Annotated in this window: 43 protein-coding genes; 27 read left to right on the top strand and 16 right to left on the bottom strand. The window is 62.0% G+C overall.

From position 1 onward, the window contains the following. Positions 1 to 680 (bottom strand): VanW family protein (locus tag AC07Y2_RS26420; protein ID WP_103387252.1); only part of this gene is annotated, 680 nt, incomplete at its 3' end. 244 nt (positions 681 to 924) lie between these two features. Here AC07Y2_RS26420 and AC07Y2_RS26415 point away from each other — a divergent pair. Then, positions 925 to 1,746: a glycosyltransferase family 2 protein gene (locus AC07Y2_RS26415; protein ID WP_064595252.1), complete on the top strand. Its 822-nt coding sequence runs from the start codon at positions 925 to 927 to the stop codon at positions 1,744 to 1,746. A gap of 325 nt (positions 1,747 to 2,071) precedes the next feature. Here the strand turns inward: AC07Y2_RS26415 and AC07Y2_RS26410 are convergent, their stop codons facing one another. The 7 genes from AC07Y2_RS26410 to AC07Y2_RS26380 all read right to left on the bottom strand — a co-directional run bounded on the left by AC07Y2_RS26410 (position 2,072) and on the right by AC07Y2_RS26380 (position 9,187). Beyond that, the gene (locus AC07Y2_RS26410) at positions 2,072 to 2,656 is read right to left on the bottom strand and encodes a hypothetical protein (protein WP_103387251.1); all 585 of its coding nucleotides are present in this window, start codon (positions 2,654 to 2,656) and stop codon (positions 2,072 to 2,074) included. Positions 2,657 to 2,739: 83 nt separating this feature from the next. Continuing rightward, positions 2,740 to 2,919: a hypothetical protein gene (locus tag AC07Y2_RS26405; RefSeq protein ID WP_039767781.1), complete on the bottom strand. Its 180-nt coding sequence runs from the start codon at positions 2,917 to 2,919 to the stop codon at positions 2,740 to 2,742. A gap of 11 nt (positions 2,920 to 2,930) precedes the next feature. Continuing rightward, a complete protein-coding gene (locus AC07Y2_RS26400; protein WP_103387250.1) occupies positions 2,931 to 3,173 on the bottom strand; it encodes a hypothetical protein in 243 nt (80 codons plus the stop codon). Positions 3,174 to 3,260: 87 nt separating this feature from the next. After that, complete coding sequence (locus AC07Y2_RS26395; protein WP_085613467.1) at positions 3,261 to 4,328, bottom strand: lipocalin-like domain-containing protein; 1,068 nt, start codon at positions 4,326 to 4,328, stop codon at positions 3,261 to 3,263. Beyond that, positions 4,318 to 6,789 carry an FtsX-like permease family protein gene (locus tag AC07Y2_RS26390; RefSeq protein ID WP_103387249.1) on the bottom strand — a complete coding sequence of 824 codons (2,472 nt, stop codon included), beginning with the start codon at positions 6,787 to 6,789 and terminating at the stop codon, positions 4,318 to 4,320. The genes AC07Y2_RS26395 and AC07Y2_RS26390 overlap by 11 nt, the downstream gene beginning before the upstream one ends. Then, positions 6,786 to 7,439 (bottom strand): ABC transporter ATP-binding protein, encoded by a 654-nt coding sequence (locus AC07Y2_RS26385; protein WP_074687758.1) that lies wholly within the window; start codon positions 7,437 to 7,439, stop codon positions 6,786 to 6,788. The genes AC07Y2_RS26390 and AC07Y2_RS26385 overlap by 4 nt, the downstream gene beginning before the upstream one ends. Positions 7,440 to 7,489: 50 nt before the next feature. Beyond that, positions 7,490 to 9,187, bottom strand: coding sequence for a sulfatase-like hydrolase/transferase (locus AC07Y2_RS26380; protein ID WP_103387248.1), 1,698 nt, complete (start codon positions 9,185 to 9,187; stop codon positions 7,490 to 7,492). 382 nt (positions 9,188 to 9,569) lie between these two features. On the opposite strand from AC07Y2_RS26380, the gene AC07Y2_RS26375 reads away from it, so the two are divergent. From AC07Y2_RS26375 to AC07Y2_RS26285, 19 genes are all read left to right on the top strand, one after another. Next, positions 9,570 to 10,922, top strand: a complete 1,353-nt coding sequence (locus tag AC07Y2_RS26375) for a UDP-glucose dehydrogenase family protein (RefSeq protein ID WP_103387247.1) — start codon at positions 9,570 to 9,572, stop codon at positions 10,920 to 10,922. Continuing rightward, on the top strand, positions 10,919 to 11,956 hold the full coding sequence (locus tag AC07Y2_RS26370; RefSeq protein WP_074687755.1) for an NAD-dependent epimerase: 1,038 nt from the start codon (positions 10,919 to 10,921) through the stop codon (positions 11,954 to 11,956). Before AC07Y2_RS26375 ends, AC07Y2_RS26370 begins: the two co-directional genes overlap by 4 nt. Before the next feature lie 18 nt (positions 11,957 to 11,974). Beyond that, positions 11,975 to 12,721 (top strand): sugar transferase, encoded by a 747-nt coding sequence (locus tag AC07Y2_RS26365; RefSeq protein WP_039767766.1) that lies wholly within the window; start codon positions 11,975 to 11,977, stop codon positions 12,719 to 12,721. After that, entirely contained in the window at positions 12,721 to 13,368 is a 648-nt protein-coding gene (locus AC07Y2_RS26360; protein ID WP_039767764.1) for a CpsD/CapB family tyrosine-protein kinase, read from the top strand. Before AC07Y2_RS26365 ends, AC07Y2_RS26360 begins: the two co-directional genes overlap by 1 nt. Before the next feature lie 21 nt (positions 13,369 to 13,389). Continuing rightward, positions 13,390 to 14,415 (top strand): polysaccharide biosynthesis/export family protein, encoded by a 1,026-nt coding sequence (locus AC07Y2_RS26355; RefSeq protein WP_064378938.1) that lies wholly within the window; start codon positions 13,390 to 13,392, stop codon positions 14,413 to 14,415. A 17-nt stretch (positions 14,416 to 14,432) separates the two neighbouring features. Next, a complete protein-coding gene (locus AC07Y2_RS26350) occupies positions 14,433 to 16,025 on the top strand; it encodes a GumC family protein (RefSeq protein ID WP_103387246.1) in 1,593 nt (530 codons plus the stop codon). A gap of 2 nt (positions 16,026 to 16,027) precedes the next feature. Next, a complete protein-coding gene (locus AC07Y2_RS26345; protein WP_178082887.1) occupies positions 16,028 to 17,113 on the top strand; it encodes a glycosyltransferase family 4 protein in 1,086 nt (361 codons plus the stop codon). Then, complete coding sequence (locus AC07Y2_RS26340; RefSeq protein ID WP_103387244.1) at positions 17,110 to 18,480, top strand: O-antigen ligase family protein; 1,371 nt, start codon at positions 17,110 to 17,112, stop codon at positions 18,478 to 18,480. The genes AC07Y2_RS26345 and AC07Y2_RS26340 overlap by 4 nt, the downstream gene beginning before the upstream one ends. Further along, the gene (locus AC07Y2_RS26335; RefSeq protein ID WP_103387243.1) at positions 18,477 to 19,445 is read left to right on the top strand and encodes a glycosyltransferase; all 969 of its coding nucleotides are present in this window, start codon (positions 18,477 to 18,479) and stop codon (positions 19,443 to 19,445) included. Before AC07Y2_RS26340 ends, AC07Y2_RS26335 begins: the two co-directional genes overlap by 4 nt. Next, a complete protein-coding gene (locus AC07Y2_RS26330) occupies positions 19,438 to 20,574 on the top strand; it encodes a glycosyltransferase (protein WP_103387242.1) in 1,137 nt (378 codons plus the stop codon). Before AC07Y2_RS26335 ends, AC07Y2_RS26330 begins: the two co-directional genes overlap by 8 nt. 13 nt (positions 20,575 to 20,587) lie before the next feature. Further along, a complete protein-coding gene (locus AC07Y2_RS26325; protein ID WP_103387241.1) occupies positions 20,588 to 21,589 on the top strand; it encodes a polysaccharide deacetylase family protein in 1,002 nt (333 codons plus the stop codon). Beyond that, positions 21,586 to 22,905 (top strand): lipopolysaccharide biosynthesis protein, encoded by a 1,320-nt coding sequence (locus AC07Y2_RS26320; RefSeq protein WP_103387253.1) that lies wholly within the window; start codon positions 21,586 to 21,588, stop codon positions 22,903 to 22,905. The genes AC07Y2_RS26325 and AC07Y2_RS26320 overlap by 4 nt, the downstream gene beginning before the upstream one ends. Next, positions 22,902 to 24,821 (top strand): hypothetical protein, encoded by a 1,920-nt coding sequence (locus AC07Y2_RS26315; protein WP_103387240.1) that lies wholly within the window; start codon positions 22,902 to 22,904, stop codon positions 24,819 to 24,821. The genes AC07Y2_RS26320 and AC07Y2_RS26315 overlap by 4 nt, the downstream gene beginning before the upstream one ends. Positions 24,822 to 24,889: 68 nt before the next feature. Further along, positions 24,890 to 25,579, top strand: coding sequence for a GNAT family N-acetyltransferase (locus AC07Y2_RS26310; RefSeq protein ID WP_074687746.1), 690 nt, complete (start codon positions 24,890 to 24,892; stop codon positions 25,577 to 25,579). Positions 25,580 to 25,583: 4 nt separating this feature from the next. After that, complete coding sequence (locus AC07Y2_RS26305) at positions 25,584 to 26,771, top strand: GNAT family N-acetyltransferase (RefSeq protein WP_039767745.1); 1,188 nt, start codon at positions 25,584 to 25,586, stop codon at positions 26,769 to 26,771. After that, positions 26,743 to 27,531 (top strand): ChbG/HpnK family deacetylase, encoded by a 789-nt coding sequence (locus tag AC07Y2_RS26300; RefSeq protein ID WP_103387239.1) that lies wholly within the window; start codon positions 26,743 to 26,745, stop codon positions 27,529 to 27,531. The genes AC07Y2_RS26305 and AC07Y2_RS26300 overlap by 29 nt, the downstream gene beginning before the upstream one ends. 117 nt (positions 27,532 to 27,648) lie before the next feature. After that, complete coding sequence (locus AC07Y2_RS26295) at positions 27,649 to 28,341, top strand: GNAT family N-acetyltransferase (RefSeq protein ID WP_085648957.1); 693 nt, start codon at positions 27,649 to 27,651, stop codon at positions 28,339 to 28,341. Between the two features lie 148 nt (positions 28,342 to 28,489). After that, the gene (locus AC07Y2_RS26290; protein ID WP_103387238.1) at positions 28,490 to 28,783 is read left to right on the top strand and encodes a type II toxin-antitoxin system RelE/ParE family toxin; all 294 of its coding nucleotides are present in this window, start codon (positions 28,490 to 28,492) and stop codon (positions 28,781 to 28,783) included. A 2-nt stretch (positions 28,784 to 28,785) separates the two neighbouring features. Next, positions 28,786 to 29,094 carry an addiction module antidote protein gene (locus AC07Y2_RS26285; protein ID WP_085748448.1) on the top strand — a complete coding sequence of 103 codons (309 nt, stop codon included), beginning with the start codon at positions 28,786 to 28,788 and terminating at the stop codon, positions 29,092 to 29,094. Positions 29,095 to 29,106: 12 nt separating this feature from the next. On the opposite strand, the gene AC07Y2_RS26280 is transcribed toward AC07Y2_RS26285, so the two are convergent. Continuing rightward, positions 29,107 to 29,913, bottom strand: coding sequence for a class I SAM-dependent methyltransferase (locus tag AC07Y2_RS26280; RefSeq protein WP_103387237.1), 807 nt, complete (start codon positions 29,911 to 29,913; stop codon positions 29,107 to 29,109). A 163-nt stretch (positions 29,914 to 30,076) separates the two neighbouring features. On the opposite strand from AC07Y2_RS26280, the gene AC07Y2_RS26275 reads away from it, so the two are divergent. Further along, positions 30,077 to 30,445, top strand: coding sequence for a hypothetical protein (locus AC07Y2_RS26275; protein WP_103387236.1), 369 nt, complete (start codon positions 30,077 to 30,079; stop codon positions 30,443 to 30,445). On the opposite strand, the gene AC07Y2_RS26270 is transcribed toward AC07Y2_RS26275, so the two are convergent. The 5 genes from AC07Y2_RS26270 to AC07Y2_RS26250 form a co-directional block, all read right to left on the bottom strand. After that, a complete protein-coding gene (locus tag AC07Y2_RS26270; protein ID WP_064378923.1) occupies positions 30,436 to 31,872 on the bottom strand; it encodes a sigma-54-dependent transcriptional regulator in 1,437 nt (478 codons plus the stop codon). The genes AC07Y2_RS26275 and AC07Y2_RS26270 overlap by 10 nt on opposite strands. Further along, positions 31,841 to 33,334 (bottom strand): sensor histidine kinase, encoded by a 1,494-nt coding sequence (locus AC07Y2_RS26265; protein ID WP_103387235.1) that lies wholly within the window; start codon positions 33,332 to 33,334, stop codon positions 31,841 to 31,843. The genes AC07Y2_RS26270 and AC07Y2_RS26265 overlap by 32 nt, the downstream gene beginning before the upstream one ends. A 104-nt stretch (positions 33,335 to 33,438) precedes the next feature. Beyond that, positions 33,439 to 34,509, bottom strand: coding sequence for an SCO family protein (locus tag AC07Y2_RS26260; protein ID WP_239065542.1), 1,071 nt, complete (start codon positions 34,507 to 34,509; stop codon positions 33,439 to 33,441). A 17-nt stretch (positions 34,510 to 34,526) separates the two neighbouring features. Next, entirely contained in the window at positions 34,527 to 37,334 is a 2,808-nt protein-coding gene (locus AC07Y2_RS26255) for a multicopper oxidase domain-containing protein (RefSeq protein WP_103387233.1), read from the bottom strand. A gap of 159 nt (positions 37,335 to 37,493) precedes the next feature. Next, a complete protein-coding gene (locus AC07Y2_RS26250; RefSeq protein WP_103387232.1) occupies positions 37,494 to 38,942 on the bottom strand; it encodes a sensor histidine kinase in 1,449 nt (482 codons plus the stop codon). Between the two features lie 318 nt (positions 38,943 to 39,260). Between AC07Y2_RS26250 and AC07Y2_RS26245 the strand changes: the two genes are divergently transcribed. The 6 genes from AC07Y2_RS26245 (at position 39,261) to AC07Y2_RS26220 (ending at position 45,640) form a co-directional block, all read left to right on the top strand. Beyond that, entirely contained in the window at positions 39,261 to 40,607 is a 1,347-nt protein-coding gene (locus tag AC07Y2_RS26245) for a hypothetical protein (RefSeq protein WP_103387231.1), read from the top strand. 35 nt (positions 40,608 to 40,642) lie between these two features. Further along, entirely contained in the window at positions 40,643 to 42,877 is a 2,235-nt protein-coding gene (locus AC07Y2_RS26240; RefSeq protein ID WP_103387230.1) for an Ig-like domain-containing protein, read from the top strand. Positions 42,878 to 42,947: 70 nt separating this feature from the next. Further along, entirely contained in the window at positions 42,948 to 43,412 is a 465-nt protein-coding gene (locus AC07Y2_RS26235; protein WP_007956150.1) for a curlin, read from the top strand. Between the two features lie 26 nt (positions 43,413 to 43,438). Beyond that, complete coding sequence (locus tag AC07Y2_RS26230; RefSeq protein ID WP_103387229.1) at positions 43,439 to 44,890, top strand: curlin; 1,452 nt, start codon at positions 43,439 to 43,441, stop codon at positions 44,888 to 44,890. Between the two features lie 269 nt (positions 44,891 to 45,159). Beyond that, complete coding sequence (relB, locus tag AC07Y2_RS26225; protein ID WP_103387228.1) at positions 45,160 to 45,366, top strand: type II toxin-antitoxin system RelB family antitoxin; 207 nt, start codon at positions 45,160 to 45,162, stop codon at positions 45,364 to 45,366. Beyond that, the gene (locus tag AC07Y2_RS26220) at positions 45,356 to 45,640 is read left to right on the top strand and encodes a type II toxin-antitoxin system RelE/ParE family toxin (RefSeq protein ID WP_080770598.1); all 285 of its coding nucleotides are present in this window, start codon (positions 45,356 to 45,358) and stop codon (positions 45,638 to 45,640) included. The genes relB (AC07Y2_RS26225) and AC07Y2_RS26220 overlap by 11 nt, the downstream gene beginning before the upstream one ends. A 140-nt stretch (positions 45,641 to 45,780) precedes the next feature. Here AC07Y2_RS26220 and relB (AC07Y2_RS26215) read toward each other — a convergent pair whose 3' ends face one another. Both relB (AC07Y2_RS26215) and AC07Y2_RS26210 read right to left on the bottom strand, forming a co-directional pair. Next, positions 45,781 to 45,972, bottom strand: coding sequence for a type II toxin-antitoxin system RelB family antitoxin (relB, locus tag AC07Y2_RS26215; RefSeq protein WP_085667849.1), 192 nt, complete (start codon positions 45,970 to 45,972; stop codon positions 45,781 to 45,783). Between the two features lie 72 nt (positions 45,973 to 46,044). Then, on the bottom strand, positions 46,045 to 46,365 hold a 321-nt coding region (locus AC07Y2_RS26210; protein WP_103387227.1), incomplete at its 5' end, for a DUF6124 family protein.

Here is a 46,365-nt window from a genome sequence, read left to right as displayed (position 1 = left end):
CGCTCCCCCTCCCGCACAAACCGATGCCCCACTTCAAACACGTGATACCGATAAGCCCGCTCCCGATCACACAACAATTCCCCCTCCAACTGCGTCTCCCCCACTTTCAACTTCAACTGAAAGCTGCGATCCGTCGGATTGTGCAGTACCAGGTCGATGTAGTTGTAGAAAATCGCCGCGCCGGAGCCGAATGGCAGGACGCGGCCGTCGTCCGGGAAGGGGTCGAAGCTGTGGTTGGCGCGTTCGATGACGACCAGCGGTGAGTGAATGGCCATCCAGTGGATGAGGTTGCTGAGTTGGCAGATGCCGCCGCCGATGCCGGTGCGGGCCTGGCCGAAGGACAGTTCCATGCCTTCGACGTAGCCGCGTTGGCGGGTCGGGCGGCCGACGAGGCGGCAGAAGGAGAAATATTCGCCGGGGGCGATGGTGACGCCGTCGATGGCGGCGACGGCGAGTTTGAGGTTGATGACTTTGTTGTGTTGCAGCGCGAGGTCGGAGTCGCCGAGTTTGCGGATCAGTTTTGAGGTGTGTTTGAGATAGCGGTAAGGCAAGCGCTCGGACGTCGTGGCAGGCCGTGCGTAGCGTTTGCTCGAGCAGTGCCAGGCGATGTGGCGGAACAGTCTTTTTTGCCACACGCGCAGCCAGTAAAGGGCCGGGTGGTAGAGGGAAAGTGGTTTCATCCTTGGCGAACGGCGCGGGCCGTTGTCTTCCTTGAGCTTGAAAGGGCGGCGCATCTTACCGTGGAACCGCGCTTGATCGCCAAGCGCCTCGCCGGTGTTGCAGGCCGTAACAAGTCGCCCGGCCCGGGGGCTCGGAAATTAAGCTTCAACTAAGGTTGCGTCCCTACCATCCGGGCCACAAAGCAGCGGTTCTGTGTGCTGATTGCCGTCAGCAGAACCCTTCAACTTGAAGTGAGCCCGGACCATGAGTGCGATCGATTCCACCTCTAAACAACTGCCCGCCTTCAGTCTTGTATTGGTCAATTACAAGACGCCGGAAATAACCCGGATGTGCCTGGAGTTTCTCCAGCAGTATGTCAAGGAGCATCAAATTCCGGTGTGGGTGGTGGACAACGATTCCGCCGATGAAAGCCTGATTTACTTGCGGTCCCTGGACTGGATCAACTTGATCGAGCGCCCTTCTCCCGGCAAGGAAGCGGGGCATATTGCTCATGGCAAGGCACTTGATCTGGCACTTGCGAAAGTTGAAACCGATTACCTGTTTTTGCTGCACACCGACACTTTCGTTTTTGACAGTACTGTCTTTTCGATGATGATGAATGAGTGCATGCAATCTTTGGATACCGCGGCGGTAGGTTGCGTCGAACAATTGGATCGCGGCGTCCTTAGAGACACCTGGCGTTTGTCTTCGCGTTATTTCAAACACTATTTCCGCCGGGCAAAACAGCATTTCGGGTTGCCGTCCCGAGATCCAAAACCCTACCGGGAAACTCACCTGAAAAGCTTCTGCACCTTGTGGAATGCACGGCTGATCAAGGCTCACGGGCTGCATTTTTCGATGGACGACCGGGTCCCGGGATACACGCTGCAGGATCGTTTAAGCAGCCTTGGCTACGGCATCAAATGCCTCTCGCCGCGGACGATCTTCCGCTACCTGGATCACATCCAGGCCGGCACCGTGGCCGCGATCGGTGGATACGGCAAACAGCACCGCCGCACCACCATGTATCAGGAAACGCTCAAGCGCCTTCAGTTACAACAGGGTATGCGACCCGCCAAATCGTAAGACAATAAAAAAGGGCGACTTCAAAGTCGCCCTTTTTGCATCTGAATTCTTTGGCCTCCACTCCGAGGAGGTGTTCGCCCAGTGTAATGGCCTGGCAATCCATGCACCGGTAAAGAGCCCTGACACTGGGCGAACGCGAAGGATTTTAATGGAAATTGGCGGATATGTCGTCCTGCTTCAACATGAAATTTATGTACTGAAAAGTTAAAGAAAATATTCGTCGATATTTCCCGACAAACTTTCTGACATCACCACCTCGAATACTTCATATGACTGTTCTCATACAATTACTTGTACAAGAACAGCCATTCTGTAGAGTCAATACTCAACTTTCATGCTGACTGGTCACTTTTAATACATCGGTGTAAGTGACCACGACGCTTTGCCCGACTTTCAAATCTTTCAGTTTGGCCTGAATCTCAGGCTTTTCGACGTTGAGGGTTTTCGACTGGCCCGACGGGTTTTCCAGGGTCACCTGGTTTGTCGCCAAATCAATTTTGGTGATTTTCAACTGGACCTGAACCTGGCGGAAAGCCTCGCCACCGGGGTTGCTGCTGCCCACGGCGTTGCGCAGTTCACCGGTGCGCTCGGTGGAGCCTGGCAGACCTTTATCCACGTCGGTGTCCAGATAAGCGGCGACCGAACGTGTCACCTCGATCTGGACCAGATCCCCCACCTTGAGATTTCCGAGGTTTTTCGCCTTGTCGCTGAGCTGAATGTGCACCTGGCGACCTTCCGCGCCTTCCAGGACCACTTGATGATTGGCCGGGTCAACAGCCAGTACTTTGGTGGTGACCCTGTCGGCCTCGACAACGGCCGACAGCGGGATATCGGCAGCCATCGCCGAAAGGCTGGCCGTAGAAAGGACGGTGGCAAGTGCTATGGCGTGCGTCAGTGCTTGGAGCTTCATAAGCGATACATTCCCTGTGATGGATGGCAGCACCCATCGCCGACGTGGTCAGCGACGGATGTGCCACTGAGCATAGACGCCCTTCAGGGTTTGTTCCGCGATCGTTGCGCAGTGTCCTGCGCGGTGGACTCGCCACTGGCGGTGCCTTTCCCGGAGCTCTGTCGCTGTTTGGGATCGGTGGGACGCAGTGCGTCGTTGTCGCGCTCGGTTTCACCCGGCGGACGAGGTTCGTCGGGGTGCTCGTTATCAGGGACAGTGTTCATGTCGGGCCTCCTCAGGCTTCGGGGTCGTCGAGTTCCCGCGCGACGTTCATGGCGGGCGAGTCCTTGTGCAGGTCATCGGCCTTGGCTCTGAGAATCTGCCACTGCTCAAGATCGATGGCACCTTGGCCGAGCAAATCGTCAGCAATGCGCTGCAGAGCGAAGTAATGGGCATCCGGGGATTGTTGCCAGTACGTCTGATCGTCAAACATTTGCTGCCAGGTCGTCAGGTCTGGAGATTTCAGTTCCTCGCTCATGGATCGGATCCTCGGCCATGTTCCTCGGTAGAGGGGGCATCCTGGACAGAGTTCCAATCGATTCCTTCGCAGGCACGGTGCGTGGAATCAGTACCCGGTCATTTCCAGATAGCCCTGCCCGCCCCGATTGCCGCTCAGGCGCACCGGCCCTTCCCAATACGGAATGCGCAGGTTCATCCAGGCGTCGGGGTTGATTGCATCGAGGGTGATCTGCAGATTCCTCGTCGGGATCTCGATCGACCAACGCACCGGCATCGAACGGCCGGCGACCTTCGCAGTGCCTTGCGGGGTCAGCTTGATCTGCTCGGCGTGCAGGGTTTCGGTCTGGCCATCGGCGGCAATCCACGTGCCGGTCAGGTACGGCGCCCCTTCCTTCTGGCGCATGCGGTACAGCATGACGTGTTCGCCACCGTCCAGATGCAGGGAGAACCAGTCCCACCCTGTCTGGTTGGCGGTCAGCGGCTGGCTGCTCCATTCGCGGTCGAGCCAGGCCGGGCCGTTGACGGTGTAGGTCTGACCGTCGATCTGCAGGGTGCCGCTGGCCTGGAAAAACGGCTGGCTGTAGTAATACGACGCCTGGCCCTGTTCGGATTTCTGGCTGAAACCCTTGTCGCCCTGCAGCACCAGCGGGCGGCTGGAGGTCAGGCGCAGCTGGTAGCTGAAGTTCTTGTCACGGGCGCTGAGTTGCAGGTCGGCCAGCGGATCGCTCGCCTGACTGACGAAACGCCAGTCATCGATCCACGCCTCGAACGGCGCCGCACGAACCCCGGCCTGCCCGACGCCGCCACGGGCATAACGCTCGGCGGCGTGGTGGACGCTGGCCGAGGTCACCGCTGCATGCCCGAGCCAGATCGTCTGGTTGGCCCAGCCCGGTTGCTGCGGCGAGGCGTTCAGGGCGCTGCGGAATAACGTCCACTGCACGCCGAAATCGTTGCCCTGCGCATCCTTGAGATTGGCCGTCACGTACCACCATTCGATGCGAAAGCCGTCATGGGCACCGTGATCCGCCGGGAAGCTGAACACCCGCCCCGGCACCACCGGCGTAAACGCCTGCGCCTGAGCGCCCATGCCGGCGAAACCCTTCTGCTCCGCTGTGGGGTTGTCGCAACCACCGAGCAACAACGCCAAAAACACCAGCGCAAACCTAGTCCTCATGGGCAAACGTCCTCAGCAAGTCCGCCGGTTGCGTGCGGTACAGCGAATACAGCGGCCACGCCGAGGCCAGCAAGGTCGCCAGCAGCGCCAGCCCCATCAGTTGCAGCAACTGCCATGGAAACACCCGCAGCGGCAGACGCCAGCCAAAGGCCTGCACGTTGATCACCGCGTCCAGACACCACGCCAGACCGATGCCCAACGGCAAGGCCAGCACCAGCGTCAGCAGCGCCAACAGCCACGTTTGCCCGAGGTTGAGCAGCATCAATTGCCGCCGCGTCACACCCAGCGCCCACAACGGTGCGAGCTGGCCGAGGCGGCTCTGACTCTGGGTCAGCAGGCTGATGAACAGCGCCACGCCGGCGACGGCCAACGTCAGGCTATTCAGCGCGGCGGTCGCGGCGAAAGTGCGTTCGAAGACTTGCACCGACCAGCCCTTGAGTCGCGCCTGATCGACAATCCGGCTGTCATCGAGTTGGAAGCGTGCCTGCAAGGCCCTGAGCAGCGCCGGGATGTTCGACGGGTCGATGCGCAGGTTGAAGCGGTTTGGCGTCAGCTGCGGCCAGCCGCGCAACAGGTGGTTGCTGTTGACCAGCACATGGCCCTTGGGATTGCCGTAGTCGGCGTAAATGCCGACGATGCGCGGCGACCACGACCCGCCCGGCGTGGGAATCGACAAGTGATCGCCCGGCGTCACCTTCAAGCGCCGCGCCAGTTGTTCGCTGAGCATCACCGCATCGTCCTTGGCCAGCGCCGCCCACGGGTCGTCTCCTCGAGATTCGAGCAACGGCCAGTGCTGGCGATAGTGCGGATGATCGATGATCCCGAACACGTCCGCCGGCCAGCCTTGCAGCGACACCGAAACCTGCCAGTTGGGCATGATCGCGGTGACGCTCGGTTGCTGTTTGAGCCAGGTGTACAGCTCTCGCGCCTGAGCCGGGTTGCTCGGATTCAGATAAAGCTCGGCGGTGAGCCGTTGTTCGAGCCAGTCGTTGAAGGTCTGGCGGAAACCGGCGGTCATGCTGCCGGCGCCGATGTTCGCCGCCATCGCCAGCAGCAGCGCCATCAAGGCCAGGCTCAGCGCCGGCAATTGCTGGCGGCAGTCGGCGAGAAACCACTGCCCGAGCACCGAGCGGCTGCGCCCGAGCAAACCGTTGAGCAACGCACTGAGCAACACCGGCAGCGCCAGCGCGGCGCCGAGCAACAGCCCCGCCATCAACACAAACCCACTGGCCAGGCTGTTGCCCCCTACCAGCGCGGCCAAGGCAATCACTGCACATACGCCGGCCACCCAACCCTGACGCCGCAACCAGCGCGCATGTTGCTGATGCCAGGCCTGCGGATCCGCCACCGCCAACAACGGCAGACGCGCCGCCCGCAGCAGGCTATTGGCCCCGGCCAGCAGCGCGCCGAGCAGACTCAAGCCGATGCCGCTGAACCACCACCACGGACTCAGACGCAACTGCCCCGCCACTTCCGCGCCGTACAGACCGCGCAGGCTGGCGGCGACATCCGGCAACAGCACGCTCGCCAGCCAGTAACCGCTGACCACGCCGAACAGCCCGCCGATCAACGCCAACGCGCCGAGCTCAACGATCAGGCAAGCGATCAGCATTCGCGCGCTGACTCCGCAGGCTCTCAAGGTGCGCAGCAATCCCCGACGTTGTTCCAGCGCCAGACCGATGGCCGCGTGGACGATGAACAAACCGACAATGAACGAGAGAAACCCGAGGGCATCGAGGTTGAGGTGGAAGCTTTCGGTCAATCGCGCAAGGTTGTTTTCCTCGCCACTGCTCTTGAGCTGCAACTGGCCTTTGAACGCGGTCGGGACGTCGGCGTGAAAATCCTTCGGCAGCAGCAGACGCGACAGTTGATCAGGCTGTTCGAGCACGCGCTGAGCGACGCCAATGTCCACCAGCAGCACGCCGGGGGCCATGTCGGTTTGCGCCCGCAGCGGCGGCAGCGTCTGGCCGGTTTCGGTGGCCGGGGTCGCGCCCTCGGCGAGGTTCAGCGCCCGCAAGGTTTCGGGAGAAATCCAGGTGCTACCCGGCGGGGTGAAGAATTCGACGACGCGTTCAATCGGCATCGCCTGCCCGGCCACCGCGCTGTCACCGGGTAAAGACACCGGCTCGATGCCCATCAATTGCAGGCGCTGGTTTTCGTGATTTTTAAGAATCAGGCGCCCTTGCAGAACCGGCGACACCGGCCAGCCCAGACGCCGCAGATCGACGAACCATTGCTGCGGAAACGTCGCGCCGTTTGGCGTACTGAGGCTGGCCTGGGGTTCGCCGCCAATCAACTGGCTGGCCCGGGCATAACTGTCCCGCGCCTGACTGTTGAGCGCTTCGACCCCGGTCAACAGACTGGTGGCCAGCCACAACCCGGTCAGCACGCTGAAAAACTGCACCGGATGGCGCCGCCAGTGACTGAGCAGCGCCATCATCGCGTGACGAAAAACCTTCACGTCAAACGACCGCTGGACAGCACCACGCGCTCCGCCAGCCGCGCTGCCACGCGCTGACTGTGGGTGACCATCAGCAAGGTGGTGGGTGTGTCGTCGAGCAATTCCAGCAACAGTCGCAGGACTTCGTCGCTGGTGGCTTCGTCGAGGCTGCCGGTGGGCTCGTCGGCCAGCAGCAATTTCGGTTGCGCCGCCAGCGCTCGGCCAAGCGCGACCCGCTGTTGCTGGCCGCCGGAGAGTTGTTCGGGATAGCGTTTGAGCAATTCGCCCAGCCCCAGGCGCTGCACCAGATGCTGCTGCCAGCGCGGATCATGCCGCCCGGCCAGCCGCGCCTGAAACGCCAGGTTGTCCTCGATCCGCAGGCTGCCGATCAGGTTGTACTGCTGGAACACCAGACCGATTTCGGTGCGCCGCCAGTTGGCCAGTTGCGCCTCGTTCATCCGGTCCAGCCGATGTTCGCCGCTACTGATGCTGCCGCTGTCGACCTTGTCGAGCCCGGCGATCAGGTGCAGCAGCGTGCTCTTGCCGCTGCCCGACTCGCCCATCAGTGCCAGACTGCTGCCGGGCCTGAGCGTCAGGTCGATGCCTTGCAGCACCGGCAACGGGCCTTGCGGGGTGAGGTAGCTTTTGAAGACGTTTTGAACCTGGAGCATGCCGCCATCCGATCGATCCGTGTCGGCCAAGGATAGCGGATACCGACGCGTTACTGACCCACCGCCACACTCGTCGGCGCTTCACCCGGCGTGACGATGCTGTTCAGGTCGATGTGCTTCCACTCGGGTTTGGCCCCCAGCCGCGCGTTGAAGCGGTAGTTGAAGGTGAATTCATCCGCCGTCGCCACGCTCAGCGGTTTGCCGTATACCGCTTCGATTCCCGGCAGGTCGTAGCCCATCAACTGCAACAGGGTCGGGAAGATGTTGTAGTGACTGGAGCGATCCTTGTTCGCCGCCAGTTGCGCCGACCAGTCGAGTGTCTGCAACTGATCGCCCTGAATCACTACCAGCGGCACCAGCCCTTCTTCCTCCACCGGGTCGCCGCCGCAGTGGGTGTTGAGCCCGGGATTGCCGCGTTCGTGCAAATCCTGGCCGTGATCCGAGGTGTAGATCAGCAGCGCGTTGTTCAGATTGGCCTGGGCAAACACCCGCGAAAAAAACTCGCCGACATTCCACAGCACCGTGTTTTTGTAGGCATTGCGATACAGCACCCAGTCATCCGGCTGGCCGTTGAAGCCGGTGCGTTCACCGGTGTCGGCGACTTCCGTGAACTGCCCGCGGGGCAAGGTCGGGCGGTAGGCCATGAAAGCGTCCGGGTATTTGTCGTGTACCGGGAAATGCGCGCCGACCTTGTTGATCAGCACCAGCTGCGGTTTACCGTCGTTGAGCAGTTCGATCAGCTTGGCGGCGGCAGCCATGTCGCGGTCGCGCACGCTGATCTGGTCGAATTGCACGAATTCGTCGATGTCCTTTTTCTCGGCATCGTTCATCAGGTTCTGCAGGTTGCCGCCGGTGCGCTGAGCGTCGATGTAGACCGTGCGCAGGCCGGCCTTTTTCGCGTACTGCCAGATCGACGGCAGCGTGCTGTTGATCCGCATGTAGTCGGCGCGGGTGCCACCGTAGCGCAGGGTGATGTTGGTGTCGGCGCTGCAATTGGCGATGGACGCCGCGTAGCCGTAGTTGAAGATCTCGACGCCGGGACGGGCCTGCTTGAGGTTGCTGTGCACGCCGAACGGCGCGTTGATGTCCAGGTAATTGCCGGAAATGCTTTCGTCGATGATCAGCACGATATCGTGACCGACCGCCGGGCCATTGCGCGCCAGGGTCACCGGCTCACGCGGACCGACGGTGTTGTGCAGCGCTTCGTAGCCGAACAGGTTCAGATAGGCCAGCGGCGTGTACATGATCGGCAACCCGCGCGCGCCCTCCCCGGCGCGCACGAACAGTACGGCGCTGAGCAGCAACACACCGCACAACGGCGCAGCGATCCGCAAGGCGTTGGGTACCGGGATCGTGTGCCGGGGCTTGAGACCGATCCCGAGCAACAGCAACAACCCGTTGAGCAGACCGTGGATGATCGCCCCCCGGTACTGATACGCCGCTTCCTGGATGAAGCCGCCGGAGTACACCAGTGAGACAAAACTGCTGTAGGTCAGGTAATCGGCGGTGACCCTCGTGTAAACATCGAAGAACACCGCCGAAACAAACAGGGTTAATGCGAACAAATGCCGAATGAAAGTCTGACGTATATAGGCTGTCAGTAATAATGCGAAAGTCAGCGTCAAAAACATCGCGCCAAAAAGAAGTACTGCCAAACCAATACCCATCGCATTTAAACGGTCAAGGTAATATTCGGAATAAAGCAATAGATAAATAATTAAAAGCAGTTCTTTCAGATATCGAAACATGGCAATTCCGGAGTGCGTCCGACGAGAGGTTGTCAAGGGTTTGTCGGTCAAAATCTGACACTAGCACCGGGCCATTAAAGCGCAAGAAATGTCGGACATAATCAAAAAGCGTCAAAAAAACGTTGACTCAAATCTGACACACCCAAGTCGTTAAAACCCTTGTAATACGTGGCCTACGACCGTTTATCGTTTTCTTCGAACACGTCAAGAACGGGACAAATCCAGCTACAGCAAGCACTTGATGGCCTTTCGCCCCCAAAAATGGGGGTGTTATACCCTTGCAACATGTCATTTTGCTGACACGCTTTTCCCACGCTGCGCTATACCCCTTTTGACAGTTCCATTTTCAATCTTCCATCACCGTCTTACGAGGCACGCCAATATGGACGTGAGCGTATTTGGTACGGGCTATGTTGGCCTGATACAAGCAGCCGCACTTGCCGATGTCGGACATCGCGTATTGTGCGTCGATATTGACCCGAACAAGATTAAACAACTGCAACAGGCGGTACCGCCTATTAGCGAACCGGGTCTTTCGGCAACTTTGGAAGAAAACATCAAGGCCGGGCGTTTATTGTTCAGCACCCAGGCCAGCGATGCGGTGGAACACGCCGAACTGATCTTCATCGCCGTGGGTACGCCGGCCGACGAAGACGGCTCCGCCGACCTCAGCCATGTGCTCAACGTGGCGCGGCAGATCGCAAGCTTCATGGAAGACGATCGCACGTTGATCATCAAATCCACGGTGCCGGTCGGCACGGCCGATCAGGTGCTGCACACCGCCGAAGAAGAACTGCAACGGCGCGGCAAAAGCGCTCTGGCAGTGCGGGTGGTGTCCAACCCGGAATTTCTCAAAGAAGGCAGCGCCCTCGCCGACTGCATGCGGCCGGACCGGATCATCGTCGGCACTCGCGACGACCTGGCCCGCGAGCAGATGAGCGAGCTGTACGCGCCGTTCTGCCGCAACCACGAAAAACTGATGTTCATGGACAACCGCAGCGCCGAGCTGACCAAGTACGCGGCCAACGCGATGCTCGCCACCCGCATCAGCTTCATGAACGAACTGGCCAACCTCACCGAACTGCTCGGCGCCGACATCGAAGCGGTGCGCAAGGGCATCGGCTCCGACCCGCGCATCGGCTATCACTTCATCTACCCGGGCTGCGGCTTCGGTGGCTCGTGCTTTCCCAAGGACCTGCGCGCCCTGCTGCACACCGCCGAACACAACGGCATGCCATTGAAACTGCTGCGCAGCGTCACCGACGTCAATGACGCGCAACGGCACATTCTGTTCAGCAAACTCAGGGTGCAATTCCCTCAAGGCCTGGCCGGCAAGTCCATCGCGATCTGGGGCCTGGCGTTCAAGCCGAACACCGATGACATGCGCGAAGCCCCGAGCCGTTATCTGATGGAGGCGCTGTGGGCCGAAGGCGCCAGCGTGCAGGCCTACGATCCGGAAGCGATGTCCGAGTGCCGGCGCATTTACGGTTACCGCAATGACCTGCACCTGTGCGCCACCCGCGACGACACCCTCGAGGATGCCGACGCACTGGTGATCTGCACCGAATGGAAGAATTTCCGCGTGGTGGATTTCGAGCTGCTGGCCAGCAAGCTGCGTTCCAAAGTCATCATCGACGGACGCAACCTCTACAACCCGGAACAAGTGGCGGCCGCCGGCCTGCACTACAGCGGCATCGGTCTGCGCCACATCGCGCCTGACGGGTTGCGGCCATGAAAATCCTCGTCACCGGTGCGGCCGGGTTCATTGGTGCTCATTGCGTGCTGCGGCTGGTGCGCGACGGGCATCAGGTGATCGGCCTGGACAATTTCAACGGCTACTACGATCCCCAGCTCAAGCACGATCGGGTGGACTGGGTGCGCAAGCAAATTGGAGATTTCCAGCTTGCCACGATTGATCTGGCCGACGCGTCGGCGCTGCAAGCACTGTTCAGCAGTGAACGACCACAAGTGGTGGTGCACCTCGCGGCGCAGGCCGGGGTGCGCTATTCGCTGGAAAATCCACGGGCCTATCTGCACAGCAACCTCGATGGTTTCCTCAACATCCTGGAATGCTGCCGCCAGTACCCGGTCGAGCACCTTATCTACGCCTCGTCCAGTTCGGTGTACGGCGCCAACCAGCGCACACCGTATTCGGTGCAGGACGGCGTCAATCACCCGCTGTCGCTGTACGCCGCGACCAAGAAAGCCAATGAATTGATGGCCCACAGCTACAGCCATCTGTTCGGCATCGCTTGCACCGGGCTGCGCTTTTTCACGGTCTACGGGCCGTGGGGCCGGCCGGACATGTCGCCGATCCAGTTCGCCAAGGCCATCAGCGAAGGCTCGCCGCTGAAGCTGTTCAACTACGGCGAGCATCAGCGCGATTTCACCTACATCGACGACATCATCGAAAGCATCGCACGCCTGATCGAGCGGGCACCCCGGGCCAATCCCGAGTGGAACCGCGAACAACCCGACCCGGCCAGCAGCATGGCGCCGTGGCGCTTGTTCAACATCGGCGGCCAGCACCCGGTGGCGCTGAAAACCTACCTCGCCCTGCTGGAAAAACACCTCGGCCAGAAAGCCGTGGTCGATCTGCTGCCGCTGCAACCGGGCGACGTACTCAATACCTGCGCCGAGGCCAGCGACCTGGCCCAGGCCACCGGGTTTCAGCCCCGGATAGAGCTGGATGAGGGACTGGGGCGGTTTGTCGCCTGGTTCCGCGATTACTACCCCACTGCCTATCGCCCACGCGCCGTTCGCGGCTGAACATCAGCGGAGGACTCCATGACTGGACTTGAGAAAGGTATACCGATCCAACAACTGGTGCGTGACAAACGCATGGATCCGGAACAGCGAATGCGCCTCGACGCGGCAATCCACCGCCAGGGCCAGGGCTGGATGACCGGTCGAGAAGGTGGCCGGCCGTGGCAACTGTCGCGCACCAATCGGGTGGTCGCCTGTCTCGGCGCCCTGATGATTCTGCTGATGATTTCGCCGCTGCTGATCGGTCTGGCGCTGGCCATCAAGTTCACCAGCAAAGGCCCGGTAATGTTCGTGCAGAAACGCACCGGCTATCGCGGCCGCAAGTTCGGCATGTACAAGTTCCGGACCATGGTCGCCAACGCCGAAGAGCTCAAGGAGTCGTTGCGCCACCTGAACAAGCACGGTGCCGACGCCATCGACTTCAAGATCGACCAGGACCCGCGCATCACCGGGATCGGCGGCTTCCTGCGGCGCACCAGCCTCGACGAGCTTCCCAACCTCATCAATGTAGTGACCGGCGACATGCGCCTGGTCGGCCCTCGTCCGACCTCGTTCAACACCTACCGCTACAAGGACAGTCACCTCGCGCGTCTGGCGATCTACCCCGGCATGACCGGCCTGTGGCAGATCTCCGGACGCAGCAATATCGACTTCGACCAGCGCGTTGAGTTGGACCTCAGCTATATCGCCGAGCAGAGCCTACTGCTTGATCTGAAGATTCTGTTGAAAACCCCCTTCAAAGTATTCAGCGGCCACGGAGCAAGCTAATGGACGGTTCAACCAACAAAAGCCTGAGCATTGCCAGCCCCAGCGAGTCGAACCTGACCTCGACCGTGCTGGACCTGGATCTGCGGATCCTGTTTCTGACCGCCGCCAACCCCGGCGCCGGCACCACCACCAGCGCCCTGGCCATGGCCAGTCAACTGGCGCAGATGAGCAGCGGCCAGGTGCTGTACGTCGACGCCAGCCAGTCGGCGAGCAACCTGACCCAGCAACTGAACCTGAGCAAGGAGCGCGGCCTGCGCGACCTGCTGTTCAACCCGGACAACCCGCCGCTGTTGCAGGACTGCGTGGTGCAGGTGTCGAGCCTGCCATTCCATGTGCTGCCCAACGGCCGGCCGATCCGCACCCTGGAACACCTGACCGCCGAGCGTCTGAGCCCGTTGCTCGATCAACTGGGCAGCCAGTACCGCTTTGTGGTGATCGACGGCGACGCGGTGTATTCGGCGGCCGACACGCTGGTCATCAGCACCCAGGTCGACGGCGTGGTGTTCGTGGTACGCGCCGAAGACACTCGCTGGGAAGTTGCCCAGGCGGCGGTCCAGCGGTTGACCCAGGCCGGGGCGAAAGTGGTCGGCAGCGTGTTCAACCGACGCAAGTACTACATGCCTAAATGGCTCTACAAAAACCTGTAAGCAACCGCAAAGGATGACGCCATGAACGCCAGGATTCTTGTGCTGCTGATGCTGCCGCTTGCAGGCTGCTCGAGCACCTCCGAAACCCAGAACATGCCGGTGAATATTCTCACCGCTACCCCGGCCAACGCCCAGGCCACCGACATGCCGAAGGTCGAGCAGACCCTGCGCCCGCAGGATGTGCTGGACGTGATCTTCCACATCAGCACCAGCGGCTCGGACGCTTATCGCGTGCAGTCGGGGGACCAGATCGGCCTTAACTTCACCGCTGCCAGCCAGCTCAATGGCAACCAGTTGGTGCTGCCGGACGGCACCATCGAACTGCCGGGCGCCAACACCTCGGTGAAAATCGCCGGGCTGACCAGTGAAGAAGCGCGCCAGGAAATCCAGCGCGCCTATCAACGCAAACAGTTGTTCCAGCCCAACCGCAATCAGTTGACAGTGCAGATCATCAGCCCGCTGACCAACGAGCAGAACCTGAAAAGCGCCCTCAACCACCCGGCCACCGGCATGAGCCGCGAGATCACCGTCGGCACCGACGGCTACGCGAGCTTCCCGGAAATCGGCGCGGTGCCGCTGCAAGGCATGACCGTCAACCAGCTCGAAGCCTTCCTCAACAAGAAGTACGCGCAACTGCCGGGCCGGATGACCGTGGACGTACTGCTCAAGTCCACCGCCGGCAACGAAATCTACGTGCTGGGTGAGGTCGGCCAGCCGGGTTCCTACCCGATTCGCCGGCCGGTGTCGGTGCTTGAGGCGCTGACCCTGGCGCGCGGCACCAACGTCAAAGCGCGGCTCGATTCGGTGGTGATCATGCGCCGCAACGGCAATCAGGTGCAGGCCGTGCGCTACGACGTCGAGAAAGCATTGTCGGGCGAGGCGCCGCAAATCGCCTACCTGCAACCGGATGACATGCTGTACGTGCCGAAAACCAAACTGGCCAGCGCCGGCGAACTCGCCCGGCAACTGGCCGACGTGGTGCTGTTCCAGGGTGTGGGCTTCAGCTTCGGCTACCGCGTCGACAACAAAGACAGCAACAACAACTGACTCTCAGGTGACCGATCATGAATCCAAAGGAAAATTACCTGCATGAGTTCTTCAGGATCTTCTTCGCCAACAAGCAACTGGTGAAACGGGTCTTCCTGATCTTTGCAGTGATCGCGCTGGTGCTGCCGCTGCTGCTCAAGCAGACCTTCGATATCACCGCTCAGGTGATCGTGCAGTCGAAAAAACTTTCACAGGGCGACGCCACCACGTCGCTCACTGTGGACAACGCCACCTTCATCCCGCCGTCGCTGGCGGACATGGAAACCGAGAGCAACATCCTGCGTTCGCCGGCGCTGATCCGTCAGACCATCAGCGAGTTGCGCGACAAGGGCGAATACACCCCGTCGCCCGGGATGTTCAACAAGTTGGTGAGCGAGCCGTTCAAGCGCTACATCAGTTCGCCGCTGCGCCAGTACGTGATCAACCCCGTGCGCAACACCCTGGGGCTTGAGACCGATCCGGTGCGCGACACCGCGCTCGATGCGCTGACCCAGGATGCGATAGACAGCCTGAAAATCGAGACCCTGCCTGGCTCCAACGTGATCTCGATCATCTACAGCTTCCCCGATCCGCATCAAGGCACGACCTTCGTCTCTGCCCTGTTGCAGAACTATCTGGTGAGCCGTCAGGCGCTGCAATCGATCGACCTGCCGCAATCGTTCTACGAAACCAAGAAACACCTGTATCAGGTGAGTCTCGATGGATTGGAAGGCAATCGCCAGGCGTTGCTGGAAAGTGTCGGTGCGTCGGATCCGAAGGAGGAAATCACCTTCCGCCTCAACGCGATCAACACCGAAGAGCAGGCGCTGAACCTGTATCGCGACCGCCTGCTGCAAAGCCAGCGCTGGCTCGAGTACCTGAAGACCGCGCTGGCCGCCGCCAGTAACAGCAAACTTAACGACTACACCTTCCCCTACACCTTCACCACCACGGTCGACAACGTGGCGTTCGAGGACCGGGAAATCAAACAGATGGGCGAGCAACTGACCACCCAGGTCAGCCGCTACATGAACGATCTGGCGGTGTTCCAGCCCAGCAGTGAACCGATGTTGCTGACCCGCGAGCAGATTGCCCGCACTCGCCAGCAGTTCCTCAAGGTGGTGAGCAACCGTATCCAGGAACGCACCAACGATCTGGCGGTGGTCCAGCAGGTGATCGATCAGAAAACCGCGCGCATCGCTGAGTTCAAGAACCGTATCCGCGAGCTGCAGCAAACCCAGAGCAAGCTGCGGCAGATGGATACCGAGATCGATGCCCTGCACGCCGCGTTCTCGACCTACGCCCAGCGTTTTGCCGAAAGCAGCACCACCCGTTCGCTGAGCGATGATCTGTCCAACGCCCGGGTGTTGAGCCCGCCGTTCGAACCGACCGAACCGGCGTTCCCCAAGCCGATGCTGATCATTCCGTTCGGGCTGTTCACCGGTCTGCTGCTGGCGATTGCACTGGTCTACGTGCGTGAGTTCTTCGACCACCGCTTCAAACACCCGGCGCAAATCAGCCACGAGCTGGGCCTGCCGGTGCTGCTGGTGATCAACGACCAGAACGCGCAACCGAGCAACCCGCACAAGAACTGGACCGTGCCAAGCTTCGTACACTGGGTGCGCAATTGAACATGTCCTCTACCCAGAACGCCGCGCTGCCGATCATGCATTTGCTCAGCAGCGGCGGGTTCTACGGGGCCGAGCGGATGTTGCTCGATCATTGCCTGGCGACGCCGGGGCAGCACCAGGTGCTGTTCCTCGATGCGCCGCCGGAACTGATCGCGCGCTTTCGCGAGGCCGGCGTTGATGCGCAAGGCTGCGCGGGGCTGGGTGCCCTGCTGCGGCACTTGCGTCAGCGGCGCAGTGAACGTCCGTTGATCAACACTCACAATTTCAAAGGGCTGTTGTTCGGTTGGGTCGGCGCCACGCTGTTGCGCCTGCCGCTGGTCATCACCCAACACGGCTTCACCCCGCGCAGCCGCAAGCAGAAGTTCTACACCTGGCTGAGCCTGCAACTGTGCCGCACGGCGTCGGTGGATCGGGTGGTGTGTGTCGCCGAAAGCATCGCGGTGCTGCACCGTCAGGCCAGCGTGAGCGCGGAGAAATTGCAGGTGATCCCCAACGGATTGCCGGCAGCGGCCGCCCTGCCTTGCGATGCGCCAGGACCACGCTGGCTCGCCGGTTACGTCGGGCGCTTGAGCAGTGAGAAAGGCCCGGATCTGTTTCTCGACGCGCTGATCCCGCTGTGTCACCAGCACCCGCAACTCGACGCGGTGATGCTCGGCGACGGCCCGGAACGCGAAGACTTGCAGGCAAGGATCGACGCCGCCGGATTGCAGCAGCGCATCCGCCTGCCGGGTTACCAGACCGACATGCGCCCCTGGTGGCAACAACTGGATGCGCTGGTGATCAGCTCGCGCACCGAAGGCACGCCGATGATTCTGCTGGAAGCGATGCAGGCCGGGGTGCCGGTGGTGGCATTCGGCGTCGGCGGAATTCCCGATGTGCTGGAGAACCGCCACAACGGGTTGCTCGCGGCCCCGACCGACAGCGCCGCCCTCGCCCGCCAGCTCGACACCTTGCTGTCCGAGCCCGGCCTGGCGCGGCAACTGCGCGACAACGCAAAACGCACGCAACAGGACCGCTACGACCTCAAGGCCCTGGCCGAACGCTGGTCGCAGCTGTACATCCGCACGGCACGGGAGGCACGCGCATGATTTTCCCACTCTCGATCGTCAGTCTGCTGGGTCTGGCCTGCATCGCTCTGCTGGCCAGTCCCTGGCCCTACCTGGCGCCAGGCGCAGTCATCGGCCTGGTCGGATTCGCAGTGCTGTACCGCAAACCGACCTGGGGCCTGCTCGGTATCGCCGCCCTGGTGCCGTTCGAGGGTTTCTTCAAGGACAGTTCACTGTCGGGCAGCAAACTGATCGGCGCTTCGTTGGCGGTGATCCTGATGCTGCAACTGGCGATGCACCAGATTCCCTCGGATCGCCTGCGCAGCAATATCTGGCGCTTTCTGATCGCCTTCATGGTTCTGTACTTTCTGAGCCTGCTCAACACCGATGACATGGGCATGTCGCTAGGTCATCTGCGGGAAATCAGCGTCGGCCTGATTCTGTTTGTCATCACCCTGCTGATCGGCCGCGAGCTGAACCTCGACCTGTTCGCCCGGCTGGTGACCCTGGCCGTCAGCACGACCTGCGCCATGGCCATGTTCTCCAGCAAATTCCAGGATCAGGGCCGCGCCGCCGGTCTGCTCGAAGACCCAAACGCTTTCGCCCTGCTCATCGCCTTCGCCATTCCGCTGGGGCTATTGCTTGTCATCCGCAGCCCGAACCTGTTGCATCGTCTGTTCTGGGGCGGTTGCTGCCTGCTGTTGCTCGGCGGCATGACCAAGACCGAATCGCGCTCCGGGCTGGTGGTGCTGGCCTTGAGTCTGGTGATCGGTTGCTGGCACTACCGCGCGCAACTGGCGCGGATTCGCCCGCGTCATCTGGGGTTTGCCATGCTCGGCGCGGCGATCGTGATTCCGCTGGCGATCTACGCGATGCCCGCCGGTTACATTGCGCGCATCCAGTCCCTCAGCGTGTTGAGCGCCGGCGCCAAGGGCCACAACGACGAATCCCTCGGTCGCCGCGCCTCGTACATCGTGGTCGGTGGCCAGATGATCCGCGAGAACCCGCTGCTCGGTTCCGGCCCCGGCACCTTTCCGCTGCACTACGCCACCACCGGCTACGCCAAGGCGTTTTCCGCCAACCGCAAGATCGGCGACCTGTATCGCCGGGCGCATAACACCTACCTGGAAATCTTCAGTGAGCTGGGGATTCCTGCCGGCCTGATGTTCGTCGGCATGCTCGCGCTGGGTCTGTACAACCTGATGCGGGCGCGCAAGGCGTGGATGTTGCGGCGTGACTGGCAACAGGCGGATCTGATGACCCATCTGGGGGTGAGTTTTCTGTCGCTGACGCTGTTCCTGATGTTCCTCAGCGCGCCGAACCAGAAATACGTGTGGATCATGCTCGCCATGACCAGCGTTCTGCGCCTCAAAGCCGAGCAGGCACCGCTGACGGAGAGCAGGACATGAGCCGGATCAGTATCGTCATTCCGATGTACAACGAGGCCCGACACATTGGCCGCACCTTGCTGGCCGCGCAAAAAGCGGCGCACGCGGCGAATGTCGAGTGTGAACTGATTGTCGTCGACAATGGATCGAGTGACGAAGGGCCGCAGATCGCCCGGCAGTTCGGCGCCCAAGTACTGGTGATGCCAGGCCTGCTGATCGGCGCGTTGCGCAATCGTGGCACCGCCATCGCCACCGGGGAATGGCTGGCGTTCATCGATGCCGACATCGAAATGCCGGAAGACTGGCTGCGCCCATTGTTCGACATCGAAGCCAGTGGCCAGGCCGATGTGTTCGGGCTGGATCTGCACACTCCCGCCGCCGCGCCGTGGTACGCCACTGCCTGGCAGCGCCGGACCTTGCGCCCGACCACCCACACCAGCCACGTCGTCGACTGGCTGCCCAGCGCCAACCTGTTGATGCGCCGGCGCTGGTTCGACAAGGTCGGCGGTTTCAACGAAACCCTGCGCACCGGCGAAGACAAGGAATTCACCCTGCGCCTGCGCGAGCACGGCGCCCGACTGCTGTCGATCAATGAAAATGTCGCGCTGCACTGGGGTTACGAAATGAACTGGCGCGAGTGGATGGGCAAGGAACTGTGGCGCCAGGGCAGTCACCTGCAACTGCTGCGCAGCCATGGTTTCAGCCTGCGCCTGTTGCGGTTTCCGATGCTGTCGATCTTCGTCTGGATTCTGGATTTCCTGGCGATCTCCGCGCTGCTCGACGGCTTTCCCCATCACGCCGCGATCATGGTGATGCTGACGCTGGTGCCGGGGCTGGTGCTCAGCGTGCGCCAGAGCGCCAAGCACCACAACGTCTGCCTGACCCTGCAACTGTGGGGCCTGCACTGGCTGCGCCTGCACCTGGCGGGCGCCGCGTTCATTCTCAGTCTGTGTCATTGGAACGCCAGGAGGCCTGCCCGTGGCTGAATTCATTTTCTGGATGTGCCTGCTGCTGCCGGCCTACGCCTATGTCGGCTACCCGCTGCTGCTGACGCTGCTCGCGCCGCTTTTTCCGGCGTGGCGCCATAGCCCGGCACCGCCGCTGAACGTCAGCATCGTCATCGCCGCCCACAACGAGGCGCGGCACATCGAACACAAGCTGCGCTCGCTGCTGTCCCAGGATTATCAGCCGGCGACCCTGCAAATCATCCTGGCCAGCGACGGTTCCACTGACGACACCGTGGCTTGTGCACGCAAGGTCGTCGACCCGCGAATCACCGTGCTCGACCTGCCCCGCCAGGGCAAGGCCGCCACGCTGAATGCCGGCGCGGCGCTGGCTACGGGCGACATTCTGGTGTTTACCGACGCTGACAACCAATGGTCGCGGGAAACCCTCGGCTACCTGCTGGCGCCGCTGAGCGATCCGCAGGTCGGCGCCTGCGCCGGGCACATGGTGATTCCGGTCACCGGTGGCGGACTGAGCATCGGCGACAGCCTTTATCGGCACTACGAGGGCTGGTTGCGCCGGGTCGAGAACCGTACCGGCTGCATGGTCTCCGGCGACGGCGCGCTGCTGGCCTTGCGCCGGGAACTGTTCGAGAACGTGCCGGCCGAGGTCAACGATGACTTCTTCATCAGCACCTGCGCACCGGTCAAATTCAAACGCATCGTCTACGTGCCCGAAGCGCAAGTGATCGACCACGGCGTGGACGAAGCCGACAAGCAATTCCGCCGGCGCCAGCGGGTCACCGTCGGCGGCCTGCAAAGCCTGGCGCAACGCAGTGAACTGCTCAATCCGTTCAAGCACGGGCTGTATTCGATTGCGTTGATCAGCCACAAGTTGATTCGCCGTCTGGCGCCGATCCTGTTGCTGCCGCTGCTGCTGAGCAATTTCTGGCTGTGGCAAGAGCACGGTTTCTATCGCCTGAGCCTGATCGCGCAAGTGGTCGGCTATGCCATCGCGATTGCCGGCCTGCTGGATTCGCAACACCGCCTGCCCAAGCCGTTCCGCCTTGCGGCATTCCTGCTGGTGACACTGGCGGGCATGAGCATCGGCCTGTGGCAGTTCCTGCGCGGCCAGCGTTATGCCCAATGGAACCCTGACCAAAACCGTTGAGAGGGATCGAGCCATGGCGATCAAGCAACTGATTAAACGCACCAGCGGCTGGCTCTATCTCAACTCGTCCGTGGGGCGCAACCAGCTGCACGGCGCCGGCGTGATCCTGATGCTCCACCGGGTGCTGTCCAACGACCGCGCCGCCGACCTGCCGCACCGCAACGAGCTGTGCGTCGGGCCCAAGGCCTTCGAACACTTGCTGGTGTGGCTGCGCAAGCATTTCGATTGCGTGCCGCTGATGGAGATCCTGCAGCCCAATGCCTTGCGCACCGAGCGTCCGCAAGTGGCATTGACCTTCGACGACGGCTGGCGCGACAACGCCGCCAACGCCTTCCCGCTGCTGCAGAAACATCAGGTGCCGGCGAGCATTTTTCTCTCCACCGATTTCATCGGCAGCCGCCAGCGCTTCTGGTGGGAAAGCATCGGCGAAACCCTGTGGGGCAGCCATGGCGAAAAGCCGCGCATGCACCTGATCGAATATTTGCAGTCGATCCACCATCCCGTGCCGGTGCTGCTGGACGACATCGACGTGGATCGCCGCAGTCTGACCCTGTTGCATTATCTGCAAAGCCTCAAGGCGCTCGATCCGAAGAGACTCGAACGCCTGACCGAGGAGTGCCCGCAAGAGTCGCAACCACAGGCACTGGACTGGCATCAGGTGCGGGCGATGGAAGCGTCGGGGCTGGTGCGTTTCGGCCCCCACGGCGCCAGTCACGCGATCCTCACCGGCCTTGACGATGTACGCCTGGGCGAAGAAATCAGCCGCAGCCGCGATGCCCTGCTCAATGGCTGCAACCGGCCGCTGCCGGTGTATTGCTACCCCAACGGCGACAACGATGAGCGGGTGCGCGAACAGATCGCCAATCACGATTTCCCGTTTGCGCTGGGCACCGGCAGTGGCATCTATCGCGGTACCGGCGATCCGCTGAACCTGCCACGCTTCGGCGTCAGCCAGCGCACCGCGCGCAATCCGGAACTGCTGTCGTGGCGGATCTATCGCGGGGCGCGGCCATGAGTCGAAGCAGTTACCTCAAGCATCTGGCGCTGAGCATGGGCACCAAACTGGCGATGATCGCCCTGCGCCTGCTGAGGAATGTGCTGCTGGCGCGGATTCTCGGCCCCAGCGAACGGGGCCTGTTCGCCCTGCTCAGTACCCTGCCCGATCTGATCAGCGCCGCCACCAGCGGCGGGTTGAATTCGGCGGTCGGTTATCAGGCCGCCAAGCAGCGGCCGATGGGTTTGCTACTGGCTCAAGTGCTGGTGTTCGGTTGTTTGCTGGCGGGTCTGTTGACCTTGCTGGTGGTGGCGCTGGTGCGCGAGTTCGGCAGTGAACTGGACGTGACCCTGCAACTCGGTCTGCTGGCGTGGCTGTTGCTGCTGGCGGTGCCGTTGACCGTGCTCAAAAGCGGTCTGCTGACCTTGCACAATGCGTCCGGCGGTGTGGTCGCGTTCAATGCCTTGCGACTGGTGGAATCCCTGGCGCCTCTGTTGCTGTTTCTCGCGCTGTTCTGGATGTGGAAAGAAGCGGCCCTGGAAGCGGCGCTGATCAGTTGGCTGGCCGGCATCAGCCTCGTAGTGCTGGTCGGCTGGCTGTGGCTCAAACGCGCGCAGCCGTTGCAGCTGCAATGGGATCGCGCCAGCCAGAACGAACTGCTGCGCTTCAGTGCCCGCAGCCACCCGGACCTGCTGTTCCAGCAAGTGATCCTGCGTTCCGATTACCTGTTCATCGGCGCCCTGCTCGGCAGCACCGCCCTCGGGCATTACGCGATGGCCAGCGCCGCCGCCGAGTTGCTGCTGATCGTCCCGGAAGCGGTGACTACGCCGCTGATGAAGCGCCTGCTGCAACAGGACGAAGGAATGGACAAAGTCACGCCGCTGGCCCTGCGCCTGACCGCCACGGTGATGCTCGGCGCCTGCCTGACCATGGCCGTGATCGGCGAATGGCTGATCGTTACCCTGTTCGGCGTCGCCTACCAACCGGCGTATCCGGCGCTGCTCGCGTTGCTGCCGGGGCTGCTGGGCCTGTGCTACGCGAGCATCCTGCGTCTGGACCTGATCGGCAAGAATCGCCCCGGCACGGTGTCGTTGCTGATGGGGCTCGGTGCGCTGCTCAACCTTGCGCTGAATCTGCTGCTGATTCCGGCCTACGGCATCGTCGGCGCGGCGGCGGCTTCGTCGATTGCCTATCTGGCGGTGACCGTGGCGATGCTGGTGTTGTACTGCCGGCTGAGCGGCGTGGTGTTCTGGCAAACCCTGATCATTCTGCCCAGCGACCTCACACCGATGTGGCTGATGTTGCAGCGTCGCTTCTTACAACGGAAATCGGCATGAAAGGCCTGGCCCTGCTGTTCGGCCTCGGCCTGTCGCTGGACGCCTTCGCGGCGTCTATGCGCTGGGGCGACATTCGCGACGGCAGCCTGTACCTGCAAGCGGATCGCCCCGACACGGTAACCGTGCGCTGGGCGCCGGCGTGGCAGGCGGAGGCCAACGAAGAGCACATTTACCTGCTCGACGGCCGGGGCCAATTGCAGGGCGAGCGCTTCATCAAGGCCAGTGAAACCCGTGGCAGCCAGAGCTGGCCGTTGGCACCGGGCGCCGCGAGTTATCAGCTGGAGATCCCCGGCTACAGCTTCCGCAGTTACCGAGTCGAACACGACGAAACCACCGTGGCGCTGTTTGCCCCGGCCAAGGTGCATTTCAGTGCGGAAACCCGTAACGGCGATGAGCTGTATTTCAAGGTCGCCGCCGGTGAGCACGCGATATTGGCGGGCAAGTTTCACGGCGGGGTCAGCGCCCTGCAAGCGCAGCGGGTCGGCGACGGGCAGCCCCTGACACTGTCGCTCAAACCCTATCGCGCCTATTGGCAGTTCGATCAGCTCGCGCTGCCCGTCAGTCAGCGCGAGCAGATCTGGCGCCTGCGTCTGCAAGGCAGCGGCAAAGCGGCGTTCTGGCTCGACGGCACGGCCAATCTGTTCGCACAGACCCCGCAACAGCTCAAACCGCTGCGCTTGGACGACGGCCAGACGCGCCTGACCCTGCACGACAAAGTCCTGGGGCGCACACCTGATCTGGGCATCGCCCTGCCCTATGTGATGCCGCCGCCCGCCAGCCATCCGGTGCTCGATGCACTGAAACCGACGGCCGCCAGTTACTACACGTTCGTCGACGTGACGGCAAAAAATCCGCACTTCGAAGATGCGTTTCGTCAGGTCTATCAGGACCGGTTCGGCATCCGTCAGGACATCACCTTGCTTGCCGGCAGTCAGCGCCAGGCCGATCTGCGCGCCGACGTGCAAAGCAACAGCGGCCTCGACGCCTGGCTCGCCAGTACCCGTGCGCTGGGCGGCAAAGGCACGCATTACATCGGGTTTGCCGACGAGCCCAACCTGAATTATTCGAGTTACGAGCAATACCATTCGATCTTCACCAGCATGGCCCGGCAAGTGCGCAGCGATCCGGCCAACGCCAAGGCCGGCGTGCGCATCGCAATGCCGGCCAGTTCACGGCTGGTCAACGGACCGTTCGCCGATAACGCGGCGAACAAGCGTGGCATCGACTGGGCCCGGCGCCTGCTCGGTGAATCCGCCGATCAGGTCGATGCGCTGGCCTGGCACGAATGGATGATTCGCGACCTGCTCGCCACCCGCGTGTACCGCGACAGCGTGCGCCGGGCGGCGGATCTGGTTGGCCTCGATGCCAAGGGCCAGCCGCGCAAGGCCTTGTTGCTGGACCAGACCAACCTGTCCAGCGGTTCGAGCCTGAGCCCCTACGATCAGGAAACCCATTTCACCTCGCTGTGGTGGGCCTCGGTGGTGATCAACGCCTCCCAGGACGGTTTGCTGACCATGCTCAACTGGTTTCAGGCCGCCGATGAGCCGCAATACCCCAAAGGCATGTTGCGGGTGCTGGGCGATGACCGCTTCGAGTTGAAACCGGTGGGCCTGGCCCAGCAGTTCATCCAGCAACACTGGCTGCATCAAGTGCTGCGGCTGGAGAACGACGCGTTCGAAGTCGATGTGCTGGCGATGGCCGGCGACGATCAGCGCGGGCTGCTCGGCGTGAACAAGGGCACGCGCTTGCAGCATGTCGATCTGGCGGGCGCCAAATGCCCGTTGAACAACGGCGCGCTGCGCTACTTCGGCGCCGACAACCGCAGCCGCGACGCGCCGTTTCGCTGTCAGGACGGCCGCGTGCGCTTCGAGCTGCCGGGACAGACCCTGTTTGCCCTGAGCTGGAGCGCCTCATGACCGCCCTGTTGATGTCCGGCCGCGCTGGCCCTTGGCCGCGCGATGACTCGTCATCAGGAGCAACGACCATGAACATGCTGCGCAAACTGACTGAAAACCTACGGCAGAAAGGACTCACTGCCACCGTGAAAAAGGTCTGGAAACACTACGTCTTTTCTCATCAGGAACTGCTGTGGATGGAGCGCGATCTGGTCAGTCCGGTACCGCCCCACAGCCTCAAGCCTTACCCGCCGCTGCGGGTGGTGAAAATCACCCCGGGCAACGTCAGCGCCTTCGCCCGCCACTTCGGCGACCGCGTCGGCACCATGGCGGAACTCGCCCGGGAAAATCACACCGGGCACATGCACCTGGACGATCAGGGCAATGCGGTGGCGTTCATCTGGGGCAGCGCCCGGGACTACTTCGACCGTCACTACTACGGCTGCCTGTTTCCGGTGAAAGCCGGCGAGTTCTTCGAGTTCGGCGGCGAACTGACCCGCTCGTATTGGGGCACAGAGCTGTCGGTGGATCTGCAACTGGAACTTTGGAAAGCCATGGCCGCCCAGGGCTGCGACAAGGTGGTCGACGTCTGCGAATTCCACAACATCCCGGCGCTCAAGCTGCACCTGCGCATGGGCTATACCGAACAGGGCCGGATCATGAACATCTACAAACTGTTCGGCCGCTGGCGCTTCTACCGCGAAACCCGCTACAGCGGCTCGCGCCTGGAGGCACTGCGCAAACCTTCCCGTCCACCTGTCACAGCAACGGTGACCTGAATCTATGGCGCGATTCGAATGGCGCACCTCGTTGTGCGCACCTGACTTCCCGGCGGCGGCCTATGAAGCGCTGCGCCTGCGGGTGACGGATCACACGCCGTTCAACAGCCTCGACTGGCTGTGTGCGGCAGAGCAAGCGCTCGACACGCACGAGCGGCTGCACGTATTGCTGGGTTGGGAAGCGGACGAATTGCGCCTGTGCCTGCCGCTGGTGGCGAGCCGTGAGCGGTTTTTCGGATTGCCTTTTCGGGTGGTGCATCACCTCGGTTATCCCCTGGCCGATCGCCTGGCGCTGTTATCACTGCTGAACGCCGAAGACATGCGCCAGGCGCTGCGGCTGATTCGCCAGCGCGTGCCCCACGCCCTGTTGCAACTCAACGAAATCGCCGAACCGGTCGGCGCCGAAAGCGTGCTCACCGAATGGATGGCCCACAGCTCCACCGGCGAACGTCGCTTGAGCTGCCGGGTGCCGGTGCACCTGATCAGCGACGCCGACCGCCAGGAAGTCTCGGGCGATCCGCGCTACAAACTGCGCCGGGCGCGCAAGCGGATTGCCGCGTGCGGCGCCGAAGTCCGGCGGATCATTCCCGACGCGACCAGCATGGGCCCGTTGCTGCAGGCCATCAGCGAAGTCGAAGCGGTCAGTTGGAAAGGCGACGAAGGCGTCGGGATCTTTGCCAGCGACCGCAGCCGCCGCTACATGGAAAACGCCTTCACCGCCCTCGCCGCTTCCGGCCGGGTGCGCGTGGTTATGCTGGAACTCAACGAACGTTGCATCAGCTATCGACTCGGTCTGTTCGAACAAGGCCGTCTCTACGATTACAACCTCGCCTTCCTGCCGCAGTACGCCGATCTGGGCAGCGGCCGGGTGTTGCTGGAGGAATGGATTCGCTGGGGGCTGGACGACAACTGGCGCTGGATCGATGCCTCGCGGGTCAGCCTGGAAAATTCCAGCCATCAACTGCACGAACGCATGACCGGGCAACTGGAGCACTGGCGCTGGAGTTTCTACTCGTGGCGCCCGAGCGGCCTGTTGCTGGGGCTCGGGCTGCGCGCCTGGCACCGGCTCAAACCTGCGTTGCAACAATGGCGGGCGAAGCGTGCGGCGGCCAAAGCGGCGGCCATTGCGACACCTGTGATCAACCCCGGCAAGGAGGGCGAACATGCCACGCCAAGTCATAGTCAACGCTGACGATTTCGGCCTGAGCCCGAACGAAAACGCGGTGATCCTCGGTGCGTTCCAGGCCGGGGTCATCAGTTCCGCTACCGCCATGGCCAACATGCCGGCGTTCGAAGCGGCCTGCGCCATGGCCCGGCTGCCGCTGCTGGAGGGCCGGATCGGCCTGCATTTCAACCTGACCTACGGCCGGCCCTTGAGCCGGGCCATTGTCGAGCGCCGCACCTTCTGCGACAGCCACGGCGTGTTCGACCTCAACCTGCCTCGCCACAGCCTGTGGCTGAGCCGCGAAGACCGCGAGGCGGTGCAGGAAGAATTGCAGGCGCAGTGGCAGCGCTGCGTCGATCACGGCGTGCGTCCCAGCCACCTCGATTCGCATCAGCACGTGCACAACATCTGGCCGATCGGCGAGATCGTCGCGCGCTTCGCCGCCCATCAAGGGGTGCCCGTGCGCCTGGCGCGCAACCAGGGGCAAAACCTCAGCCTGCCCAAGCGCCTGTTCAAGGGGTTGCTCAACCGCCGATTGCAGGGATTGGCCGGGGTCACGGCCGATTACGTCTGCACCCCGGTCGACCTGCGCAACGCCCCCGCGCCGACCGACGGCGTGCTGGAAATCGTCGCCCATCCGAACCAGCTCGGGGCGGATTTCGGTGATGCGTATCTGCAACCCGGAGAATCCCTGAGCCTCGTGCTAGAGCAGCGGCTGGCGGGCGTTCCACGGGTTTCCTATGCCGATCTGAACAAGGATTTTTTGCGGGGTGCCGAGGCACTCTGAGCCGTTACACAACTTGCAATACATTCAAAGCTGGCGCTTTGACATGAATTTGCAGGGGTGATCTATACCCACAAAAGCGTCATCCACAACACCCGGGCTCCGGCCTCGGAGGGCATCATGAGCGTCATTGAAAAGCTGCGCGAACGTATCAAGCAAAAAGGCCTGGGCCGTACTTTCGGCACGTTGTGGAAACGCTACGTGTTCTTCCATTGGGAGCTGTTGTGGATGGAGCGCGACCTGGTCAGCCCGGTACCGCCGCACAAGCTGCGCCCCTACGACGGCCTGCGCAAGGTCGACATCACCGCACAGAATGCCGGCGCGTTCGCCAAACACTTCGGTGACCGGGTGCAGACCATGGCCGAACTGGCCGACGAGGGCCACACCGGGCACATGTACCTGGATGCCGACGGCCATGCGGTCGGATTTATCTGGGGCAGCACTCGTGACTACCACGACCGCCACTATTACGGCTGCACCTTCCCGGTCAAACCCGGCGAGTTCTTCGAGTTCGGCGGTGAAATGATTCGCGCCTACTTCGGTAGCAGCCTGTCGGTGGACGTGCAGGTCGCCCTCTGGGAAGCCATGGCCGCCCAGGGTTGCAACAAGGTGGTGGACGTCTGCGAGACCCACAACATCCCCGCGCTGAAACTGCACATCCGCATGGGCTACCACGAACAGGGCCGCGTCACCCACGTCTATTGCCTGTTCGGCAAATGGCGGTTCTTCCGCGAAACCCGCTACGAAGGCTCACGCCTGGACCCACTGCGCAAACCGGGACGGCCGGTGGTGACGGCGGCTGCGCAGGCTTGAAGGTCCAAAGCAGCACTGTGGGAGCTATCGGAGACGCTAGCTCCTACATAATCTGAGGCTACTTGCCTACACCTGCAGACGACACATCCAAGGCCGATAACAGAACCGGCTGACTGCTCGACCGTATCCAAATGGATACAGTCGAACCATGAACTATTTCGTGCTACAAACATCCGTCTTCGTGACCTGGCATGCCTCTATTCGAGATCTCCGTGCCAAGGTTGCTATTGCCCGTCGCATAGATCGTGCATCAGCAGGTAATCTAGGCGACATTAAACCCGTAGGTGATGGTGTGTCGGAAATGCGCGTTGATGTCGGCGCCGGGTATCGGGTCTACTTCACGATGCGTAACGGTGTAGTTATCGTTTTGCTGGCCGGCGGCGACAAATCCTCACAAAGCGCGGACATCAGACGTGCAAAAAAAATGGCAAAGGAGGTTTAACCATGAGCCAGACTTTGACAGCTTTTGATATGGCAGCACTGCTGGACAGTGATGAAGCCATCAGTGAATACCTATCCCAAGTGTTGGCCGACGGTGACAACGAAGAGTTTCTTCGTGCAATCGGTTATGTCGTCAAGGCGCGGGGCATGACTCAGATCGCGAAGGATTCGGGCATGGGGCGCGAAAGTCTGTACAAGGCCTTCGCACCGGGAGCCAAGCCTCGCTTCGACACGGTACTTAAAGTCATTCATGCCCTTGGCATCGATCTGTGCGCGCAACCGGGACATGTGCTGAATCACTCCACGTCCTGAAACCTGCGTTACTCAGCGCTTCACCCCCACCCACGTAAAACACATCGGCATCTGCGCCTCGCGGTTCTGGTACTGGTCATACACTTCTTCCCGGTTCGAGTGCGGGTATTCCTTGAAGTGCGAGATGTTCAGGCCGGCCTCGAGGGCGGCGGTGAAGATCGCGCCGAGGGTGTGCACGAACCAGTAGGACTTCGCCGCCGGCTGTTCGACCTTGCCGACGTAGACGATCGGTTTTTCAAGCACGAACGGTTCTTTACGGAAATACGAGCTGGCAAGGCGAAACGGGTCTTCGGCCTCGGGGTCGACCATTTCCAGGAACGGGTGGGTTTCGTAGATCACCAGTTGTCCGCCCGGTTTCAGGGTCGAGGCGACGTGGCGGAAGAATTCGCCGATGTCGGGCATCCAGCCAAAGACGCCGATGGTGATCAGCGCGACGTCGAAACGGGCGCGCAGCGATTCGGGCAAATGATGAATATCGGCTTCGATGAACTCGGCCTTGTGCGGCGAACGCTTGTTCAGTTCGCGGGCCTGTTCGAGAAACGCGCTCGATTGATCGATGCCGACCACGCTCCGTGCGCCGAGGGCGAACAGTGACAGGCTTTCGCGGCCGTTGTTGCAACCCGGTTGCACGACGTCTTTGCCATCGACACCGACCTGCTCGAGCAAACCGCGCAGGGTGTCGTCGAGGCAGGAAAAATCCGCCTGCGCAACCTCGGTCAGCAAGGCCTGCCAATCGGGCGAGTCCTGATGATGACGGGCGGAATCATTCCACGCCTGACGATTGCTCTCGACGGCATTTTTATTGTTTGGCACTTCCATGGCGCACTCCGGGGGATGCTCACAATTGAGCGGCCCGAGTCTAGTTCAGCCTCGCGCAACAGGTTGTTGCGAACTTGTAAGCCGACAACGCCTGCACCAACGCCTGCAACGCGGGCAGCTATAGTTAATAGCCTTGGGGAAATCCGCTTCCACAGGTGCTGCCATGGGAATGTTCAATCGACTGCTGTTGTCCGCCTGTCTGCTCGCCGCCGCCCAGGCGCAGGCGCTGGACAGCAATTTCAACTACTACGGGGCGGACCAGCCCTTTGCCCACCCTGCTCCACCGTCGCTGTCGGCCCAGCCGCCTCGGCCGTTCGATGACACGCCGCCGCAGGACTTCATCGTCATCCCGGATCGCCACGTGTTCCATGACTCGCAGCTGCCGACCGTAGCCGATGCGACGGTGCGGGTGTTTATCCGCACCTACGATGCCGAGCGCGGCATTTACGTCAACGACGAAGTGCTGGACCCGACGTGCGTGCTCGAATGCCTGAGCCCGCCGAATCCAAGCAGCACCGCCGTTTACCACTGACGCTTGTCCGGGCGCGCCAGGCCGAGCTTTTCGATGCGGTAGCGCAGCATGTCGCGGCTCAGGCCCAGCAGGCGCGCCGATTTGGTGACGTTCCAGTCGGTCTTGTCGAGCATCTTGCGCACCATGTCGCGCTCGACTTCCGGCAGGTTCATCGATTCGGTGTTGCTCGCCGGGCGAGGTTCAAAGTGCGGGTGCTGCACCTCGTGCTGATGTTGCGGCGGCAACTCATCGCACAGGCTCATGCACACGTTCAGTTGATGCGCGGCGATGGTGTCGTTCGGCGCCAGCAGCACGGTCTGTTCAAGCATGTTGCGCAGCTCGCGCACGTTGCCCGGCCAGGTGTAACTGAGCAGCAGTTCTTCGGCCTGATCGCTGAAATGCAGGTTCGGTTTGCCATAGCGCTTGCCGTGGCTGGCGAGGAAGTGCCGGGCCAGAAGCAGGATGTCTTCGCCCCGGGCGTACAGACGCGGGACCTTGATCGAGATGATCCGCAGCCGGAAAAACAGATCACGGCGGAACTTGCCCTGCTGGACCATCTGCTCAAGGTTGCAATTGGTGGCGCTGATCACCCGCAGGTTGACCTTGCGCTCCTTCACCGAGCCGACCCGGCGAATGGTGCGATCCTCCAGCAGCTTCAGCAGCTTGGCCTGGAGCACCAGATCCATTTCACCGATTTCATCGAGAAACAGCGTGCCGCCATCAGCGGCTTCCACCAGCCCGACCCGGCGATCCTTGGCATCGGTGAACGCGCCTTTCTCGTGGCCGAACAATTCCGATTCCACCAGATTGGCCGGAATCGACGCGCAGTTGAATTCAATGAACGGGCCTTTGCTGCGCGCGCCGTCGAAATGCAGCGCACGGGCCACCAGTTCCTTGCCGGTACCGGTTTCGCCCTCCACCAGCACCGGCGGCAGATCGCCGTTGGTCATGCGCCGCTCGGCTTCGAGCAACTGACCGATGGTGTTCTTCAAATGCAGCATCGGCGCCGATTCGCCGATCAGCGCCTGTACGCCGGATTTCTGCGCCTCGCGCTCCTGGTAGAACGACAGCGTGCGCTCCATCCGTTCGGTGGCCAGGGCCTTGTCCAGCAGCAGTTTGAGTTCCGGCAGCGCAACCGGTTTGGTGACGTAATGAAAGGCGCCCTCCTTCATCGCGACCACCGCGTCTTCGACGTTGCCGTAACCGGTCATCATGATCACTTTCAGGTCCGGCGCGCTGATGCGCAGCTTCTGGATCAGATCGTGACCGCTCATGCCCGGCAGCGAGTTGTCGGTCAGGACGATGTCCGGCATGAAGCTTTCCAGCTGCCCCAGCGCGTCCTCGGCCGAGTGGCAGACCGTCACCTCGAAGTCTTTGCGCTCCAGGTAGGTCTGAATATTTTCGGCCAACAGTTCGTCATCCTCGACCAGCAGAATGCTGTGTTCCATATTCCCCTCCCGATGCCACTCTAAAGTTGAGACTGACGCGGGTTCCTTCCTGCTCGCGGCTGGTCAGCACGACCGAACCCTGAAACCGCTCCATGATTCTTTTGACCAGCGCCAGGCCGACCCCGAGGCCGCCCTGTTTGGTGGTGAAAAACGGTTTGAACACCTGTTGTTGCTGCTGCGCGCTCATGCCTTTGCCGGTGTCGCTCAGGGTCATGCGCACCTGACCGGACTGCGCCGTTTCAATCTCGACACTGAGTACGCCGCCTCTGGGCATCGCTTCCAGGGCGTTGGCAAACAGGCTATTGAGTATTTGCGTGAGCAGCACCTTTTGACTGACGACCGGCGGGCAACTTTGTGGAGTGAATCGCACTTCGACGCCATTGCGCCGGATCAGCGCGTCAAATGCTCCCAAGGTGTCCTCGACCGCCGCCAGCAGGTCCACCGCCTCGCCGTCATCACTCATCGGGCGCAACGACACCAGCAGCTCGCGCACCCAGCGCGACATGCGGTCAACCTGGCTGATGATGTCGCCGATGTTGCGCTGTGCCCCCGGGCTGGCGATTTCCTGGGCCAGCTCGGCACTGGAACGAATGGTCGCCAGCGGGTTGCGCAGGCTGTGGGCCACCGCCGAAGACATCTCGCCCAAAGCGACAAAGGTCTCGTTGCTGATCAGTTGCTGTTGCTGACTCTGCAACAGGCTCGAGGCGCGCCGCACGATCCAGAACAACCCGAGGTAAATCACCGCACCGCCGAGGATGGTCGCTGCCCAGATCGAGGCGAATCCACGGTCGATGCGGTCCACCAGATCCGCCGGTTCCTTGTAGATCTCGACCATGGCGATGACTTTGCTTTTGTCGGCGTTGAACATCGGGATGTAATTTTCGATGAACAGGTATTTGGGTTCGCGGGATAGCCGCTGCTCGGGTTTTTCATCGTCGATCTTGTGATAACTGGAAGACACCGGGACTTTCATCTCGAACGACTCATCCAGCTCGTCGTCGTCTTCAAACTTGACGTTGATCAGTTCGGGGTTGGTCGACCAGATGACCGTGCGGTCCAGGGCGTACACCGTGGCCAGCAGAACGTCCGGCAAGTGTTCGACATGATCGAGAAACTCGGCACGGGCCATTGCATGGGACAGCGGATCGACGTCGGGGTAGTTCCCGTCCTGGCGCGAGTCGAGCATCTCGCCCATGGTCCGCTGCGGCGTGATGTTGGCGTGGCGCATTTCCGCATCGCCGATGGCCTGCACGAATTGCGCGGTGAGCAGCGCGTCACGCTCCACGCTTTCGGTGACCACGAAACGCGTGGAGATGTAGCCCAGCCCCAGCGCCACGGCCGCGATGATGAAAAAACTCGCCAGCGAAAACCAGCGCAGCAGATTGAACTGCCCGCCCCAGCTCTTGATGGCCGCCAGCGCGAGGTTCGGTGCCGATGTTTTCTGTTCTTCCAGTCGTTGCATGGGGATGCCCTGGCGTTCTGGTATCGAGCCGGTTACAGCCGCCCTCTCGAATGAGTGTAGGTGGCAATGACCGTGACACACGGTTCAATGATGCTATTTAGCCGCTACTGCATACGACTCACCGTTTCGCTGGCAGAAGCCGGTTTTACTGGCGTCAATGCCCCGTCGGCCAAGGGCTGCACGGACGGATGCTGACGCTCGGTTTCGGCACTCAGAAAGTCGATGATCGACTGCGCCGAGGCCTCGTCCAGGCGCAGATTGGGCATCGGGATACGCTCGTATTGCTCGAACAGTTGCAGTGCAATCGGGTCTTTCTCCGCCAGCACCCGATCCGGTTCGCGGATCCAGCGATTGAGCCAGACCGCGTCACGCTGACGGGTCACGCCGATCAGGTCCGGGCCGATGTTGCGCATGCCGATGCCTTCGCCGTCCTGCGGGCCGAGGCTGTGGCACGAAGCGCAGCGGGTGCGGAACAGTTCTTCGCCATTGCTCGGCGGACGAATCTGCGGGGCGTCGGCGTAGCTTTCTTCGTTGCTGGCCTGTTTCCAGTTCTGCAAGGTGTTGGCGAGCTGGTCGGCGAGGATCCACGGGTTCTCGAACGGCGAGGCTTTCATCCAGCGCCCGGTGCTCTGGTTACCGACGATCAGGCTCAGGTTGTGATCCTTGGTCCGGCCGTTGTCGACGCCTTCGATGAACAGCCCGAGCTTCTTGCGCAGCTCGGTGACGTCTTCGAACTCGCCGGTGAGGAATTTCCAGCCAGGGCCGACCTTGAAGCGTTGCGCATAGGCCTTGAGCACTTCGGGGGTGTCGCTCAGCGGATCGATGGTGATCGAGTAGAAAAAGATGTCTTTCCCGACCCGGTCCCCCAGCAGTTTCTGCACCTGGCGCAGGCGCGCGGTTTCCAGCGGGCAGGAGTCGCTGCACGAGGTGAAGATGAAGTTGATCACCACCACCTTGTCTTTGATCAGGTCATCGAAAAACCGCACCTGCCGACCGTCCTGGTCGGTCAGCAGGATGTTGGGGAAATAGTCGCCACCCCACGGGGTGGCGGATTCACTGGCGCCGTCGGGCTGTGCCTGATGGGCGATGAGCACCTGGCTGCCGAGCAGGCAGGTGACCAGCACCAGAATCAGGTGCATGCCCAGGGCGCGGGAGCGCGGCGTTGGCTGGGTCATGTCGGCTCCCTCCCTTTTCATGGTTTCACGGTCACTTGCGGGCCGAAGCCGTCGCCGGTGCGGAAGGTTGGCAGCGCGGCGGAGTTGACGTAGCGCACACCATCCCAGCTCGGTAGCGGTGTCGGCATCAACTGCAGTTGCCCGGGTTTTTCCAGGTCCCAACGCAGCAGCATCGAGTTGTCCTCATGCTGGGTGTTGTGACAGTGCTCCATGTAAGTCCCGGCGAACTCGCGAAAGTTGATCGCCATTTCGACGCTGTCCAGCCCGTCGGCTTCGGAGCCGATGCGATAGACGTCCTTGCGCGCCCATTTTTCCCACTCAGGCGGGGCCTTGCCGCCACGGCTGAGGATGATCCCCTCCTCGAAGTGCACGTGTACCGGATGGCTCCAGCCCGTGCCACCGGCCTTGATGTTCCACACTTCCAGGGTGCCGATGCCGCTGACTCCGGCGTCGGTCGGGCCGCTGGCCAGTTTGGTCGAGGCATTCAACCGGCGCGGGTCCATATGGAAGCCGAAACCGCCATCGGTCTTGATCGTCCACGGCGCTTCATCGGTGCCGTCGGAGCGGCCGAAGATGAAGGTCCGGTGCAAGGCCTTGGCCAGCAGCGCCTTGTCGGCAGCGTTGTCACGGTGGATCTTCAGCGGAATCATCACCATGCCTTCGGCCTTGCCCGGTTTGGCTGGCTCATAAGCGGCCGGGTTCATCGACAGATCCTGGCCGGTATAAGCCTTGACGTTGAGTTGCAGGACCTTGCCTACCACCGGGTCGCCCCGGTCCCATTGCGGGCCCTTGCTGGTTTGCTTGATGACCGCCAGGTATTTCTCCGAAAGCACGTCGGCCAGCGGGATCACTTCTTTCGGGCCCTTGCCATCGTCCTGGGCTTGCAGGTTGACGAAGAACAGCTTGTCGCCCGGCTTGATGCCGTTTTTCGCGAAGTTGACGATGATGTCGAACCGCTCGGCGATGCCTTGGGTCGGCAGAATCGCGTTGTGGTTCTGTTTGTCGCCGTCGGCATCCAGGTCCATCGAGCCGTCGAACGGCACGCTGTGTTCCATGATGTTGCCGTCGTTGGCGATCATGTGGAACGGCACCCGGCTGTAGGACACACCGGAGTTTCTCGGCCCCTGGAATTCGCCGCCGGTGCCTTTGACTTCACGCACCAGCGCGAGCTTGAAGTAGCGCGACACCGAACCGTTGAGGAGGCGGAAGCGATAACTGCGCGCCCGCACGTCGAGGGTCGGTTTCCACTGCCAGTTGACCAGCACCTGATCGCCGATGAAGCCATCGGTGTTGAACGGGTTGAACCACAACTGGCCTTGCTGATCCCAGGCCTTGTCGGCGAACACCAGGTTGACGTCGTAGTCGCGGTTGCCCCACGGCAAGGCGCTACCGCTGGGGAAACGCAGGTTGACGCCGTCGTTCACCGATTCGTTGCCACGGTCCAGGGCGCTGTAGTAGTTCATCATCGCCGCGTTGCCCTTGTAGACGTTCTGCGCGGTGAAATCGAGCATGTGGTCGTGGAACCAGTGGGTGCTCATGGTTTCGCGCCAGTCGCCACGAATCTTGATGGTGCCGTGATCGCAGGTCTTTTTCGCAGGCTGCAGGTCGTTGACCCACAGGGTTTCCCCCGGTGCGCAGGGGAATGCGGCGCGTGGATCTTCAGCCTTGGTGTTGATGCTGTCGTAACCGGCGAGCTGGATCGGCCAGCGATAGTCGTAAAACTGGCCGGGGAAGAAGAACGCGTTGGCATAACCGTCGCTTTCCGCTGGCGCGTGGCCGTTGTGCTCATGGGTGGTGATGGTGTGCAGACCGAAACCGCGGTTGGCGGAAGGATCAATCGGCAAACCGTTGTAGTGCCGCATCAGCACCGGTTGGCCGTAGCGCACCATCAACAGTTTCGGCGGCAGCGTGCCGTCGAAAGTCCACACCGAGTTGTGGTCCTGCACCGGCATCGCCGGGTGGAACCGTGGGTCGACACCCTTGGCTGTGCCATCCGTCGCCGGCACGCCCGCGACGTTGTGGTACAGACCGCCGGGGCCGAACTCGCCCACCGCATAACCGTGCATCTGCCGACTGTCACGCAGGCCGCCGTTCAGACGCGCACCGGTCTGCACGGTCTTGTAGGCGACTTGCGGGTAGAACTCGTTCCAGCGCTGATGAGCCCAGCCTTTTCCCGGTGGCCGGCCTTCGGCGGAGGAACCGATGTGACGATTGAGGAACAGTTCGATCTGCGCCTGCCACGGGTTGCGGTCAACCACGTTGGCGTACTGGCTCGGAAATGGCGTGAGCCCCGGTTGACGCAAAAACGCATCCAGCGCCGTGCCGGGAGGCGCGCTGCGGGCGATGTTGTTCGGGTCTTGCGCCGGCGCCGGGCCGATGGCCGCTGGCGGGAAGCTCAACGGCGCGGCCGGTGTGGTCGGGTCGAGTTTTTCCGGGCCGAACTCTTCGAACAGCACCAGTTGCTGAGTGAACGGCTGGGCACCGTACAGCGGGCTCGGCTTGCCGTTGGTGGGGTAATTGAAACTGGTCTGGACGGTGGGCGGCAGGATGTTTTCCGTGCGCGTCGTGTCCCGCGTGCCTTTGACCCCGTCGGGCAGATCGAAGGAGTCCTGGTTGGCCTCGGGCATCGTCAGGATGGCGTTGAGGGCACCGGCGCGGTCTGCGGGCTCGTCGTAATACGCCGACGGGTCGGACGCTTCCGGCTGATTCTCGTCGTCGATCGGGCTCGCTCGAACCCCGGTCATCTGGCCGAGGGTCAACATCAGAAAGACGCTCAGTGGCGTCAACAGGAAGAGTTTTTTGGGGTCATGCGTTGCTCTGTCCATCACCAGCCGCCTCATCTAAGGAAGGGGTGATGGTGTTTTGCAATTACCTCGCCAAAAAATCATTTCCAGTTGTAACAGGTACTTGGACGCGCTGTTGCATTCCCCACTCCCCGGTGACCGGGGCCTGACACCCACTGCTGGGGGAAAGTTCACCCCAATTTACTGAATGAGCTGAAACGCCAGACGAACGGTGGTGCCCTCGCCTTCGCGGCTGTCCAGGCTCACGCCGCCGCCGAAGCGTTCCATGATCCGTTTGACCAGCACCAGGCCCACGCCGAGGCCGCCCTGCTTGGTGGTGAAGAATGGCCGGAACGCCATGCTGCGCTGTTCCTCGTTCATGCCTTTGCCGGTGTCGCTGAGCATGACGCTCACGCCACGGCTGTCGCTCGGTTCGAGGGTGATGGTCAGCGTGCCGCCCTTGTCCATCGCCTCCAGTGCATTGGCCAGCAGGCTGTTGAGGATTTGCGTGAGCTGCACCGGCTGGCTCAGCACCATCGGCGTCTGCTGAGGTTGAAACACCACCTGCACGCCGGCCCTGGCGATCTGCTGCTCGAACGCCATCAGGCTGTCGTGCAGCGCCGCCACCAGGTTCACCGGTTCCGGGTCGTCATTGAGCGGTCGCAACGATTGCAGCAGTTCTCGCACCCACTTCGACATGCGGTCGACCTGGCCGATGATGTCCTTGATGTTCTTCTGTGCCGGCCCGGCGTCGAACTCCAGCGCCAGCTCGGCGCTCGAGCGAATGGTCGCCAGCGGATTGCGCAGACTGTGGGCTACCGCCGAGGACATCTCGCCCAGCGCGACAAAGGTTTCGTTGGCGATCAATTGTTTTTGCTGGGCCGCCAGCAGAATCGCCGCCCGCCGCACGATCCAGTACAGCCCCAGGTAAATCAGCCCGCCGCCCAGCGCGGTGGCCAGCCAGATCAGCGTCAGGCCGCGCTCCATGCGGGCGATCAGGTCCTTTGGCTCTTTATAAATCTCGACCATCGCGGTGACGTTCTTGCCCTCGGCGTCGAACAGCGGGATGTAGTTTTCGATGAAGATGTATTCCGGCGGTACTACGAACTTTTGTTCTTCACGGCCCTTGTCTACGTTGTGGTAACTCGCCGACACCGGGATCCTTTGATCGAACGCCCGGTCGAGGTCTTCGTCGGCATGAATCCGGGTGTTGACCAGCGCGGGATTGGTCGACCAGATCACGGTACGATCCGGCGCATAAACGTTGGCGAGGATCACGTCCGGCAAATGCTCGATGTGATCAAGAAACTCGCCTCTGGCGCTGGATCGGGCCTGCGGGTCGACATCGGGAAAATCGTTGTCCTGACGAGGGTCGAGCAACTCCCCCATGGTGCGGATATTGGGAATCGAGACGTGGCGCACTTCCGCCGACGCAATCGCCTGAATGAACTGCGCGGTCAGCAGGGCATCGCGCTGCACGCTTTCTTCGATCACGAACCGTGTCGACACCGCCCCGAGCGCCACGGCCACGGTGCCGATCACCGCCATGCTGATCAATGAAAACCAGCGCAACAGGTTGAACGGCTGCTTGCGCGAGTTCAGCCGCTGGCTGCCCTCCTCGACCGGTAGCGTTTTTGACTGCATGTTCATGGCGGCGACTTCCCGAAACGTCCCTATAGGGTTATAGCCCACGGTTGGGTGTTTGCCCGGATGCGGGGGGTGAACGGCCCCACACTCAGCCGATTTCCCGGTCAGGCGAAAACCGCCAGGCGTTCATGCCCCCACAATCCCCAATCCTGGGGACAGTCGCCCTATCCGGGCGTGCGTCCTTTTCCCCCACGACGAGCCTCGAACCCTTGCGCCACGGGCCTTTGCCGCCGGTTGGCCGGTCGTTGGTATGGAAGTTGTAAAGCCCTCAGCAACTGACCCAACCCCACGGGGCAGGTACTTCGATAGAGGGATTAACTCATGCACCCTTTACTGTCCAAAACCGCGACCGTCCTGGTCGTGAGCGCCTTGGCCCAGGGCATTGCCCAGGCCGCTCTGTTCGCCGTCGATCCGGGTCCCTACACACCGGCCAATGGCGGTTTCGCCAGCTGGTATCAGGACACCCACGGTCGCACCCTGGATCTGTGCCTGTCCAAAGCACTCAGCTCCCGCGTGCCGAGCACCCCGGGCGCCCCGTCTTACATGTGCTCGCTGCTGCCGACCCCCGGCGTGTTCGATGACACGCAACCGCTCGTATTCCCCACCAACTTCCCCGATGAAGCCTTCTGGTTCACTGGCGATACCTCCATCGTCGATGCGGCACGCGGCATCAATCTGACTTACGTCAGCGCCGTCGAGGCTGCCTTTGCCGCCGGCGATCCGGTGGAGGGCGACCAGATCAGCTTCGCGCGGATCCGCATCCGAGTCGATGTGCCCACCGCCGGCACCTACGTCATCACCCACCCGTACGGCGTCGATGTGTTCACTGTCGACACCCCCGGTCGCCGCGCGATCAACATGACCCGCGACATCGGCATCGGCACTCCGCAAACCTATGACGGCGCGCTCAAGGGCGACATCGGTCCGTTCCTGCGCAGCGTCAACGGGCCCTACACCGAGACCAATCCTTTGACCGGTGCGGCCGAGCAGTTCGTGGGCGATCCGAACCTCAATGAGGCCGTAACCGGCAGCCCGTTCAACACCAACTTCGTACGCATCGAAGGCCCCGGTGGCATCGACCTGCGCAGCACGACTTTCGCCGTGTCCGGCAAGTTGTCGACAGTGGTGCGGCCAACGCCTCTGATCACCGAGCGCAGCACCTACTCGCGCAAGCCCGGTGAAAGCGCACCAGTGGCCCAACAAGACGTGTTCGTCAAAGCCCCGCCCGCGCCGGGCACCGCCGCCATCACCAGCAGCACGCCCGTGGTGAACATGACAGAAGCCGACAGCACCGGCAGCTGGTACGCGCAATCGGCGGTCAACCCGACCTTGCCGGCCGTGTTGCAAGTGACCGCCGACAACCACCTGGCGATCGCCACCAGTTCGCCGACCACCCTGCCCATGAACCTGACCGACCTGGTGGTGATCCAGCGCGCCGAGTACAGCCTTACTTCCGGGCAATTGACCGTGGTGGCCTCGACCAGTGACGAAACCTCGCCACCGGTGCTCACCGCCACCTCCGGCACCGGCGCCACCATCGGTGCGCTGGGCGGTGATGGCGCGGTGAAAACCCTGGCCACCGGGATCACGCCGATTCCACCGGCCAAGGTTCGGGTGACGTCGTCCAACGGCGGCAGCGATACCGAAGAAGTGGTCATCGTGCAATGAACGCTCACATGCCCAGATCCGCATCAGGAGGCATCATGAACAAGTGGCCACGCTTCGCGCTCAACGCGCTCGGGCTGACAATCTCGCTGACCGGCAGTGCGTTCGCGCAACTGGCCGCCGTCGATCCCGGCCCCTACACCTTCGCCACCGGGAAATTCCCGATGTGGTACCAGGACAACAATCAACTGTCGATGGAGCTTTGCCAGTCGCGCGCCGCCAGTTCCCGGGTGCCGGCCAGCACCCCGCCGGCGTACATGTGCACCCTGCTGCCGGAACCGGGCGTGTTCGATGACAGCCTGCCGATGGTGTTCCCCGACAACTGGCCACCGGAAGCTTTCTGGTTCCTGGCTGAAACCGCGATTCCCAACAACGGTGCAGGTTTCGGTGTGGACGCCTACGTCGCAGGCATCGAAGCGGCGTTCGCCTCGGAAAATCCGGTCGATGGCGATCAGCAAAGCTTCGCGCGGATCCGCATCCGGGTGAACGTCCCGGTGGCCGGCACCTACACCATCACCCACCCGTACGGCGTTGAAACCGTCAACGTCACCACACCGGGCCGGCGGGCGATCAACATCACCAGAGACATCGGCATCGGCGCGCCGGGCAACTTCAGCGGAGCGCTCAACGGCGCCATCGGCCCATTCCTGCGCAGCATCAACGGGCCGTATACCGAAGTGAACCCGGACACCGGCGGCGTCGAAACCTTCGTCGGCGACCCGAATCTCACCGAAGCGGTCACCGGCAGCCCGTTCAACACCAACTTCCTGCGGATCGATGGTCCGTCGGGCGCCGGCTCGATTCAGACCAACCTGTTCACCGTCGCCGGCAAGGTCCTCGACAATCGTCAGCAAACCCAAGTCGCCATCGACCGCGCCACCTATCGCCGGACCTCGGCCGGTGTGCGCGCCGAGGTGTTCGCCAAGGCTGACAGCAGCTCGACCCTGTGCTTCCGCGAAACCGTGGCGCTGCTGCCCGGCCCGCCGCCGACGCCGTGCCAGACCAGTCTGCTGGGTGACAACAACGGGCTGTTCTTCGGCCAGCGCCTGGGCACCGGCACCCTGCCGTCGGTGGTGGTCGTGACCGCCACCAACCCGGCCGGCACCACCCGGCCGACTGCCGTCTCGGCCAAGCTCACCGACGTGGTGAAAATCCAGACCGCCCGCTACAGCTGGGCCAACCACAGCCTGCTGATCGAAGCCACTTCGACCGATGAAGTCGCGGTGCCGGACATGGTTGCCCAGGGCTACGGACGCCTGTCGAAAACCGGCACGCTGCAAAAAATCACCGTGGCCGACCTGACCCAGCCTCCGGCCACCGTCACGGTCAAGTCCGCCGCCGGCGGCAGCGATACCGAGCCAGTCGTGGTGGTCGGTGCAGCACCGGACACCGGTGAGAACCAGGCGCCACTGGCCAACGCCGACACCGGCAGCACCAGCTTCGGCGTGCCGATCACCCTCAGCCTGTTGACCAACGACAGCGACCCGGACAACAACGTGCCGCTGACGATCACCGCGTTGACTCAACCGGCCGCCGGCCAGGGCACCGTCGCGCTGAGCGGCACCACCTCGGTGGTCTACACCCCGCCAGCCGTGGTCAATACTCCGCTGACCACCACCTTCACCTACAAGGCCCAGGACAACAAAGGCCTGGCCTCGGCCAACCCGGCGACCGTGACGGTGACCGTCGCGCCTAACCGGCCACCGACCGCCGTCGCTGACAGCGTCGCCACGCTGGGTGTCGCGATCCCGATCAACGTCCTGGCCAACGACACCGATCCGGAAGGCAACACGCCGCTGGGCGTCGCCAGCCTGACCCAACCGCCGGCAGGACGTGGCACGGTCAGCACCGACGGCACGGTGATCACCTACACCCCACCGGCCACCGTGACCACGGCCTTCACCACGACCTTCACCTACATCGCCCGGGACAGCTTCAACGCCCAGTCGACGCCGGCGACCGTCACGGTGCAAGTGTCGCCACGGCCAGCGGCGGAAACCTTCACGGTCACCACCTCGACCGTGCAGGCCCGTTCCGGCGGCCGCTTCAACTGGGACTTCGCCGGCACCTCGTCGGTGACCACCGGCAACACCATCACCGTGCAGGTCACCACCCCGACCGGGCTGGTAACGCTGGGCACCACCACGGTACCGGTGACCGGACGCTGGCGGCTGACGCTGAACAACACGCTGGTCGTGCCATCAGCCAACCCGACCGCCACCATCCGCTCGTCCCAGGGCACCGTTCGCACCGTCTCGGTGAACACGCTGTGAGTCAACGCCCCGCCTGCTTTCGGGCCGGCGGGGCAACGCTCAACGGTTAACGCCCCACAGGAAATTTGCCATGAACACGCCGACCGCCGCCCTGCTTTGCCTGCTCGCCCTGTGCGTCAGTGCGGGCGTGCGCGCCGACGACCTGATGGAAAACGATGACCTGGCGCCCAACAGCGCCGATCTCGGCGAACTGCCGCCCCCCGTGGGCCAGCAAGCCCTGATCGACCAGAACGGCCAGGTCAACCTCGCCCTGCTCTCGCAGAACGGTCAGTCGCTGCTGGGCAAGATCGTGCAGTCGGGCAGCAATCAGGAGGCGTACATCCTGCAACAAGGCAGCGACCTGATGGCCCTGATCACGCAAAACGGCTCCGGCAACGCCGCGTCCATCACACAAACCGGCAGCCACAACCGCGCGCAGATTTCGCAAAACGGCAACAACAACGACGCCAGCATCGAGCAGGCCGGCACGGGGCTGCAAAGCGCCGTGACCCAGTCGGGCAACGGCATGAGCGTTTCGGTCAAGCAATATCGCTAAGCACTGCAATCATCGGAGAGTTCATCATGTTCAAACTGACGCCCCTCACCGCCGCCATCCTGGTCATGATCAGTGCCCAGGCCATGGCCGACGACAGCCTTTCCACCCAGAGCCAGTTCGGTACGGCCAACATCGCTGATGTGAAGCAGACCCAGGCCCCGTTCAGCACCGCGACCCAGACCCAACTGGGCCAGGGTAACAACGCCGCCGCCGTGCAGGACACCGCCACCAGCGTCATTACCCAGGACGCGGTCGGCGACTACAACGCCGGTTACGCCGAACAGTTGTTCGAAGACAACAGCACCATCACCCAACAACAGACCGGTGCCTTCAACACCGCCCACGCCAGCCAGTCTCTCGGCTTCGGCGCCGGCAACCAGGCCCTGCAACAACAGCAAGGCACCGGCAATTTCTCGTTCGTCTACCAGGACTCGCAGAACGGCAGCGAAGGCAAGACCTTCCAGTTCGGCGACAGCAACGAAGCCAACATCGAGCAACTTTACGAAGGCACCGGCAACAGCTCGGTGATCACCCAGTACGGCACCGCCAACTACGGCACCGCCGAACAAGTGCTGCACAACGGCGGCCAGATCGGCATCAACCAGGCCGGCGAAGGCAACTACGCCTACGGCGACCAGCGCAACGGCACCGGCGGCAACATCACCATCAACCAGTTCGGCAACCTCAACGGCACCGAAATCTGGCAAGACTCGCAACTGGCCAGCCAGGCCACCGTCAACCAGTACGGCGACAGCAACGAAACCGTGGTCGACCAAAGCTTCGGCGAAAACAACACCGCCGCCGTCACCCAGGTCGGCAACACCAACGCCATCTATGCCGACCAGTTCGAATCGGTCAACTCGACGCTGGCGCTGTACCAGGTCGGCAACGGCAACGTGCACTTCACCTACCAGAACGGCGACAGCCACACCCTCAACGCCACCTCGGTGGGTAACGACAACAAGGTCTACGCCAGCAACTGGAAAGGCCCGCAACATGGCGGCCAGTTCGGCAGCAACCAGCGCGCCACGGTCAATCAGACCGGCAACGGCAACATCGCCAGCTTCACCCAGGACGGCATCGGCCAGATCATGACCACCAATCAGACCGGCACTGGCAACAAAACCACGGTCAGCCAGGCTGATTCCTACAACGAGCTGTACTTCGATCAAAACGGCAGCGACAACATCCTCATCGCCGACCAACGCGGCACCACCAACCTGGTTCAGGGCTCGTCGAACGGCTCGGGCAACAGCGCCGAATTCGATCAATCCGGCACCGGCAACCAGGCCTACACCGCGCAGCTGTATGGCAGCGACAACATGATCACCGTCAAACAGGCTGACACCATGAACGTGGCGTACGTGACCCAGGGCGGGACCGGGAACATTGCCAATGTGGATCAGAGCGGGATGACGCAGACCGCGACCATTCAGCAGTTTGGGTCGGCTAACCAGGCGACGGTTTTGCAGCAGTAAGGGTTGGGTGTTGGAAAACCGCGACCTGTTGAGGGTCGCGGTTTTTTTGCGCTGACGCTTGAGTGGCGTCCTACGGAAAACGGAACGTTTTCAGAAATTCGAGGAGTTTTCTGACGAATTCTGGCGGTTGGCCGTCGGAAGTGCAGGCTCTAGGATTTGCCGGGACAACTTGATCCCCATGGAGCTTGGCCTACATGCAATTCATCCAGACAGCGACGACAGCGATACCGTTACCGAATAGACTTCCAGGCACCCAACCCGGAGGTTCCATGATTGACCCGTCTTTGATCGACCCACTGTGCCCGGTTGTTTCGGATCTTGGTCCTGAGGAGCAGGCTGCGAGTTATGACCGTTGGTTTCGGGCCGAAGTACAGGCCTCTCTCGATGATCCGCGTCCGAGTATTCCCCATGAGCAAGTGATGGCGGAAATAAACGCCTTGATGGAATCAATGCGCAAAAGCGCTGATGCAGATTAAGTGGCGACCCAAGGCTCGGGTCGAACTCTCGAAAATACTGAAGTACATTGGCGAGCGAAATTTTGTAGCGGCGACAGCACTTCACAAGTCAGTCGTAAAAACTACATCTGCGCTTCCTTGGCATCCACACCTATATCGCAAAGGTCGCTCTCCCGGCACTCGGGAGATTGTGGTAAGCCCGAACTATCTCGTCGTTTATCAAGTGGCGGACCGAATTGAGATTGTGAGCATCTTGCATGCGCGTCAGGAATACCCTCGACGCGACCCCAGTTAAGATCCCGTCCTCGTCTCAACACCCAAAACCGTGCTTCCCATGGAGGTACGGTTTTTTTGTATCTCAGTACTCAGCTAATTGAGATGAAACATGCGATTTATAGCGGCTCGAGCCTTCTTGCCGTCTGCAACGCAAAGCACTTACCTAGCCTCATGCTTTCTTCGTTTGTCCTCCATCAGGGCCGACATTTCAGCCATCACCTGTTCATTCGGAATGCTGGGTCGTGGGTCATCGATTGAAGCCTGTATTTTGGCAATCAACCAGCGGTCGTAGCTGGCGGCCTGCTCTTCGCTTTCGAAGTCTGAAACGATTGTGGAGATCAGGGGATCCATGGTGACTCCGGTTTGAATGTGAAAAACGCGACCCATTGCTGGGTCGCGTTTTTTTATTGGGGATGTGCTGGATCAGCCCTTCAGTTCGACGTGATCCAAGGCCTGATTCACGGCCAGTTCACCCAGCATGAGGATCTGCGCGATGCCCAGGGCGGTCTTGCGGTGGGTGGGGTCGAGGGTGGCGGCGAAGTTGTTGAGCATTTCGCTGGCCGAGCCCAGGGATTCGCTGGCGTTGGCGAGCAGGGATTCGGTGTTGTAGGCCGGGTTGGCGAGGTACATCGGGGCGGGTTCGTTGACGCTGCCCATGATGTGGGCGCCGGGGCAGAGGTAATGATCGAGGGCGCGTTCGGCGGCTTCGTGGAGTTTTCTGGAGGTGGTGGAGGTGTATGGGGA

The sequence above is a fragment of the Pseudomonas sp. GW456-12-1-14-TSB6 genome (assembly GCF_059424205.1).
The sequence above is the reverse complement of the archived record's forward strand: the minus strand, read 5'-3'. Positions and strand labels throughout refer to the sequence as shown.

What these genes read in the sequence shown, in the direction of transcription:
- AC07Y2_RS26295 (WP_085648957.1), top strand. Translation starts at nt 27,649, where the DNA reads ATGAGCGTCATTGAAAAGCTGCGCGAACGTATCAAGCAAAAAGGCCTG.
- relB (WP_085667849.1), bottom strand. Translation starts at nt 45,972, where the DNA reads ATGGATCCCCTGATCTCCACAATCGTTTCAGACTTCGAAAGCGAAGAG.
- AC07Y2_RS26360 (WP_039767764.1), top strand. Translation starts at nt 12,721, where the DNA reads ATGGACGGTTCAACCAACAAAAGCCTGAGCATTGCCAGCCCCAGCGAG.
- AC07Y2_RS26285 (WP_085748448.1), top strand. Translation starts at nt 28,786, where the DNA reads ATGAGCCAGACTTTGACAGCTTTTGATATGGCAGCACTGCTGGACAGT.
- AC07Y2_RS26350 (WP_103387246.1), top strand. Translation starts at nt 14,433, where the DNA reads ATGAATCCAAAGGAAAATTACCTGCATGAGTTCTTCAGGATCTTCTTC.
- AC07Y2_RS26240 (WP_103387230.1), top strand. Translation starts at nt 40,643, where the DNA reads ATGAACAAGTGGCCACGCTTCGCGCTCAACGCGCTCGGGCTGACAATC.
- AC07Y2_RS26335 (WP_103387243.1), top strand. Translation starts at nt 18,477, where the DNA reads ATGAGCCGGATCAGTATCGTCATTCCGATGTACAACGAGGCCCGACAC.
- AC07Y2_RS26310 (WP_074687746.1), top strand. Translation starts at nt 24,890, where the DNA reads ATGAACATGCTGCGCAAACTGACTGAAAACCTACGGCAGAAAGGACTC.
- AC07Y2_RS26400 (WP_103387250.1), bottom strand. Translation starts at nt 3,173, where the DNA reads ATGAGCGAGGAACTGAAATCTCCAGACCTGACGACCTGGCAGCAAATG.
- AC07Y2_RS26265 (WP_103387235.1), bottom strand. Translation starts at nt 33,334, where the DNA reads ATGCAACGACTGGAAGAACAGAAAACATCGGCACCGAACCTCGCGCTG.
- AC07Y2_RS26320 (WP_103387253.1), top strand. Translation starts at nt 21,586, where the DNA reads ATGAGTCGAAGCAGTTACCTCAAGCATCTGGCGCTGAGCATGGGCACC.
- AC07Y2_RS26260 (WP_239065542.1), bottom strand. Translation starts at nt 34,509, where the DNA reads ATGACCCAGCCAACGCCGCGCTCCCGCGCCCTGGGCATGCACCTGATT.
- AC07Y2_RS26290 (WP_103387238.1), top strand. Translation starts at nt 28,490, where the DNA reads ATGAACTATTTCGTGCTACAAACATCCGTCTTCGTGACCTGGCATGCC.
- AC07Y2_RS26315 (WP_103387240.1), top strand. Translation starts at nt 22,902, where the DNA reads ATGAAAGGCCTGGCCCTGCTGTTCGGCCTCGGCCTGTCGCTGGACGCC.
- AC07Y2_RS26275 (WP_103387236.1), top strand. Translation starts at nt 30,077, where the DNA reads ATGGGAATGTTCAATCGACTGCTGTTGTCCGCCTGTCTGCTCGCCGCC.
- AC07Y2_RS26305 (WP_039767745.1), top strand. Translation starts at nt 25,584, where the DNA reads ATGGCGCGATTCGAATGGCGCACCTCGTTGTGCGCACCTGACTTCCCG.
- AC07Y2_RS26355 (WP_064378938.1), top strand. Translation starts at nt 13,390, where the DNA reads ATGAACGCCAGGATTCTTGTGCTGCTGATGCTGCCGCTTGCAGGCTGC.
- AC07Y2_RS26270 (WP_064378923.1), bottom strand. Translation starts at nt 31,872, where the DNA reads ATGGAACACAGCATTCTGCTGGTCGAGGATGACGAACTGTTGGCCGAA.
- AC07Y2_RS26375 (WP_103387247.1), top strand. Translation starts at nt 9,570, where the DNA reads ATGGACGTGAGCGTATTTGGTACGGGCTATGTTGGCCTGATACAAGCA.
- AC07Y2_RS26410 (WP_103387251.1), bottom strand. Translation starts at nt 2,656, where the DNA reads ATGAAGCTCCAAGCACTGACGCACGCCATAGCACTTGCCACCGTCCTT.
- AC07Y2_RS26230 (WP_103387229.1), top strand. Translation starts at nt 43,439, where the DNA reads ATGTTCAAACTGACGCCCCTCACCGCCGCCATCCTGGTCATGATCAGT.
- AC07Y2_RS26250 (WP_103387232.1), bottom strand. Translation starts at nt 38,942, where the DNA reads ATGAACATGCAGTCAAAAACGCTACCGGTCGAGGAGGGCAGCCAGCGG.
- AC07Y2_RS26300 (WP_103387239.1), top strand. Translation starts at nt 26,743, where the DNA reads ATGCCACGCCAAGTCATAGTCAACGCTGACGATTTCGGCCTGAGCCCG.
- relB (WP_103387228.1), top strand. Translation starts at nt 45,160, where the DNA reads ATGATTGACCCGTCTTTGATCGACCCACTGTGCCCGGTTGTTTCGGAT.
- AC07Y2_RS26395 (WP_085613467.1), bottom strand. Translation starts at nt 4,328, where the DNA reads ATGAGGACTAGGTTTGCGCTGGTGTTTTTGGCGTTGTTGCTCGGTGGT.
- AC07Y2_RS26280 (WP_103387237.1), bottom strand. Translation starts at nt 29,913, where the DNA reads ATGGAAGTGCCAAACAATAAAAATGCCGTCGAGAGCAATCGTCAGGCG.
- AC07Y2_RS26340 (WP_103387244.1), top strand. Translation starts at nt 17,110, where the DNA reads ATGATTTTCCCACTCTCGATCGTCAGTCTGCTGGGTCTGGCCTGCATC.
- AC07Y2_RS26245 (WP_103387231.1), top strand. Translation starts at nt 39,261, where the DNA reads ATGCACCCTTTACTGTCCAAAACCGCGACCGTCCTGGTCGTGAGCGCC.
- AC07Y2_RS26325 (WP_103387241.1), top strand. Translation starts at nt 20,588, where the DNA reads ATGGCGATCAAGCAACTGATTAAACGCACCAGCGGCTGGCTCTATCTC.
- AC07Y2_RS26235 (WP_007956150.1), top strand. Translation starts at nt 42,948, where the DNA reads ATGAACACGCCGACCGCCGCCCTGCTTTGCCTGCTCGCCCTGTGCGTC.
- AC07Y2_RS26380 (WP_103387248.1), bottom strand. Translation starts at nt 9,187, where the DNA reads ATGTTTCGATATCTGAAAGAACTGCTTTTAATTATTTATCTATTGCTT.
- AC07Y2_RS26370 (WP_074687755.1), top strand. Translation starts at nt 10,919, where the DNA reads ATGAAAATCCTCGTCACCGGTGCGGCCGGGTTCATTGGTGCTCATTGC.
- AC07Y2_RS26415 (WP_064595252.1), top strand. Translation starts at nt 925, where the DNA reads ATGAGTGCGATCGATTCCACCTCTAAACAACTGCCCGCCTTCAGTCTT.
- AC07Y2_RS26220 (WP_080770598.1), top strand. Translation starts at nt 45,356, where the DNA reads ATGCAGATTAAGTGGCGACCCAAGGCTCGGGTCGAACTCTCGAAAATA.
- AC07Y2_RS26345 (WP_178082887.1), top strand. Translation starts at nt 16,028, where the DNA reads ATGTCCTCTACCCAGAACGCCGCGCTGCCGATCATGCATTTGCTCAGC.
- AC07Y2_RS26405 (WP_039767781.1), bottom strand. Translation starts at nt 2,919, where the DNA reads ATGAACACTGTCCCTGATAACGAGCACCCCGACGAACCTCGTCCGCCG.
- AC07Y2_RS26255 (WP_103387233.1), bottom strand. Translation starts at nt 37,334, where the DNA reads ATGGACAGAGCAACGCATGACCCCAAAAAACTCTTCCTGTTGACGCCA.
- AC07Y2_RS26385 (WP_074687758.1), bottom strand. Translation starts at nt 7,439, where the DNA reads ATGCTCCAGGTTCAAAACGTCTTCAAAAGCTACCTCACCCCGCAAGGC.
- AC07Y2_RS26365 (WP_039767766.1), top strand. Translation starts at nt 11,975, where the DNA reads ATGACTGGACTTGAGAAAGGTATACCGATCCAACAACTGGTGCGTGAC.